Origin of the sequence: Empedobacter sp. UBA5036, from assembly GCF_002415215.1 — a bacterium.
Taxonomy (GTDB): Bacteria; Bacteroidota; Bacteroidia; order Flavobacteriales; family Weeksellaceae; genus Empedobacter; species Empedobacter falsenii_B.
In genome coordinates this window covers 1-57,671 of the sequence record NZ_DICC01000054.1, presented here as the reverse complement: position 1 = coordinate 57,671, position 57,671 = coordinate 1, and the positions used below count along the sequence as shown (strand labels likewise).

Genomic DNA, 57,671 nt, shown 5'->3' with positions numbered 1-57,671 from the left:
TTTGCAGCTTCATCTTCTTCTAATTTAGTTTTGAATGCATCACGAATTTGATTAAAATGCTCGCGAATCTCTTGAACATCATATTTGCTTAATAGATTTTTTGCTTCGTTAATCAAAACATCAAAACTAAATTTTTCGTAATCTTTGAACGAAATATCGCTTATTTTTTCTTGGTTCGTTAACTCTACCGTTTTGTAAGATTCCGTGTTAGAGTCGTTTGTATTTGCAGGTTTAGGTAATTGTTCTCCGTCTGCATTTTGCAGGTTATCCATTTCAGTATTCATAAGAAATTAAGTTTTGTTTCTCAAATCTAATAAAATTTGAGGACAATATCAAGTCTATTTTGTACGATTATTCCAAATTTCCCAAGCTTTTTCGGCTTGTAGAACCAACATTTCGTGACCATTTTTTATTTTGGCTCCATTTTGTTGACCATTTTCTAAAAATTTTGTCAATGGTGGATTGTAAATCAAGTCGTACAATAAATGATTTTCGTTGATAAATTGGTAGGGTAGAAGTGGAGCGATTTCAGTATTTGGAAAAGTACCAGCTGGCGAACAATTCACAATAATTTGATGATTATGAATGATTTCTTTATTTAATTCATCATATGAATAATGATTTTCAGTTTTTGTTCTTGAAACTATTTTATATTCAATTTTCAATAAATCAAGAATATAAAAAACCGCTTTTGCAGCACCTCCATTTCCTAACACCAATGCTTTTTTATGATGAGGTTCTAAAATAGGTTCTATCGAATGATGAAAACCATAACAATCTGTATTATGCCCGATTCGTTTTCCATCTTGTATCAAAACTGTATTAACCGCACCAATTGCTTTAGCTTCTGGTGATAATTCGTCCAAAAATGGAATGATTTCTTGTTTGTAAGGAATTGTAACATTAAAGCCCACTAAACCTTCGGTTTCGAATACTTTTTCTACTTCATCGATTTGCTGTAAATCAAAAACATTGTAGACAGCGTCTACAATGTTTTCGTTTTTAAATTTTTCAGCAAAATAAGATTTAGAAAATGAATAGGAAATATTTCTTCCGATTAATCCAAATTGTCTCATTCTTCTGTTTTATTTTTATTGAATTGAGCTTTCACAATTCGGATAATCAACGGCATATTCGCCAATAATATAATTCCGAAAATGAATTTCTCTAAATTATTTTTTACAATGTCAAACTGACCTAATGTGTGTCCCAAAAGAGAAATAACACCAACCCAAAGTACCGCGCCTATAAAACTATAGGTAATAAATGTGCGATAATTAAGGTTTGTAACACCGCAAATAAATGGAATTATTGTACGAACAACAGGCATAAAACGAGCGATAATAATTGCTTTTTTACCATTTTCGTTAAAAAATTCTGTTGCTTTTTCGATATGTTTCTTTTTAAGAAACCACGAGTCTTTTCGTCCTAAAATCCAGCCACCAAATTTTCGTCCAACATAATAATTTACGTTATCACCAAGAATTGCTGCAACCATCAGTAATGGAATAATATATTCGATATGCAAATGGTTTTGATCATCGCTTGCTGCAATCATTCCAATCGAAAAGATTAGTGCATCTCCAGGTAAAAAAGGCATTAAAAATGACATGATAATTAAGCCTGTTTCAGCAAAAATTATCAAGAATAAAATAGCATATATCCAATAACCGTAATTATTGATAATGTCCATTAATACCTTGTCTGGGCGTTGAACAAAATTAGTGATAAACTCAATAATAGATTGCATTTTTTATTTTTTAAGCTCTAATTATATCAGCTCCAATAGCACGTAAACGTACATCGATATCTTCATAACCACGGTCAATTTGATCGATATTATGAATAACAGTTTTTCCTTTTGCAGAAAGGGCAGCTATCAATAAAGACATACCAGCACGAATATCTGGAGAAGTTAATTCGGCTCCTTTTAAAGGAGTTTCGTGATTAAGACCAATAACAGTTGCGCGATGTGGATCACATAAAATAATTTGCGCTCCCATATCAATTAATTTATCCACGAAGAATAAACGAGACTCGAACATTTTTTGGTGGATCAAAACACTTCCTTTTGCCTGTGTTGCAATTACCAAAATAATTGACAATAAATCTGGCGTAAATCCTGGCCATGGCGCATCAGAAATAGTTAAAATAGAACCGTCAATAAAACGCTCGATTTCGTAATGTTCTTGAGCTGGAATATAAATATCGTCATCGCGACGTTCTAATTTGATTCCTAATTTTCTGAAAACATCTGGAATAACACCTAAATTTTCCCAGGAAACATTTTTGATTGTTAATTCAGATTTTGTCATGGCTGCTAAACCAATCCAAGATCCAATTTCGATCATATCTGGTAAACATGTATGTTCAGTTCCGCCTAATTTCTCAACTCCTTCAATCGTTAAAAGATTCGAAGAAATTCCAGAAATTTTAGCACCCATTCTGTTCAACATTTTACATAATTGTTGAATGTAAGGCTCACATGCAGCGTTGTAAATGGTTGTTGTTCCTTTCGCTAAAACTGCAGCCATAATAATATTTGCAGTTCCAGTTACAGAAGCTTCTTCTAATAACATATAAGAACCTTGTAATCCTTTTTCGTCCACTTCTACACCGTAGAAATCTTCGTCAGGATTGAAACGATATTTTGCTCCTAAAGCAAAGAAACCTTCGAAGTGCGTATCTAAACGACGACGTCCAATTTTATCTCCTCCTGGTTTTGGCATAAAAGCTTCTCCGAAACGAGCTAAAAGTGGTCCCATTAACATGATCGATCCACGTAAGGCAGCACCATCTTTGCGAAATTGTTTTCCTTTTAAATAATCTAATCGTAATTCGTCAGCTTGAAAAGTGAAATCTCCTTTTCCATTTTTTTGTGTTTTTACGCCTAAATCACCCAAAATTTCAATCAAACGATTGACATCTCGGATATCTGGAATATTTTTAACACGAACTTGTTCATTGGTTAATAAAACCGCACATAAAATTTGTAGTACTTCATTTTTAGCACCTTGCGGAGTAATTTCTCCTTTCAAAGGTTTCCCTCCCTTTATTTGAAATGTAGCCATTTAGTTGTATTAAATAGTTTTGATTTAACCTTTATTGTTTCGAACGTTTTGGTTTCGATTGTTGTTATTTTGATTATTTCGGTTATTGTTGTTTTGACGATTATTCGAATTTTGGTTATTATTTCGATTGTTGTTATTTTGATGATTACGATTATTGTTTTGGTAACTTCTATTGTTTTGATTGTTGTTTGAATGATTATTATTCGAATTCAAACGATCAGGTGAAACCAAATGATCATCAACTTTTCTCAAATCAATTTTACCATCAGATAATTCGTACAAATGATTAAAAATAACTTGATCGTCAACTGTATCTTTATTCCAAAGTAAATAACATTTTTTCATGTGATTGGCAATCGCAAAGTACAAACCTTCGCGTTTTTCACCTTCTGCCCACGTTACAGCAACATCAATCATTTTACGAATATTATTTCCGTAATATCTGTATTTATAGATGCTTTTTGGATATTCTACTTTATTTGGTTTACTATTTACCGTATCTTTTTTTGTCGGAATTGGATAAGGAGATTTTACATCCAAATCAAATTCTGCCATGATAAAAAGTTGATCCCAAAGTTTATGTTGAAAATCTGGTACATCGCGCAAGTGAGGATTTAATTCTCCCATTACTTCAATTATAATTTCGGCAAATCCGTTGCGTTCTGTTTCGTCTGTTATTGTTTTACAATGATTTACCATTTCTTGAATATGACGACCATATTCTGGAATAATCAATTGCGAACGAAGTGTATTATATTCCATTAAATTTTCTAATGTATTGGTTACAAATTTACAAAATTCTATCCGATTATTTGGGTAGAAAAGGTGTATTGATTGCTAATTTTTTATTAAATTTTATTCCTTAAAAAACGATTATAGTCGGAAGAAGATAAGCCGTAAAACAAGATTTTGTCTATTTAATTCAAAACAGTTAAAAATCTTTATCACCAAGGAAAATTAAGTTAAAACCTTTTGGTTGTCAACAAATATAGTATTTTCTTTTAATAAAAAGTAAATTTGGGTTTTTGTTTGAATGATTTAAATGAATATATTTTTAATTTAAACTTTATCCTCAAATTACACGCATTCAACGTATCTTTAGGGCAATTAAACAATAAATTATGAAAATAAAGTCGATAATAGCACTTTTTTTTCTCGCTACCACTTTTACTTTTGCTCAAACAAAACAGATTTTAATTGAAAATGTTAGAATTTTAGATCATCAAACTCAAGCATTAACATCGCCGATGAATGTTTTGGTTTCTGGGCAAAAAATTGAAAAAATTAGTTCTGCAAAAATTTCTTCACCTAATCAAGACGTTGTAAAAATTAATGGAGGAGGAAAAACGTTGATGCCAGGTTTGATAGATGTTCATGTACACATGGTATTTGGTTCATTGACGATGGCGCAAATGATGTCGCCAGATATGTCCGAAGAAATGTTAATGAATAAGGTTGGCGAAGCTTCCCACAAAATGTTGATGCGTGGTTTTACGAGTGTTCGTGATGCTGGTGGGCCAATTTTTCCCTTGAAATTAGCCATCGATAAAGGTAAAGTTGCAGGGCCTAGAATTTGGCCTTCGGGTGCAACGATTAGTCAAACAGCTGGTCACGGAGATTTTAGAACTCCTGATGAACGTTCGCGTCGTTTTTTTGGTAAAGCATCTCGTGCAGAGGAATTAGGAGCTACTTTTATTGCTGATGGAAGAGATGAAGTTTTGACTGCAACAAGAGAGAATTTACGTTTTGGTGCGAGTCAAATCAAATTAATGGCAGGTGGAGGAACGTCTTCTGCTTATGATCCGATTGATGTTACACAATATACTTTTGACGAAATGAAAGCTGCAGTTGATGCTGCTGAAGATTGGGGAACGTATGTAATTCTCCATTATCTTGCGTAACCATCTTTAAAATTTCGGCATTTGTAAACCATTTTTGAAGACGTAATATGTAACTATTTTGATCATCATTCAACTCAGGTTCAAACAAGAAATCCGTTCCCCATGCAAGCTTCACACCAAGTTTTTTTGCTAAAGGCCAAACTTTATCTTGACCATCCAAAACTGGTTTACGTTTTTCTTTTCGCTGCTCGTCCATGTTTTCATTATTATCCATCAAATTTTGAAGGCTTAACCAAACTCCTTTTTTGGCAAGAATTTTTAATGTTTCTTCATCTAACATTTGACCATGCTCAATTGACTTCACTCCTGCTTCCACAGCACGTTGCATAGCTCTCGGCGTATAGGCATGTACCATTGTTGCAATTATCTGGTTTAAGAAGTCCATATCCAGGGAAATTAGGCGTTGTTGAAGAACAAGCTTTAGCCGATTTGATTTTGGTTGATGGAAATCCGTTGAAAGATTTATCATTAATTGCTAATCCTGATAAAAATTTTTTAGTGATTATTAAAGATGGACAGATCTATAAGAATACAATTAAAACTAAAAAGTAAAATTATCGTACATCATAAAAAAAACGAGGTTAATTTTTATTTTACCTCGTTTTTTTAGTTGTAAAAATTAGAAATTTTAGATCTTATTTATTAGCTTGAAATTTGTTGAAAAAGTCAATGGTTTATTTATAAAAAATATTGATTTTGAATGAGTAAAACTGTAAATTAATAATTAAATCTTAATAAAAATGTCAATACTAGAAAATATTTATTATAGAGTAATTCTTCCAGAAGATGAGATTAAAGCAACACTGATAATTGTCCATGGTATGCAAGAACATAGTGGGCGATATGAGAATTTTGCAAAGTATTTGACGGACAAAGGAATTCTAGTTTTGTTATATGATCATTTAGGACATGGAAAAACAGCGAAAATAGAAGAAGATTATAGTTTTTTTAGTTTAGATAGTCCAACAGAAAAACTGATTGAAAATACTAAAATTATGGTAAAATGGTTAGAAGATCAATATCCTTTATTACCACATTTTATTTTGGGGCATTCAATGGGATCGTTTATAACACGTTGCCTACTTCAAGAATATGGAAATCATTTTGATGGTGCTATAATTATGGGAACAGGAGGTAGAATTCCTGGAATTAAATTATTGAGTAGTTTTTTAAGTCTTCTAAATAAATTGATTCCTCATAAAAGAAGTAAATTACTTAATATTATTTTTTTAAAATCAAATAATAAATATTTTAAAAATGAAGAAAATTTTTATGAAACTAATTGGCTTAGTTTAGATGAGTTAAATCGTTTAAATTTTCTGAAAGATCCTCTTTGTGGAATACCTTTCACTGTTAATGGTTTTTATACTTTGATTAATTTAAATATACAAGCAACAAAAAAGAATTGGACAAAAGCTATACCGCAATCTTTACCTATTTATTTTGTGAGTGGAGCAGATGATCCAATTGGTGATTTTGGTAAAGGAGTTTTGCAATCGTATAAAGATTTAGAGCAAAATGGTTTTGAAAAAGTTTCAATAAAATTATATCCAAACTTGAGACATGAAATATTGAATGAATCTATTAAAGAGCAAGTTTATCAAGATATTGTATTGTAGATTGGTTAACGGTTTTGATAAATCATAAAAAAATAGAGCAAAAAGACGTTTAATAAATCTTTTTGCTCTAAAAAAAACTATTCTCCTAAAAGAACACCAGAAACATTCCAATAACTGAAACTATTTCCTTCAGGTTTTCCTTGCGGTATTTTTACTTGTATACTATGTTTTCCGGCTTTTAAATTGCCTAAATCTATGAAGTATGGATTTGTGATTGTTCCAGGACACCAATTAGAACGGCTATAATCTGATGATGATAAACCATTATCAAAATTACCAGAAGCAGGATTATAAGCGCGATACGAACCACAATCTTGTCTCCAAGGAACTATATTAAATACTTTTTGTCCATCAAGAAAAATACTATTTTCTTTTGGAACAAACTCATCTCCATTTTCCCAACCGCCATGTCCAGTTGTTGTAAATCTTAATTTAGCATTGTTGTAATCTTCTTTCAGCGTGAATTCTACCGTAAAACCATTCGGATTTTCGAATAAAGTAGGGTATTCTTGTCCAGCCATTTCCATCACATTTGCAGTGTTGAAAATTGGTAAAGCCTTTTTAATTGGCATTGTTGTAGAACCTGATGGATGAACAGAAATATTGGCAGAAATAATATGTCCGCCTTGATCATAATTTCCAATAAAGAAACCGATTAAAACCTCTTGATTAGATAATAAACCTTGGAATTCTGTGATTTCTTGACGATATTTTGCTTCGGTTTCCCAAGTTTGATTTTTTAATTGAATATGATTGAATTTTTTGATTCCAAAAGGTGTGAAAAATCGCATTAATTCTATCGTTGGTGAATAATTTTCAGTTAAAAAATAACCTTGATATTTTTTATTATTTGCTGATGTATAAATTGGTAATTGATTGATTCCTTTTTGTAAACCATCCATAAATGTAATTTTAGAATCACGTGGAATCAAAAATACAGAACCTGTTCTATCGTAAGCATCACCATTTGATTGTTGCGAAACATTTAAGAAAACTTGGCTTCCTACTTTAATTTGAGGAATTTTAATTTTTCGAATTACAACAGTTCCATTTGCAAAGCGATAAATTGAATCATTTGACGAAAAATCTTTACTAAAATTAACTTGTTGATGTGATAAAAGCGGAATATCGACAAATTTACTTTTCCAAATAATATCTTTATATGTCAATAAATCAACTCGATTTTGATGCAATTCTTTTTGAATAAATTGACTTGGAATCAAATCTTTTTCACGTTCTATTTTTGAAGCTCGAATGGTTGAATTATTATTTCGAGTAAGTTCTAAAACAAACCCCAAATTCATTCCAACCATTGTTGGTGAGGCATTCAAATCCATATTGTCAACAAACCAAACGTCTATTGTATTCGAATTGATATTTGTCGTCGCCTTTTTACAACGTAAACCTAAAATTCGTTTCGTTTCTTTAGAAATTGTGAAAACAGATTTATTAAACGCAACCGAATCATTTGTAATGATAGAATTAGTCGGATCAAATTGTGTAATCAAGGAAATAATTGATGGATTTGTTTTGGTATAATAAAACATTTCATCAGGATAATTTGATGAATAACTAAAACTTTGTTGCTTTCCAATAACTGTTTCTTTTGTATTAGCAATAACTTGTATGGGGTTATTTTCTTCGACTTTTTTTCCATTCGAAAAGCGTTCATACGTAATTTTGTAGGTTTCCTGCGCATCAAGAATAATAGCCTGAATACAAAAAATAATAAGTAGAATTGATTTCAATTTCATGTGTGATAAAATAAAAAAGGTTTACAAACGAATTGTAAACCTATAAAATTATCTGATTGTATGGAAAAATATCTTACACAAAAGCATTAATTCCTGTCACATCTGCGCCAGTTATTAGTAAATGGACATCATGTGTTCCTTCGTAAGTGATTACAGACTCAAGATTTGCAGCATGTCGCATCATAGGGAAATCGCCTACAATTCCCATTGCACCAATGATTTGTCGTGACTCTCTCGCAATATCGATAGCCATTTTTACATTATTTCGTTTTGCCATTGATATTTGTTCAGGCGTTGCTTTATTTTCGTTTTTCAGTGTTCCTAATCGCCAACATAACAACTGAGCTTTCGTTATTTCTGTAATAAATTCAGCTAATTTTTTCTGCTGTAATTGATAAGAAGCAATCGGTTTTCCAAATTGTGTTCGTTCTAATGAATATTTTAAAGCTGATTCGTAACAATCAATTGCAGCACCAATTACACCCCAAGAAATTCCGTATCTAGCAGAATTTAAACAAGATAATGGTCCGCGTAAACTACTCACTTCTGGTAAAATTTGAGATTCTTCAATCTTCACATTTTCGAAAACTAATTCACCTGTTTTTGAAGCTCTTAATGACCATTTATTCAAAGTTTCTGGTGTTGTAAAACCTTGCATACCGCGTTCTACAATTACACCACGAATTTTTCCTTCTTCATCTCTTGCCCAAACAACTGCAATATCACAAATTGGTGAATTTGTAATCCACATTTTTGCTCCATTTAAGATATAATGATCACCATTTTTTGTTAAACGAGTTTCCATTCCGCCTGGATTTGAACCATGATTTGGTTCAGTTAATCCAAAACTTCCAACGAATTCTCCTGAAGCTAATTTTGGTAAATATTTGCGTTTTTGTTCTTCTGATCCAAAAGAAAAAATTGGATACATCACTAACGAAGATTGTACTGATGCAGCAGAACGAACAGCCGAATCGCCGCGTTCTAATTCTTGCATGATTAATCCGTACGACATTTGATCCAAGCCTGCACCTCCATATTCTTCAGGAATATAAGGTCCTAAAGCACCAATTGCACCTAATTTTTTCATTAAATCTGGAATATCTTTATGATGTTGCGCGGCATCATCTATCACAGGTTTTATTTCGTTATCCACAAAATCTCGAACAGATTGACGAATTAATTTATGTTCTTCGGTTAATAAATCATCAATCTTAAAATAATCTGTAGTTGAATTCATTTTATGCGGTTTTATTTTATTAAATCTAACGATTATTCATTAAATTAAAAATTATTCTGAATAATATTTATTAAAAATTTTAATTTATGAAACTTTTGACTAATTTAGGTAAAAGTTAAAAACACAAAATAACACAAAAAAATGATAGAAAACGAATTAAAAGAATTAGGTATTTCTTCCGAAAATCTTGGAACATCAACAGGAAATACTTGGTTTGGAAAAGGTGAAGAGCTTTCTTCTTACTCGCCAGTAGATGGAAAATTGATTGGAAAAGTAAAATCATCAACAAAAGATGATTATGAAGAAGTGATAAAAGAGGCACAAGTTGCTTTCAAAGAATGGCGAATGCTTCCTGCTCCGAAACGTGGAGAAATTGTGCGTCAATTTGGAGATAAACTTCGTGAGAAAAAAGCTTCCTTGGGAAAATTGGTTTCGTACGAAATGGGAAAATCCTATCAAGAAGGTTTGGGTGAAGTGCAAGAAATGATTGACATCTGTGATTTTGCAGTTGGATTATCGCGTCAATTATATGGTTCGACAATTCATTCGGAAAGACCTTTGCATCGCATGTACGATCAATATCATCCGCTTGGAGTTGTCGGCGTTATTTCTGCCTTCAACTTTCCAGTTGCTGTTTGGTCTTGGAATACGTGTTTAGCGATGGTTTGCGGTGATGTTGTTGTTTGGAAACCAAGTGAAAAAACGCCTTTATGTGCAGTTGCATGTCAGCATATTTTAGCAGAAGTTTTAAAAGCAAATAATATTTCAGAAGGAGTTTCTTCTTTGGTGATGGGCGATAAAACAATTGGAGAATTGATTGCACAAGATTCCCGTGTGGCTTTGGTTTCTGCAACAGGTTCTACGCGAATGGGAATTGAAGTGAATAAAGTTGTTGCAGCTCGTTTGGGTAAAACAATTTTAGAATTAGGTGGAAATAATGCGATTATTGTTACACCAGATGCTGATCTAAAAATTATGTTGACTTCGGCTGTTTTTGGTGCAGTTGGTACGGCTGGACAGCGTTGTACAACAACAAGGCGTTTGATTGTTCATGAATCGATTTATGATAAAGTAAAAGAATCGTTAGTAAATGCTTACAAACAGATAAAAATAGGTAATCCGTTGGATATAGCAAATCATGTTGGACCGTTGATTGATAAACATGCGGTTGAAATGTATTCAAAAGCATTAGAAAAAATTAATGAAGAAGGAGGAAAGATTATCGTTGAAGGAGGAATTTTAGAAGGAAATGGTTTTGAAAGCGGTTGCTATGTAAAGCCTGTTATTGCTGAGGTTGAGAATCATTTTGATATTGTTCAACATGAAACTTTTGCTCCAATTTTATATTTAATCAAATATTTTGGAGATGTGTTAAATGCAATTGAAATTCAGAATAATGTGGCACAAGGTTTATCGTCTTCTATTATGACAAATAATCTTCGTGAAGCTGAATTATTCTTGAGTCAGCAAGGCTCTGATTGTGGAATTGCAAATGTAAATATCGGAACTTCTGGAGCTGAAATTGGCGGCGCTTTCGGTGGAGAAAAGGAAACTGGAGGTGGGCGTGAGTCAGGTTCGGATGCTTGGAAAGCGTATATGCGACGACAAACGAATACAATTAATTATTCGACAGAAGTGCCATTGGCGCAAGGAATTAAGTTTGATTTTTAAAAATTTACAGAGATGAGTACAGTACACGAAAGATTAGCAAAACATATATTGGCAGATGGATATCCGATTGTAATGGATATGGATAAGTCGCATGGATCCTATGTTGTAGACGAAAATGGCATTGAATATTTGGATTTATTTTCAATGTTTGCTTCGACTGCGATTGGTTATAATCATCCACATTTGATGGCGAAAATAGATTTTTTAGGTCGAAATGCAGTCAATAAACCTGCGATGTCAGACATTTATACAAAAGATTACGCCGATTTAATTGATACATTTGAGCGTGTAGCGATGCCGAAAGAATTGCAATATTTATTTTTTATTTCTGGTGGAACATTGGCAGTAGAAAATGCATTGAAAACGGCTTTTGATTGGAAAACAAGATTAAACTTTTCGAGAGGAATTGAGAAAGAAGCAAGTGATGTTATTCATTTTAAACAAGCTTTTCATGGGCGTTCTGGTTATACATTATCGCTAACGAATACGAAAGATCCTCGTAAATACGAATATTTTCCAAAGTTTGATTGGCCAAGAATTGAAAATCCAAAACGAATTTATCCTGTTACAGAAGATAATTTATGCAAGGTTGTTGAGGCTGAAAAACGTGCGATTGAACAAATTGAAAATGCTTTAGAAACACGCAAAAATAAAGTTGCTTGTATTATTATTGAGCCGATTCAAGGTGAAGGAGGAGATAATTATTTTCGAAAAGAATTCTTTCAGAAATTGAGAGAAATTTGTGATAGAGAAGAGATTTTATTGATTTTTGATGAGGTACAAACAGGAATGGGAATGACTGGTAAAATGTGGGCTTTTCAGCATTATGATGTGATTCCTGATGTGATTTCGTTTGGAAAGAAAACACAAGTTTGTGGAATTTTAGCGAATAAAGAAAAGTTAGATCAAATTCCGAATAATGTTTTCAAGGAATCAAGCCGTATTAATTCGACTTTTGGTGGAAATTATATCGATATGTTGCGTTTCAAATTAATTTTAGAAGTGATTGAACAAGAAAAATTAGTTGAAAATGCGGAAGAGAAAGGAAAATATATTTTATCAAAATTGAATGAAATCGCAAAAGAAACGAAGAAAATTCATTCGATTCGTGGATTAGGATTGTTCATTGCGTTTGATTTTTCATCAGATTTGGATCGTTCAGAATTCATCAAAACATGTTTCGAAAATCATATGATTATTCTTCCTTGTGGTGAAAACTCGGTGCGAATGCGTCCTCATCTCAATATTTCCGAAGAAGATACCAATAAAGCAATAGAAATTATTAAATTAGCATTAAAATAAACAGCAAAAGCAACCAAACAAAGGTTGCTTTTTTAATTTTGTAAAAGATAAAACTAAAGTATGATAGATTCTTTTTTCTTCGATTTTGACGGAACATTACAAGGTTTTGAAAACCATGAAATCAGTGATTCGACAATCGAAGCGTTGAAATTATTGAAACAAAAAAACAAAAAAATATACATCGCAACAGGACGAAATATGGTGGATATGCCTGAGCATATTTTTGATTATGGTTTTGATGGTTACATCAATAATAATGGAGGAATGTGCTCCGACGAAAACCGTCAATCATTTTTTGTAGATTACATCAACCCTAATGATATAGAGGCTTTGTTACAATATGATGATGAAAATCCTTTCTCATTTTCGTATATGACGAAAGAAGCGTTTAGTATCAATCGTGTGAATGAGAATGTAGAAAAATCGTTTGCTTATTTTGGAATGGAACTTCCAGAAGTGGTTGATCCTCGAACTTTGCCGAAAGATAATATTATGCAAATGAATTTTTTTGTGAACGAAGAACAAGAAGATTATTTGATGAAAAATGTGTTGACAAACAGTGTAGGAACACGTTGGATAGAATATTTTGCTGATATAAATCCGAAAAATATTAGTAAAATGCGTGGAATAGAGCGAATGGCTGAACGCGATAATTTAGATTTAACTAAAACAATGGCTTTTGGTGATGGTGGTAACGATATTAGTATGTTGAAAGGTTGTAAAATAGGCGTAGCAATGGGCGATGCGAAAGAGAATGTTCGTGAAGCGGCTGATTATTATACAACTTCTGCAGATAATCACGGAATATGGAATGCACTGAAACATTTTGAGGTAATTTAGAAACTTATTTTAATTTTTAGAAAAAAAATCCAGCCTAAGTTGGATTTTTTTTCTTTTCACAATGTTGTGTTAATTACGCATTCTATTGTTGTAGAATTAAAAAATAAAAATTATTTTAGAGTATTAATTAAAAACTACAATATAATGAAACAATTATTACTAGCTGGATTTTTACTTTTTTCGAATTTTGGTTTTGGGCAAGAAAAGCTTATTGTCGATTATAAATATGATATAAAGCATGATGAAGAAAAAATAAAGGAGTTTGAAAGAGAGCAAGCACAAAAAGGAGGAGGTACAATAAAAATTGGAGGGTCTCCAAATATTTATTATCAATTAGAATATAGTGATCATCAGTCCGTTTACAAAAAAATAGAAACCATTAATAATGATCAAAATGGTAGCTCTATGGGGGCTTTTTCAATTAATATTGGAGGAGAATATAAAGCTTTGATTAATGAAACAAGTAAGAAAGAGTTTCGTCAAGAAGTCGTTTTAGATAAACAGAATTTTATTGTGGTTACGCCATATAAAGACTATGAATGGAAAATTACAGATATTGAAGATACGATTTTGGGTCACAAAGTAAAAAAAGCTATTGGTAATGATAAAGGCAAGCAAATAGCAGCTTGGTTTGCACCAGATATTAAGGTTGATGCAGGACCAAATCAAGTGAATGGATTGCCAGGTTTGATTCTGAAAACGGTGAGCGAAACGGGTGGTAAATTTGGTTCGATTATGACTTATGAAGCGGATAAAATTACCTTAAATCCTAAGAAAATGTCTAAAACTAAACCTATGAAAGGTGAAGAAATAACACAAGAAGATTTTAAAAAATTGCAAGATGAATCTCGTCAAAAAATGAGAGAATCTTTTTCAATAGGAGTGGATAAAAAATAATTTTGAATGAAATATTTAGTAATTTTTATAAGCCTTTTTTCTATTGTGTTACAAGCACAAGATGCATTAGAAATTGAATACGAGGAGGTTTCTATTCCTCGTCTTTTTGGGAAGGATGGAAAGGAAGAAAAATTGGGTGATGATTTTATAAAAGCACTTTCTGTTCCAAAAAATTATGTACTACAAATAGAAAAAGGAAAAAGTGTTTTTTCTAAGATTGAGAAAATTAATAATTCTCAAGGGAATGCGTTAGTTACGATGTATGGTATTTTTTCGTATAATTTTGAACAAGATTTCAATCAAAATAAAATGAAACAAGAATGGATGATAGAGAATAAAAAATACCTTGTAACTGATACCATTTCGACACATTATAAATACGAATTAACGCAAGAAAAATCGACTTATTTGGGTTTTGATGTTAAACAAGCAGTTGTAAAATATAATGACAATAATAAATCAATCATTTGGTACGCACCAAGTTTACCCAAACGTTTTGGTCCAAAAGAATTTATTAATCTTCCAGGTCTGGTATTAAAAATAGAATCTATTCGAAATGGAATTATTGATCCATCTTATTCTTTGAAAGCAACTTCTGTTACAACAAAAGATCATTTAGAATTTAAGAAATTATTCAAGGCTAAGGAAATTTCTAAAGCCGAATTTGAAAAGCTGAAAGCTGATTATAACCAACAAAGTTCGAATGAACACCAAGGTGTAGATAAAGATTAACCTAAATAAAAATTATGAAAAAATTATTATTGATTGTATTAAGCAGCTTATGTTATTTTGCAAATGCGCAAGATGTTTTAGAGGTAGAATATGATGTATATACAGTATATGACGCAAGTAAAACTCAAGGTTCAGTTACAATTGACAACCGAAAATTAAGTAGAGATGAAACGATTAGATACTTTACTGAACAAATGAAAATTCCTAAACCTTATATTTTAATAACAAATAAAACGGCTTCTAATTATAATCAAAAACCAACACTAAATAGTGGAAATTCAGTAAGCTACAGTAGTAATCAAGGAAATGGATTATATTACTAAAACTTACTTGAAAACTTTTATATGCACGAATCGGTTGGCTTTGGGATGGATCGAATTATCAAAGATTCTATTCCTAAAATTAATTGGACTATAACGCGCGACAAGAGAAAAGTCTTAGGCTTTGATGTTCGTAAAGCAACTGCAAAAATCAATAAAGAAGAGTTTACAGCTTGGTTTGCTACTTCTTTGTCTTTTCCTTCGGGACCTGATAAGTATATGGGATTACCTGGTTTGATTTTAGAATTAGAAAGAAAAACGAACGACGATGCTGATATGGTTATTACTTATAATGCAACATCTGTAAAAGAAGCTAAGAAAAATGTAACAATAAATCAACCAAAGAAAGGGAAAATTGTTGATTTCAAAACGTATAAAGCAGAAATGGATGCTTTTTTTAAGAAACAACAAGAAATGAATAGCCAAGGAGTAGATAAAGATTAAGTTTATAGTATAGAGAACAATAAATAAATCAACCAAAGGAAAACAGATAAGTCAGTCAGATTTCGAAAAAATGATTGACGAAGAAAACCGAAAATTTAATTAAATCCTTTTTGATATTAATTAATAGTTATTTATAATCTGTGAATATTTTTAATCAATATAATTACACTTTTTCTAAAGCAAACAATTCTTATCTTTGTTAAAGAAGAGTTGAATTAGATTTTATTCTAACAGAATACTTTTTTTATTAATTAAGATTTTTTGATACATGAAAATATTACTTTCGCCAGCGAAGATGATGAATTTGGAAACGAATGCTAAATGGAGAGCAACAACACCTCAATTTTTAGAACATTCGCAAAAAATTATGGATGTTATGAAAGAGATGAGTACAACTGATCTTGAAAAATTAATGAAAATTTCGAAAGATATTGCAGAAATGAATGTGGAGCGTAATCAGGTTTGGAATGTTAAACCTACTGCGAAACAAGCTATTCCAGCAGCTTTAGCTTTCAAAGGTGAAGTGTATAGAGGTTTGAATGCTGAGACGTTAAACGACGAAGCACTTGATTATTTCAATAAACATGCATTTTTGTTATCTGGGCTTTATGGAATGTTGCGTCCTTCGGATAAAGTAATGTTGTATCGCTTGGAAATGGGTTCGAAATTAGATGTTCATGGTTCGAAAAATTTGTATGGTTTTTGGAAAGAAATTTTGACACCTTTTCTAAATTCGAAACTAAAAAAAGGAGAATTTATCTTAAATTTAGCAAGTAATGAATATGCTAAAGTTTTGGATAAAAAATCGTTAAAAGTTCCGATGATTGATGTAGAGTTTCAAGATTACAAAAACGGTGAATTGAAAAAAATCATGATGTATTTTAAACATGCTCGTGGTGCAATGGCGCGTTATTGTGCAGAAAATAAAGTTGAAACTTTGGATCAAGTGAAAGCATTTGACGTGGATGGTTATCGTTTTGATGAGAACCTTTCTACCGAAGAAACTTTGGTATTTACAAGATAATGACTAAAAAAAATAATAACTTGAAGACTGCTTTATTAGTAGTCTTTTGTTATTTTTAAATCATATATGAAAGAAAATTTTATCGATAAATTACCCATCAAAATTATTTACTCGTTCCAATCGCTGATTGAAGAATTAGAACGATCTGAATACAACTTTGGAGAGTTTAAAGCTTTTTTAGAATATCTGAAAGCTACTCGACCAGAGTTGATTGATGGTGTTGAAACATTTGAAGATTTTCAGAAAATTATTAAAGATGTTGAGCCAATTATTGAGAAAATTATTCCAAAACCATTTGTAAAATATAATTTAAAAGCGATAACTTTTCCCTTTTCAGATAAATTTATTTTTGCAACGGATCGACTTAAAGAGTTGATTAATAATAATGAATCGCGATTAAAATTCAATTTCGAAGATTTAGATTATGATACATTATATAAGTTTTGTTGTTGCTTTATCTTATCAAAATATTATCATAAAAATTTAGATTTTAATTTATCAAATCAGTTGGTGATAGACAATCAAAATGGCTACAGAACTTATCTTGGTACTGATATAAACCATGATTATTTTCGTATTTATCCATCTGAAGATAAATTTAAATTGACTGAAGATGAAATTGAAGAGTTGTTGAATAATTATGAAGATACAGCTTTGTGGATGAGAAAAATTCCAATTGGATCTTGGATTGCAAAAGGGTTTAATCTTGTTTCATTTTTTGACAATACGACTGAAATTGCACTTTCTAACTTAAAATCTAAATTATTATCTTATGGAGAACCTTTTAATATTGTTCGAAATGATATTATTTCTGCATTAAAATCTATTTTTAGGATCAATAATTTAGAAGTCGGTTTTTCAGCTTATAATTCGGATAAAAATCAATTAGAAATTAGTCATTTATTACAATTGAATGATAGTTTACTGATTGATAATCATAAAAAAATAAAACTGAATGAAGTTTTTTGTGCTGATTTAGAGAACAAAATATCGAAATCAGATTATTATGTTGTTTCTAATATTGACGCAGCTTTGGAGAAGTTTCCGCAAGATAAAATGTTGAGAATGGCAAATGAATCTGGTCTGAAAAGTTTGATTCTTTATCCATTGAAAAACGGAAAATCTCATTTAGGTATTTTAGAAATAGGCTCGAAAGAAGCTGGAGTTTTCAATCGAATTAATGCAAACCTTTTGCGCGAAATCACGCCTCTTTTAGAAGAATCTATTTACCGTTATACGGTAGAGTTTGAGAATCAAATCAATGCTTATATACAAACCGAATATACGTCGTTGCATCCAAGTGTAGATTGGAAATTTAGAGAAAAAGCTCGCGAACACATATTGCATCCGGGAAACAGAAAACAAAAATCGCAGATTTCTTTTCAAAATGTATATCCAATTTATGGTGAATTGGATGTGAGAAATTCGTCAGTGATTCGAAATCAATGTTTAAAAAAGGATTACACGAATCAGATTAATTACTTGATTTTGATTTGTAACGAGTTATATAATCGTACAAAAAAGAATAAATTTTTGGATTATAGTGACGATTTGACTGATTTTTTGCAACGAATAGATAATGTAGATAAAATCTATTTCGAAAGTGAATTATTTGATTACATTACGTTGCATATTCATCCTGAAATTCCCAAATATGTAAAGGATGATGAGAAATCGATTATCGAAGAATATCTAAAAAAATTAGATTCTACAACGGGATTATTTTATGTTGATCGCAAAAAATTTGACCAAACAATTGTAATGACAAATTCACTTTTGTCGAACAAATTAGATACTTTTCAGAAAGATGCTCAAGGTGTATTTCCGCATTATTACGAACGTTTCAAGACAGATGGAATTGATTATAATTTGTATGTTGGACGAAGTATTGCGCCGTTCAAAAAATTCTCCTATCAAAATATTCGAGAAATTAGATATTGGCAACTACAAGCGATGATAGCTTTGGAACAATCTTACAAAGAAATTCAGAAAAAAACACCATTAAAAGTTGAGGTTGCTTCGTTGATTTTTGCAACGAATACCACTTTAGATATTTTGTTCAAATTAGATGAGAAACGTTTTGATGTTAATGGATATAACAATGCAAAATATGAAATAATCAAGAAAAGATTGAGTAAAGCTTTTGTGAAAGGAACAAATGAACGAATCAATTTGCCACACAAAATTTGTATTATTTATACCGAAGTTATCCTAAAAGAAGAATACTCAAATTATATCAATTTATTAATTGATAAGAAATTTTTGAAAAAAGATGTTGAATATTTGGAAATTGATGATTTGCAAGGTATAAGTGGTTTGCAAGCAATTAGAGTTTCGATTAATTATAAAAATAAACTCGAAAAATATACAAAAATAGAAGAATAAAGAATGGAAAAAGATGATGTATTGCTTAATATTTCGATAGATAGTACTGTCGAAAATATTTGGAAAGTTTTGACAGATGAACAAGCATTTAATGAATGTTTTGAAAATATAAAAATGACTTGTAACGAATGGAAAGTAGGAGAGAAGATAAAGTTTGTAACGCTAAAAAATAATGAAACGTTGGTAGATGAAGCTTTGATTACATCTATTATGGAGAATGAACGTTTGCGATATAATTATAAAAAACAAAATACAAACCATGAGATTGAAGTAATTTTTAATCTAAAATCTTCAGGTAATTTTACTTATCTATCAATTGAAGGAAAAGATTTTGCGGATGATTTTGAACGCTCACATTCAGAGAATGCGTGGATAAATATGATGCAAGCAATCAAGAAATATGTACAAAAAAAATAACCTTCAAATTTTTGAAGGTTATTTTTTTATATGTTAAAATCCGAAATTCAAACCAAAAACGATTCGCCCTGGATCTTCACCTTTAAAGTATGAAACTGTTGCGGTAATAGATTGTGCTCCGTTTATCCAAAGTCCACCACCCATAGATGAATGCCATTTATTTGAGTCTTCTCCGTTTAACCAAACTCGTCCATAATCAGCTCCAACAAAAACGCCTAATCGCAATGGAACAACTGCTTTGAAACGTAAAGCATCAAATCGTAAATCAGATGTTTGTAAGAAAACTTTGTCTCCAGCAAAACGACCTAATCGATAACCACGTAAATCTTGATCTCCACCTAAATTAGCCATTTGGTAGAATTCCATAAAATTACCCCAAACTGCTTTTCCTTTTAGCATAGAAGCAACTGTTAATCTTCCATTTGCAGAAATTTTGTGCGTAAAACCTAAATTAAGTTCTGTGTAAAAATGATTACGTTCAAAATCTGTCAAGTTAGAAATCCATTTCGCATTAGCTAAAAATGTCATGCCTAATTTTGGTAATGATTCGTTATCGTAATTTTTGAACAAATATTTTGCTCCAATTTCTCCGAAATGTTGTCCTTTGAAAACGTCTCTATTAATTGATGGTAAATCTTCGACGATACGATCTTTATTCTCTTCAATCTTTTTGTAACTATAAATTGCAGAAAAATCTAAACGACCATTGTTATTCATAATCTTGAAAATAGATGGTCCAATACTATAACTTTCTAATCGAACACGGTTATAATCCATTCCAATTTCTTCTTGATTATTCACGGTTTCGTTTCCTAAGCCAAAGAAATTTGTACTATAAGTTGGACTCGTGTAAGCAGCATTAAGGTCTAAATTCCATTTGCCCAAAGCTTTTGTAAAGGTTCCTTTGTATTTTGCATCCCAACCGCCTGTCGCAAAATAATAACTTAATTGCAAATTGTGACGTTGCGAATATGGTTTACGATCAAAACCGTTGACAGTGTAGGTTGGCGATAAACCAATTTTTATTCCGTCATCAGGATTGTAGCCAATATTAGGTAACATAGTAAAGAAATTATACATCGGTTGTTTGTAATCGTATGTATTAACCTCGTAATCGTTGACAAAATTTTTCGAGGTTAAAAAGGTAGATTCCGATGCGTCACTTCCATTTGCATAATCATATACTTTTACTTTTGCAGAACGTTTTACTTCGTAAATATCGTCATCTATTCCTCCAATAATACGAACTAAAATAGCGTTATTTGGTTTTCCTTCAACCTTGAATTTATCTTTTCCGTTTAATCCGTATAAACGAATTTCTTTCGTTTCTTTTTTATCAAAATCTTCATAAAGAATTAAAGTTCGATCTTGTCCTGAATAGATTTTTACATTTGTTTTTCCTTTTGGTAAACGAGTTATCACAAAATCTTCATCTTCATCTGTTCCTTTCAGAATGATTAATTTGCGAAGAACTTTATTATATTCTTCAGCAAATTTCTCTAATTTAGATTTTCGGGCAATAAGATTATTAATGACTTCTTGATCATATTCTTGTTTTGTTTCTTCAGGAATTAATTCAAATGATTGTTTGATATAATCATCACTCAAATTATCTTGAATATATTTTGCTTCTTTTTTCCATAAATCAAGATTGGATGATTCTAAAATGGCTAAATCCAACGGGTAAGGTTCTCTGTTGAACCATTTTACACTTTTGATATCATCTTTGTAATCTTGCATATGTCTAAGCGGAGGAATTTTCATAATCAAATGAAAGAAAAGTCCGTCATAACGTGGAAATGCTTGATCTCTATCACGTGGAATTGGTTTGTAAACAGTTTGATTATTTTCTTTGTAAACGCCCCAACGCCATTGATCAGAATGTCGATCCCAATCACCAACTAACATATCAAAAAGTCGAGCACGAATGTAGGCTTGTTTATCTACAACAACATCTTTGTTTTTGTGAATTGCAGCCAACATATCATCTGTACTAACAATATCTTTTGGTTTTCCGAAAACACCATCTTGATACCCAGACATTGGTCGCTCTTCTATCATGTATAATTCATCACCAAAATTCTCATTATATTCTTTCAAGGCTTCTTGTTTCGGAACATAATATAATTTTGGTGTAGAATGCATAATATTGATAGGTTTCATCAAATTAGCAACTGTTAATGGATAATATGGATGATTGGTTGTATAGAAATCCATCAAAAATTTCTCTGTGAATGAATCTTCAAATTCATCTGCAACATATTTATTTTTAAATGCAACTTGCTGAATAAATTGGGTGGCACTTTTCTTCACCGATCGCATATTGTATTCTTCACCTTTTGCATTTGTCAATCTCAAACTTTGCGTTTGATGTCCACCACCCATTCTAACTGGGGTTAAACCTCCATTTAGCTGACTTAAATTAACGGTATTAGCAGTAATTGTTTGACCATATGTTCGACGATAATGGCGACCAAAAAAGAATTTATACGGATCAGATTTACGTGTAACTTCTAATGGATATACACTTGTTTCTTTCGTTTTTGGCATTTTTTTATCATCATAAACTTGTGCCAAATATTCCTTTTTCTTTTCTGTAATTTGTTTTGTTAATAATAATTCGATTCCATCGTCTTTAAAACCATAGAAATTAGCTTTAGAAGCGCCATTATCATATAAATCTAGTACAACAAAACCATTATCTCCGTAAGAAAAATCGTTTTTACCAACCGCTTTTGCAGATTCTTTTTTAGAACCAGAACCGCTGATAATTTGTTTGACATTGTTTTGTTGAATATATTGCAAGTTGTGATCGTGTCCAGAAACAACAATTACATTATTTCTATTTTCGATAAGTGTTGCAATACGAGAAGCCATTTCTCTGTATTTGAAATTATTAACATCTTGAGGACTAAGACCTGTTGTACTTCTTAATAAATTAATAAAAGATCCGATTACCGGTAATGGAACTTTGAAATTATCTCCTAATGGATAAAACTGTTTTTTGAAATCAAATTGTCCACCATGTGTTCCGTTCGAATATAGCGGATGATGCATTGTGATAACAGTTGTTCTGTTTTGATATTTGTTCAACTGCGATTCTAATTCTTCGAAGAAAGCTTCTCGCGATTTGATATCACATTTTTCATTTAGACCAGGATGTTTGTCCCAATCTTGCAAATACCATTCAGAATCTATCGCAATAATTCCGATACTATCATTTACATTTATTTTATCAATTGGACACGCATCTTTTGGTAAAAATGATTTTTTATTACCCAATTGTTTTTTGACTAATTTTTCTTGTTCTTTTAATCCTTTTACACCATTTCGCCAATCATGATTTCCTGGAATAAAAAGGGTTTTTCCTTTAAATTCTTTCGCTAAATCAATCTGAAATTGAAGTTTCTCTCTACTTGTTGTATATTCAGCTTTTGTAGAATCCGTTACAATTCCATTTTCGTAAACATTATCACCTAAAAAGAAAAGATAAGAAGAAGAGTCAGCTTTCGCTAATTGATTCTTTAAAATTTCTAAATTTTGTTTATTTTTTGGTTGATCAAGATCTCCTGCATCGCCTATTAAATAGATAGATTGAATTTTATTTCCTTCTACATTTTGTACTTTTTCTGTCTTAATGTTTTTCCCATATTGAGGATGTTGCGTAGCGCAAGATGTCATATAAAGGCAAGAACCTACTAAAGCCAAAAAAGGATAATTCAATTTTTTGTTGTTTAGTGTTGGTAATAATTTCATACATTTAAGCGTTAAAAACTTGTGATGAACCAATTGTTATTAAATATAGAAAACTATGTTTTCAATCTGTTCAAAGATAATCTTTCTTTAGATTTTACGTATCATAATTTTATGCATACCGTAAAAGTTGTAGAAGCAATAAAAACGTTGTCTACTGATGAGCAAATATCTACAGATTTACGAGAAAAATTATTAATAGCGGGTTGGTTTCATGATACGGGTTACACAAAAATCGTGCAAGGGCATGAAAGTGAGAGTGCAAACATTGCAAAAGAGTATTTGATTGAGCATAATTTTGACGAAAATTACATCAAAGAAGTCCAAGATTATATTTTAATCACAGCGCTAAATAATGTTCCAAAAAATATAGGTGAAGCAATTGTAAAAGATGCAGATAACTATCATTTAGGACAAACTGAATATCCTAAAATTTCTGAGTTATTACGTGATGAAATAGCTAAAATATGTCACAAAGAATTTTCTGATTATGAATGGCATGTAGAGAATAGAAATTTTTTTCTAAACATACATCATTTTTATACGGATGCCGCAAAAAAGCTTTGGCAGAAAGGAAAAGAAGAAAATTTGATCTTTACCCAAAATAAAATCAAAGAGATAGAGTTGATTGGTGATATTCCCAATAAGTATGAAATCAAGAAAAAGAAAAACGATAAGATTCAACAACCAGATCGTGGTGTTGATACACTTTTTCGTGTAACGTTGAACAATCATACTCGTTTAAGTGATATTGCTGATAGTAAAGCCAATATTTTATTGTCTGTAAACGCGATCGTGATTTCGATTGCACTTTCTACTTTGGTTCCAAAGTTAGGAAGTCCAAAGAATGAGTATTTACTTTTACCTTCAATTGTAATGCTTTTATCAAGTGTTGTTTCAATTATTTTTGCAATTTTAGCAACTAAACCAAATGTAACATACGAAAGTTTTAACGAAGAAGATGTCAAAAACAAAAAAGTGAATTTGCTTTTCTTTGGTAATTTTTATCAAATGTCACTTGAAGCCTACGATGATGCTATGCAAGAGTTGATGAAAGACAGAGATTATGTATATACTTCTTTGACAAGGGATTTGTATTATTTAGGAAAAGTTTTGGAACGAAAATATCGTTTGTTAAGCATAACCTACACAATTTTTATGATTGGAACTATTTTATCTGTTCTAACGTTTGCTTACGCGATGATCACAAATGTTGCTTAATTATTTTTTTACTTTTTCAAAAGTAAAAGCAATTTTACTTGATTCATCATTGCTAATTTCAGCTTTTAACTGATGACCAATTTTCCAATATTTGATAAGTTTAGGAAAATCATTCTCTTGATTTTCTAATGTAAACGAATTTCTATCAGAATTGATTAACTCAAAATCAGTTGTCTCTTTTTTAGTTTTGTCCAAATTAACTTTCAATATCCATTTATCATCAATCTTTGTGATAGTAAGATGTTCCTGCGAAATTGTATCATTATTTTTGATTGTAAACCCGCAACCTAAAAAAGTGTTTTTATCAACTTTTTTCCAGTTTTCATACGTTTTTCGATCCGATTTTTCATTTGTTCTAATCCATTCTCCAACCAAAAAATCAAAACTTGGTTTATCAGCAGAAGTTTTAGTTGATTCGCAAGAATTCAACAAAAAAATAAATAAAAGAAGAAAAGTAAATAGTTTCATATTAGTGTGCTTAATAGTAAAAATAATCAATTTGAAATAGTTAAAATGATAGAAATGATTTTTTCTCAAAAATTTTATTCTTTTATGTATTATTGGTTTACTTTTTGTGTAATTCGTGGCAGTTAAATTAGGCAATAAACAAAAGGTACACTATTTTTGAAGTATGCGACTTTCTACAAAACAAAAGTTTTTTCAATACATTAAAAAATCATTTAATTTTTTTCAAAACTTGTTGAACCTGTTAAAATTGGTTTTATCAGAGCGACAATTTTTGTATTTATCGTGTATTTTAGTAGCTATTTCATCTGCTTTTGCAGTGATTGTGCTAAAAACTTTTGCGCACAATGTTTTTCAATTTACTATTTATATTAATAATTTAGTCAAACTACCTTATATCAATAGTATATTGCCAATTATAGGTATTTTGTTGACGGTTTTTGTTGTGCAGAAATTTTTGGATGGTTCGATAGAAAAGGGAACTTCTCAAATTATGATTGCTGTAGCTAAAAAGTCTGGAATAATGCCTAAAAAACAGATGTATGCTCAGATTTTAACGAGTTCCTTAACAGTTGGTATGGGTGGTTCGGCTGGTTTAGAATCTCCAATTACAATTACTGGTGCAGCTTTTGGTTCTAATTATGCACAATATTACAGATTCAAATACAAAGAAAGAACACTTTTGTTGGCTTGTGGTGTTGCAGCTGGTATTGCGACTGCATTCAATGCACCAATTGCAGGTGTTTTGTTCGCGATAGAGATTGTATTAGCGGATATGAGTGTTACTGCTTTTATTCCTTTATTGTTATCTTCTGCAACAGGAGCTTTAATTGCCAATTTAACATTAAAAAGCAATATGTTATTATCCTTTCGTTATGCGTTAGGATTTGATTATCATAATGTTATTTTCTATGTGATTTTGGGTGTTTTAGCGGGGTTTGTTTCAGTTTACCATGCTCGATTATTTCGTAAAGTTGAACATTTGATAGGGAATTATTCGGATAATGTATATTGGCGAGCGATTGTTGGAGCGGGAAGTTTAGCAATATTGATTTTCTTTTTCCCAACATTATTTGGTGAAGGTTATGAGAGTATAAAATATTTAGCAAATGATGAAGCTGGTTTTATTTTAAATAATTCATTGTTAGAGAGTTTTAGAACGAATCAATGGATAGTTTTAGGATTTGTTTTTGTCACAATTTTAATCAAATCTATTGCAACAGGTTTAACTTTAGGAAGTGGAGGAAACGGAGGAAACTTCGCGCCTTCGTTATTTGTTGGGTCATATCTTGGTTTTTTCGTTGCAAAATTCTTTAATTTAATCGGTTTCAAAGAAGTTCCAGTCGGTAATTTTACTGTTGTTGGAATGGCAGCTGTTTTAAGTGGGTTATTTCATGCGCCATTAACAGCAATTTTCCTAATTGCCGAAATTACGGGAGGTTATGGATTAATTATTCCCTTAATGATTGTTTCTTCGATAAGTTTTGCAATTTCAAAACGATACGACAAATATTCGATGGATATATACGCAATAGCAGAAAAAGGAATTGTTTTTACATCTGATAAAGACCGAAATTTGTTTAATAAAATTGATTTGTTTTCGATTTATATCAAGAATATCAAAACATTGACGGTTTACAATTCAATTGAAGATATAAAAGAAATTTTTTCTACTACAACACAAGATTTTATTCCAGTCCTCAATGAAGATAAATCGATTCATGGAATTATAGTTTTAGATAATATTCGATCATTTATTTTTAATGATAATATTGATAAAAGTTACTTAGAATGTATAACAGAAGCAACTTCGACATCTATTTTTACGAATGCTGCTAACGTGATGAAAATGATGGAAGCAAAAAAAATAGATTATATTTTACTCACTAAAAAAGGTAAATTTGAAGGTTATGTAACCGAAAGTTTATTATTAGAAAGTTATCGAAGTAATTTGAATAAGTTGAGAATTGAGTAGAAATATTTGAATATAATATACAAAAAATGCCTCTAAAATAGAGGCTTTGATTTATAATTCTTTTTTCATTTCGTATTGTTTGTCGTACAATTCTAATCCCATTGATTGAATAAAATCATTTGTAGAGATTTCTCTTTCGTCAACATTAATCATTTTAATTTCTTTGTTCTTCAAATCGCTGAAAAGGATGGAAGCTAAATAACGATTTCTATAATCGTGATGAACACCAAATTGATAAATACGTGTATTATTTTTGTTGATAATTTTGTAAGCAACTAAAATTCCATCTTCATAAATTCCATTTATTTGACAATCTTCGATGATATTTTTTACACTTTGAATATCATTTTTCCAAGTAGGTTTTATGTCCCAAAAGTTTTCACTTGTAATCAAATCTAAATCACTAAATTCTACAATTTCATGTAACGGATTTACGACCAAAATAGGAATTCCTTTGTAACTATTTAAGGTTCTTGTTTTTTCAAAACCACAAGCTTCGTAAGCGTTAATTGCAAAATCATTTTTAGTATTTACCTCTAAAAATATGTTTTTCACTTGATGTTCTTTCAATTTGGGAAAACTAAAATCTAACATTTGTTGTGTTATTTTTTTTCCGCGATGTTCAGGAGAAACTCCTGTTCCACCAATATAGGCTGTTTTTACATCGTTATAATTTCGAATTCCGTAAAGTAAAAAGCCAATTAATTTTCCATCAATACTAGCACCTATAGAATAATCAAGATTGATATCTTCCATTTTTAATTTTCCCTGAAATTGTTCAGTCGAAAGGTTGATAGAAACGTAATAATTTTGATAAGAAAGATTATATAAAGATGATAATTCTTCCAAATCAACATAAGTTAATGAGTGTATTTTAATGTTTGTTTGCATAGCTGTAATTTGCAAAGCAAAAATAGCCCCAACATTTAAGATTTTTCTAAAAAAAAATCTTAAAAAATCTTAAAAAATTAAATTTTATTTGAACAATGTAATCCGATTTTGATAAAAATATAATTTATTTAATATGATTGACTGAATAATTCTACATTAAATTTAAAAATAGTGTAGAGGATAGCAAATATAATTAAGAAAAATTCTTTTTTTTATAATTTAACATAAGCTTATTGTTAATTATACTGAAGAAAATTCTGTAATCAATAAATTTGCATACATTTTTAAAACTAAAACTACGAGAGAAGTCTAACTTTCTCCTCATTTGTTGAAACAACTATTCTTCTCTCGATTTTTTAAAAAAATACTCCCTAAAGAAATCTAGTAAAGTGTATTTCGTACACTAATTAAATTGCCAAATTCTCAAAATTTCTTTCCAAAACTTATTTCAAAATATCTATTTCTCAAAAAATATTTAAACATATGATGAATTTAATAAAGCTTTGAAAAATTATTAAAAAATGATTAACGAACATTTGTTAGTTTTTTTCTTTTGATTATTTTAGTCGTTCAAATTATCACAAAAAAATGAGTAAAAATTTAACAAAATTGGCTTGTCTAGCTATATTTTGCAGCTATAGCTATGTCTCTGCTCAACAGAAAACGACAGATAGTGTGGTTGTAGAAAAATTAGAATTAATACAACCAAGAGAAAACAAAGACAAAGTTGATGTGCAGTTTTATGGATTTATCAGGAATGATATTTTTATGGATACGCGTCAAATGATTGGAGCAGGAGAGGCTTTGGTTCCGCTTTATCCAAAAGATCGTTTATCGGATGTAAACGGTGCTGATATCAATGCAGCTTCTAAATTTCACATGTTGTCGATTGTTTCGAGAGCTGGCGTTAATTTGAAAGGTCCAGAATTACTTGGGGCTAAAACTTCTGGTATTTTAGAGGGAGAATTTTTTGGAGCAACAGAAGGAGGAATCAACGAGTTTCGTTTGCGTCACGCATATGTGATGTTGGATTGGGAGAAAACGCAATTAGGGATTGGACAATATTGGCATCCTTTCGTTGTGTTAGAAGCTTTGCCAAATGTTGCAAATTATGGAACTGGTGCGCCTGTTTATGCTTTAAATCGTAATCCTCAAGTTCGTTTAACGCATAAATTCACAGACAAATTTAAAGTTATTGCTGCTTTACATTCTCAACGAGATTTTACTCCAAATACAGAGCCCTTTCGAAATAGTGGAATGCCAGCGGCTCATCTTCAATTTCAATATAAATCACAAGTTTTTACTGCCGGAATTGGTGCGCAATATGAAAATTTGAAGCCAAAATTATCTTCAGGAAATCCTCCTGTTAAGTCTAATGAACGAGTTGAAAATGTTTCGTTTATGGCTTATTCTAAGTTAAATACAAAACCTTTACAAGTAACTTTCGCTGGATATTTGATGCAAGATGCGTCGTCTTTTGTACAACTTGGTGGAATTGTAGGATATCAAACAAGTCCGACGGCTGTTGAAACATATAAACCAATGAATACGCATAGTATGTGGATTGATTTGCAACAAAACTCAACAGGTAAATTTTCGTTCGGACTATTTGCAGGTTATGTTAGAAATAATGGTGTGAAAAATCCAGTAGAAGGAGCAATTGCATCAATATCTTATGGTGTAACGACAAATTGGGGCGCAATTTCGGCAACTCCAGGTACACGCACTGTAAATTATTTGTACAAAGTAGTTCCTCGTTTAGATCTTACCTTAAGCAAAGCCTTAAAATTTAGATTAGAATATGATCGAAGCACAGCGCAATGGGCAGATGCGACGATAAAAGGTACGGGAACCGAAAATAAATATTTAGCAAATAACAATAGATTTCAACTGACAACATTATTTAACTTCTAATATTACACAAAAAACATGAGTACAAATACTTTAGATACTTCGCAAACAGTAGCGAAGAAGGATAATATTTTCCAAATTATTTTAGCATCATCTGTCGGAACCTTAATCGAATGGTACGATATGTTCTTGGCAATCATCTTAGCTAGTGTATTATCAACACAATTATTTCCTAACGATGGTTCGTCGCATTTCTTAGAAACACTTGCAGTAGTGGTTTCATCATTTATGTTCCGTCCGATTGGATCATTAATTTTTGGAAGTATTGGAGATCGTATTGGTAGAAAATATTCATTCTTAGTTTCTTTAATTATGATGGGAGCAGCTACATTCTTGATTGGTTGTATTCCAACTTTTGATAGTGTAGGTTGGTTTGCTCCTGTTTTATTATTGTTTTGCCGCATTATGCAAGGACTTGCAATTAGTGGAGAATATGCAGGTGCGGTAATTTATGTCGCAGAACATGCGCCAGCAGAGAAGCGAGGATTTTATACAGGATTTATTCAAGCAACTGTTCCAATTGGATTATTATTATGTTTATCAGTTGTTTTCTTAACACAATCATTTTTATCAGAAGAGGCTTTTGCAAGTTTCGGATGGAGAATTCCATTTTTATTTAGTGGAATATTAGTGATTTTGAGTTACTTTATTCGTCAACGTTTACATGAAAGTCCAATTTTCGAACAATTAAAAAAAGAAGGAAAAACGTCTAAAACACCAATTAAAGATGCTTTTACAACGCCAGGAAATGTAAAATTGATGTTGAAAGCAATTTTTGGAGGAAATGCTGCTCAAAGTACAATTATGCAAACAACATTATTCGTAACTCTTTTCTTTTTACAAAGAGCGGTTAATTTACCTTACGAAACAGTTTTAATTGTTGTTTTATGTTCTACATTATTTAGTTCATTTTTCTATCAATGGTTTGGAGCATTAAGTGATAAAATCGGGCGTAAACCTGTTATGTTAGGAGGAATGATTTGTAGTTTTATCTTAATTCCATTATCATTTTTCTTGTACATGAAATTAGGAAATCCAGAAGGATTGAAAGAAGTTCATGATATTTCGAATTTAACGCTTGTCGGAATTGTTATTGTAAGTTTAATTACTTCAATTGCTGGTGCAGCAACTTACGGACCGCTTGGTGCATTTATGTTAGAAATTTTCCCAACTAAAATTCGTTACACAAGTATGGGATTTGCTCAAAATATGGGGAATGGATTTATTGGTGGAGCAACGACTTTTGTAACGGAATTAATCAAAAGTACGATTATCGTTTCGGCTGCTATGTCACCATATATAGGATTAGCTTATCCATTGATATTAATCTTTATTGCGATTTTAGTGAATTACTTTACAATTCCAGAAACGTACAAAACAGATTTAACAGAAGATAATTAAATCAATATTAGATAAAATGTAAAAATCCTTCAAGTATTCTTGAAGGATTTTTTTTGAAGAATTAATTAAATTTCAAGGCGTAAAAAAAATCCACTCAAACGAGTGGATTTTTTTATTGTATCAGAAATATTATTTTTTCTTTTTTGTATCAACTGCTCCTGATAATTCAGATCCAGCTTTAAATTTAGCTACTGTTTTAGCAGCAATTTTAATTTCTTTTTTAGTTTGTGGGTTGATACCTGTTCTTGCAGCTCTCTCAGAAGTTGAGAAAGTACCGAATCCTACTAAAGCAACTTTGTCTCCTTTTGCTAAAGCTTTAGTTACATTTTCTGTAAATGAGTTTAAGGCTTTTTTAGCAGCTTCTTTAGAAATTCCAGCGTCAGCTGCAATCGCATCGATAAGTTCTGATTTGTTCATAGTTGTAACTTTTTAAATTAATTTATACACAAATATACTCTTTCCCTTTATTTGTGCAAGTTTCAACGCAAAAAATTTCAAGAAAAATGCAAAATTTTATGAAATCTGTGTCAAAAATCAGTAAATAAGTACTTATTTTACGAATAAGGTATCCTCGTTTTGATGTCCATTGATGAAATCTTTGGCTGTCATACGACGCTTTCCTTCCGGTTGAAGTTCTAAAATTTCGTAAACTCCTTGAGGTAGATTGATATAAAGGTTATTTTTTTGTAAAATTAATTGATAATCTTCTCCTTCAACAACAATATCCGTTTTTAGACCTGCATATATTTTTAACGATTTATAATTTTCGCCATTTCCAAAAGTTGTCCATGCACATGGATAAGGAGAAAGTCCTCTAATCTTATTGTGAATAGTATTGATTGAATCGTTCCAATCTATTTTACAATCTTCCTTAAAGATTTTTGGAGCATGTTTTAATTCTGTTGTTTCATCTTGCGGATGAGGTTTTAATGAATCATTTTCTAAACCATCCAACGTTTTCACGACTAATTTCGCACCGATATGCATCAATTCGTCATGAATTTTACCAACATTATCATTTTCTCCAATTTCTACTTTATCAGAAATTAAGATATTTCCGGTATCAATTTTTTCATCAATTAAGAAAGTTGTTACTCCAGTTTCCTGATCACCATTCATCACAGCCCAATTAATTGGTGCAGCTCCGCGATACTGAGGAAGAAGTGAACCGTGTAAATTGAATGTTCCTTTCGACGGAATTGACCAAACAACTTGTGGCAACATACGAAAAGCTACAACAACAAAAACATCAGCATTCCAGCTTTTTAATGTTTCGATAAAAGCTTCGTCTCGTAATTTTTCTGGTTGAGCCAAAGGCAAATTATGTTCAACTGCATATTTTTTGACATCAGAAATATTCATTTTTTGTCCTCTACCAGACGGTTTATCTGGAACAGTAACAACTCCAACTATTTCGTGATGACTATTTGTATTGATTTCATTCAAAGATGTCGCCGCAAATTCGGGCGTACCCATAAAGACTACTCGCATTTTTATTCTATTAGTTTATAAGAATCGAATCCAATTGGTTGAACTCGCATTTCGTCTATCAAATATTGCAATTCTTCGACGATTTTATCTTTTGGCGAATTTATGAATTTTGAAAGGATTTCGGCTTGCGTTTTTGTACCTTCTTTCAAATATTCAATTAAATCGGTTGAATTAAAGTTTTCATTTTGTTTTTTGGATTGACAAACATCGCATTTACCACAATTTTGATCAGATTTTTGATTAAAATATCCAAATAATAAACGTTCTCTACAAATTGTATTTTGTTCGGCATAATAAGCCATAGCTTGCAAACGTTTCCAATTATTCACTTGAATTGCTTCGAAATCTTTCCACAATTTATTTTTAAACGCATTAGAATCGCGCGGAACAAGAAATCTAAATCGCGCTAAAAATCGATCCGAATAATCAATAGAACCATTTTTTGCATATTCGTGTAAGCTATTCCTAATGTCGCCAATACTCATATGCAATTCAAACGCCATTTTACTTTCCGAAATTTCTCTATTATAAGTGTAAATTCCAGGGTAATGACGTTGTAAATAATCAAAAATTCGGTTTTCATTCAAATTAATCGAATGTGGTGACGCCAAAATTTGAATGCTACTATTTTGTGAATAATTTTTTTGCTGAATGATTTCTTTCGTATTTAAAAACTCTAAAAATTGAAGAACCATTTTAAGATTTAAACCAAATTTTTCGGCAAATTTTGGAAGATCCAATTGATAATTCATTTCCGTTAATTCGCCTTCCGCTAATTGCAATTGACTAAACAAACAATTCCCAATTTTGATAAAATCTTGTTGCGAAGGTAAATTCGCTTTGAAAATATTTTCTGCTTGAATTCGATCATCAGGATTGTACAAATAAATTCCATACGATTCCTGTTCATCACGTCCAGCGCGCCCAACTTCTTGGTAATACGCTTCTATTCCTTGTGGCAAATCGATATGAAAAACGGTACGAACATTTGGTTTGTCTATTCCCATTCCAAACGCATTTGTCGAAACCATAATTCGCGAATTACTTAACATCCAATCTTGCTGTTTTTGCTCTTTTTCGTCTTTGGTTAATTTGGCGTGAAAAAAATCGGCATCAAATCCATTTTGACTTAAAAAACTTGCAATTTCGTAGGTTAATTTTCGATTTCGAACAAAAATAATACTCGAACCAGGATATTTTTTTAAATAATAAATCAAATCATTTTTCTTATCAGCTGAAAGAAAAACATTGTACGAAAGATTTTCCCTTTTTAAAGAAGATTTAAATACTTCGGGATTATCTAACTCTAATTTTTCTACAATTTCTTGCTGAATTTTTTCTGTCGCTGTTGCAGTCAACGCTAGGATTGGAACTTTAGGAAGAATAGTTTTTAACCTCGAAATTCGATGATATGCAGGTCGAAAATCATGTCCCCATTCGGAAACACAATGCGCTTCGTCAACTGCAAGCAAACTAATATTGATTTGTTTCAATCGTTCAACAAAAATTCTACTTTGCAAACGCTCTGGTGAAACATATAATAATTTGATTTTGTTGTTTTGACAATCGTCCAAAATTTTCCCAATTGTATTTTGATCAATTTCATTGGTGATATATGCCGTAGAAATTCCTTTTGATTGTAAATTCTGAACTTGATCTTTCATTAACGCAATAAGCGGCGAAATGACCAATGTTAATCCATCAAAAATAATCGCTGGAACTTGATAACAGATAGATTTTCCGCCACCAGTCGGCAAAATTGCCAACGTATCTTTACCTTCCAAAATGCTTGAGATGATTTCCTCTTGCGGCGTTTTGAAAGAAGGATAATTCCAATACTTAAAAAGAATTTCTTTTGGTGTCAAATTACAAAGCTTTGTTGTAAATTTAGGTAAAATCTGCGATTTTATGTTTAAACTTAAAACTTCATTAGTTATTTTTTTTAAAAATTGTAAATAATTTTATGCTTTTATAAGAAAAATAATGGGGTGATTTTGGTTTAATTACTTAATCAATGAATTTATCATTTTTTATATTATCCGATAGATATCCCATTATAATAAACATAAATAATTGAAATCATTAAGACTATAGATTCAATGATCCAAATAAATTTTATCGGAATTTTTATACTTATTATAATAAGTTGTTCAATTAATAAAATAAAAAAGAAAATAATTAATCCAAAAAAAGCGATTGTTCCACCCAAGGCATTTCCTCCATTATTATCAATAAAAAGATAGTTTATAGACATAAATAAAAGGAAGAGTTCTAAAATACTCAACACAATTAATATTGGTGTAAGTTTAAATTTCATTTTAAAATAGATTCCAGAAAGTACAAAGCTTTGTTGTAAATTTAGGTAAAATCTGTGATTTATTAGAAGAATTAATCGATTATACCCTTTTTGTATTTTACAAAAAGTGAAATTTCATTCACTAATAAAACAATATTAAATCCTAAAAATAAAAGAATTTCTGAACTCATATTGAAGTAAGCTAATCGATCTTGCAAAATCATAAAAGGGGCTACAATTGCGGCTGATAAAAAAATACTGAAAAAAGCAGATTGAATAAGTGTTGCAATGCGAATCATATTTCGTTTTGCAACTTGTGATGGATTAATTATCAGAATAATAGAATTGAAAGTAATAAATGCAATAATTCCTGTATTTATTGATAGAAATGATGAAGAATCAAATGATTGAAAGATATATTTCAAGCTGAAATAAATTCCTTTATCGTAACAAAATTTACAGAAAATAATGAATGATATAATCGTAACGCTTATGGTAATTGCCTTATTAATTCTGCTTTCTTTTGGTGTTGCAACTAATCTTTTTCCAGTCAAAATGGAAGGAATATAATTTTTGTTTCCGTCTAAATAATTGTACAACAAAATAATAATGGAAAATCCTGTAAATATAAAAAGTGATAATAGTTGTAAAACTAAATCTTGTTCAATCAATTTATAATTTAAATCAGATTCATAAACTTCATTTGAAACAAAAATATAAATTCCAATCATCGCAACGACATAGAGTTGATAAACAATTCCCCAAGCAGGATTTAGGTTAAAAGGCTGATTATAATCTTGGACAATTTCACTATAACTTTTTTCGCGTTTGAAACTGCTTGATTCTTCTTCAAAATTGGTAGAATTTTGAAAAATTATACCAGTAACTGCAATAAAAAATATTGAAGCTATTGCTCCAAAAAATACAAAAGCTGTGATTTGAACGTCGCAAAAATAATCTGTAATATTTATTAATAGAGGAGTTATAAGAAATAAAATCCATTTTGGACGAAGGTTTACTTGCCAAATTTCTTTTAGAATAAGTGTTTGAAATCAGCAATTGCTAATCCAAAAATTAAGAAAATAAAGGTCATAGAGTAGGTTTGGTTAAAAATACAAAAAGCCAACAAATTTGTTGACTTTTTGGTTTGAAATTTATTCTGTAATCCCTTCTAACATAAATAAGAAAGCATCTTCTTTTGCATCTTCTTTCAATGACTCGAATCGACCAGATGCACCACCGTGTCCTGTATCCATATTTGTATCTAAAAGTAAAATGTTATTATCTGTTTTTAAATCTCTTAATTTCGCCACCCATTTTGCAGGTTCCCAATATTGTACTTGAGAATCGTGTAAACCTGTCGAAACATAAAGGTTTGGATAAGCTTTCGCTTCCACATTATCGTAAGGCGAATACGATTTCATGTAATCGTAATATTCTTTTTCGTTTGGATTTCCCCATTCATCATATTCCCCTGTTGTCAATGGAATAGAATCGTCTAACATTGTTGTGACAACATCCACAAAAGGAACTTGCGCAATTACACCATTGAATAATGTTGGCTCGTAATTAATCACAGCACCCATCAACAATCCACCAGCAGAACCTCCCATTGCGTACAAGTGTTTTGATGACGTATAATTTTGTTGAATCAAATATTTTGCTGCATCAATATAATCGAAGAAAGTATTTTTCTTTTCTAACATTTTTCCATCTTCATACCATTCGCGACCAAGATATTGACCACCACGAATATGTGCAATTGCATAGATAAAACCTCTGTCCAAAAGACTTAATCGAACCGAACTAAAATAAGGCTCTATCGTGTAACCATACGAACCATAAGCGTAAAGTAGAAGAGGAGTTTCGGCAGAAAGAGGCGTATCTTTTCGACGAACCAATGAGATTGGAACCATTTCTCCATCGCGAGCTTCTGCCCAAATACGTTCAGAAATATAATTTTCTTTATCAAAATCACCTATAACAACTTGCTCTTTTTTGATTTCGAATGTTTTATCATTCATGTTAAAATCAATCACAGAAGAAGGAGTTGTCAACGATGTATATCCGTAACGCAAAATGTCAGTATCAAAATCTGGATTTGTGCCAACATTTGCTGTATAGGTTTCTTCGTTAAATGGCAAATAATAATCAGTTGAATTATCCCATGCTTTGATATTCATCTGCAATAAACCATTTGTGCGCTCTTCGATAACCAAATAATTCTTGAAAATTTCGAAACCTTCAATCAATGTTTCTTCGCGATGAGGAATTACATCAATCCAATTTTCTTGTTCTGTTTTTTCGACAGAAGTTTTCATTAATTTGAAGTTAAAAGCATCATCTTTATTGGTTTGAATATAAAATGAATCACCAAAATGTTCGATTGAATATTCTAAATCACGTTCTCTTTTTTGAAAGATTTTAAACTCAGCATCTGGTTGATTAGAAGGAATATATCTAAACTCGTCAGAAACAGTACTTGAAGATCCAATAATGATGTAATCTCTAGATTTTGATTTGTAAACAAACGCATTAAACGTATCATCTACTTCTTCAAAAACTAAGACATCATCTTCTTGTTTTGTCCCTAATTTGTGTTTCCAAATTTGATAAGCTCGCAATGTTTCATCTTTTATTGTATAAAATAAAGTCTGATTATCAGCCGCCCAAACAGAACCTCCAGTTGTGTTTTCTATTTTATCAGAAAGAATTTCTCCAGTTGTTAAATCTTTGATTTGAATCGTATAAATTCTTCGCGAAACATTGTCAACTCCAAAGGAAACCAATTGATTATTTGGTGCCATCGAAATTCCACCCAATTGATAGTACGAATGACCTTCAGCCATTGTGTTGACATCAAAAAGAATTTCATCTGGATTCTCTAAACTATCTTTTCGACGTTTGTGAATTGGATATTCTTTTCCTTTTTGATATTCCGTCAAATACCAATAACCATTCAATTTGTACGGAACAGACGAATCATCTTCTTTGATTCGCGCTTTCATTTCCTCAAAAAGTTTGGTTTGTAAAGCTTCTGTTGGTTGTAGAATAGCTTTTGTGTATTCGTTTTCTTGGTTCAAATAATTGATAACTTCAGAGTTTTCACGATCATTCAACCAATAATAATTATCGATGCGGATATCTCCGTGTTTTTCTAATTTTTGTTCTATTTTTTTCGCAATAGGTGCTTGCATTTTCTAAAATTTAAGGTGCAAATGTACTATAAAAACTTACTTTGAATAAGTTGTAGTTGACCAAGATTTATCACCTGTTTTATATTCGATGATGATATTATTTTCGTTCAAATAGCCAATTGTTTGGTAATTTCCGTTTTGAGAAATCACTGTCACATGGAAAATATTTTGTTGAGCAGCTGGATAAAATTGTGCAATAACTTGTGAATTTTCTTGATCTATTAAGACAAATTCGTTGTTATTTGTACTTGCTGTAGTGTAATTTTTTCCGTTTGATTTGTAGACGTTTTTGTTTTCTACAGTTTTATTTGACACTTGCGTAACGACTTTATTCGTTGTTTCTTTAACGGTTGTAGTTGTTGTATTTTCTGTTTTAGTTATAGGTAAATCTTTCGCATTTTGTTTTCCAACCTGATTCATAGCAAATGTTAAGGCTTCTTGATAACCTTTTGTAAAATCTTTTTCCTTTGACGAACCTTCATAAGTTGAAATCACATTATTATTACAGTCTGTAAACGTTACTTTTAATTTATTTTTAAAAGCAACAGAAGTATTTTCAATATTTGCTTTTGTAGCTAAACAAGGATTGATTTGCACATCTAACGGAATAGAATTTTCATTTACTATTTCATATTCTTTTTTTCTCAAAGCAGTTTTCAATCCTGTATTCAATTGATAATCTTCTTTTACGAAATCTTTAAATAGTTGAGGAATGATAACATATTTGTAATCAGCTACATTTTGTGCTTGTAATGACGATAAAGCAATAAGAAATAAACTTGATAATATAATTTTCATAGCAAGATTATTTAGCCGATAATTTAACTTCTTTCCAACTATTATTTTCAGAAACCTCATAGGAAATCGTATTTCCACTGATGTATCCTACCGAAAAATAATTCGAATTTCCTTTTGTAACAATTACTCTGTAAATTCCATTTTTTAGGGTCGGTTCAAATTTTGCAACAACTTGATTTCCGTTTTCGGACATCAACATAAAACCACCATTTTGTAGTTCAATTTTTTGATAAGTAGTTGTTCCATCTGTCAATAAATTCGTAGCAGTGACCTGATTTCCTTTTGGTTCTGGCATATATGCAGCTGTTGTTTCTGTTTGGGGTTTTTCTAATTTCACCATTGGAACGGAGGCCTTTGCATTTTGAGATTTCAAAGGATTTAAAGCTAATTTTATTGCTTCTTGGTAACCTTTGTCATATTCTTTAATCTTAGAAGTTCCTTCAAATTTTTCAATATTTTTATTAGAACAATCTGTAAAACTTACCTCTAATTTATTATTCAAAAAACTTTTAACTTTTAAAATATCCGCATTCAAAGCTAAACAAGGATTTTGCACAACTTCTTGTGGCCAAGCAGATTTATCAGAAGGTAAAACTTCGTATTTTTTCTGCGTCAAAATATATCTTAATCGATTATTTAATTGATATTCATCTTTATCAAAACTAGAAAATTTTTCAGGAATATTGATGTACTTATAATCACTTGTTTCTTGTGCATTTATCGTAGAAAAACTACATAAAAGTATAGCAGCTATTAAATTTTTCATTTAAAAAGTTATTTGTATCAAATATAAAAAAATAGAATTGTTTTAACCTAAATATATTTGTTATGCTGAATTTTTCATTCCAAAATAGTTAATAAAATTGAATCATTTAAAATAATATTATTTGTAAGAAATGATTTATAGATCTGATTATAAATGATTAACTTTATTTAAATTAAAATCATAAAATTATGTCAAGTTTAAAAGATAAAGTTGCGATTGTAACTGGTGCTAGTTCTGGAATTGGAAAAGCTGTTGCTGAATTATATGCCAAAGAGGGTGCGAAAGTTGTGGTTTCGGATATTAATGAAGAAGGTGGAAATGAAGTAGTAGAAATTATCAAAAAGAATGGAGGAGAAGCGATATTTTTCAAAGCTGATACTTCTTCGCCAGAAGATAATGAAGCATTAGTAAATAAAACGCTTGAAGTTTATGGAAAACTTGATATAGCTTGTAACAATGCTGGAATTGGTGGTCCTGCCGAGCTGACTGAAAATTATCCGTTAGATGGTTGGAAAAAAGTAATAGATATCAATTTTAATGGTGTTTTTTACGGATGTAAATATCAATTACAAGCAATGGAAAAGAATGGAGGAGGTTCTATTGTTAATATGGCTTCTATTCATGGTACTGTCGCTGCGCCAATGAGTTCGGCTTATACTTCTGCAAAGCATGGAGTTGTAGGTTTGACGAAAAACATTGGAGCGGAATACGGACCAAAAAATATTCGTTGTAATGCAGTTGGACCAGGTTATATTATGACGCCTTTGTTGTCGAATAATTTGAGTGCAGATCATTTAGAGTTGCTTGTTACAAAACATCCAATGGGTCGTTTGGGACAGCCAGAAGAAGTTGCGGAGTTGGTTTTATTCTTAAGTTCGGACAAAGCATCCTTTATGACAGGCGGTTATTACCTTGTTGATGGAGGATATACAGCGGTTTAAAATATTTTTGATCGAATCTTTAAGATTAAATGGTTTTCTATAATTTAATCCTTAATTTTGCCTGAACGAAATACAAACAAACAATGAAATTTTTTATCGATACAGCTAACTTAGCTGACATTAAAGAAGCCCAAGATTTAGGAGTTTTAGATGGTGTAACAACAAATCCATCTTTAATGGCAAAAGAAGGAATTACAGGTCAAGAAAATATTTTGAATCACTACAAAGCAATTTGCGAATTAGTTGACGGAGATGTTTCTGCTGAGGTAATTTCTACTGATTTCGAAGGAATGGTAAAAGAAGGTGAAGCTTTAGCAGCTTTAAATCCTCAAATCGTAGTTAAAATTCCTATGACGAAAGATGGTGTAAAAGCGTGTAAATACTTTTCTACAAAAGGAATTAGAACTAACGTAACTTTAGTTTTCTCTGTAGGACAAGCATTATTAGCTGCAAAAGCTGGTGCAACTTACGTTTCTCCATTCATCGGACGTTTAGACGATATTTCGACAGATGGTTTAAACTTAATCGAAGAAATTCGTTTGGTTTATGATAACTATTTGTACGAAACTCAAATTTTAGCAGCTTCAGTTCGTAATACAATGCATATTGTAAACTGTGCAAAAATTGGTGCTGATGTTATGACAGGACCTTTATCATCAATTTTAGGATTGTTAAAACACCCATTAACAGATTCTGGATTAGCACAATTCTTAGCTGATTATGCTAAAGGAAACCAATAATTTAAAATAGAATTTTCTATATATGAGTCGCTTAATTTTAAGCGACTTTTTTTATGAATTTATATTAATGAAAAGCTTTTAATTATTAAGTTGATAAAAATAGTGTTAATAAATAAAAAAAGATATTTTATTATGAATAATATAAAACTATTAATTGTAAATTGATAAAAGTATTAGAAACTAAAACATTTCTTATTAGTATGTTAAAAACATTTATTTTGTTATCAGTCACGCTTGGTATCCCTTTTGTATTAATCATGTTTCTTTACGGAAGCACATTTTTCAAGAAAGATATCAATAATGACTAATAATTTTTTCCATTTACTAGAATAAAAATCCTTCACTTGTATGAGCGAAGGATTTTTTTTATGATGGTTGATAAATGATTATTTTATAACAACTCTTTTATTGATTTCCATTTGTTTTCCAACAACTTTGATGATATAAACACCTGGAGTTTTGAAATTAACTTCAACTTCTTTTTGATTTGATGAATTAGAAACTTCATTAATTAATTGTCCGTTGAAATTAAAAACAGAAACTTTCTGAATTGATTTCGAATTATTTTCAAGTTTAACTTTAATCGAACGATTTGTTACATTGTAAACTGAAACATCATCACGCTTTTGATATTCGAAATCTCCAGTTCCTAAATTCGAACCCCAAATTTTTTCTGCATATTCAGGATGATCAATAAATGGGTTTCTGTTTTTTTGGTATCTGTAGACTAAATTATTAATATCTTTTTCACGATCAGAAACAGGATCATTTAAATGCCAAGTCATTAATATTTTCAAGAAAGTGTCTGTAAAAACTTTATCTTTTGTTTTATTAAACATAGCATAAGACCAACTCTGAATACCATTTTCTTGATAACGAGTAGCAAAATAAAAATAAGCACGAGCTATATCACCTTTAAACTCATCAATTGGTTCGAAAACTGTTCCAGAAAATCCCGCAGAGTATCCAGAGTTTTTATTACTTCCTAATTTAGAGCCATTTAAAGAAGTGTATGTTGCACTTTCAACAACTCCATAAGGAAAATTATCTCTTTTATTATTAACATAACCATCAGTTGGCCAGATATGGAATGCATCTGCAACCATAGGAGAGTTTTTATTAAAAACACTTTGAGGAATAATATGCTCTCTGTTGTAGCAGTCTCCTTCATTTTTATAACCAGAACTGCCACATTGATCTGAAGATTTTATAAAATTATAAGGATCAATTTTTTTCGGTATCTCTGAATAAATATCATAAATAGAATTATCTTTTTCATCATATTTATCTAAAAAACCATTATCAGAATCTGTTCTATTATAAAGTGTCCATAATCCGCCATATGTTAAATCTGTATGGTTTTTTATTATTTCATATAGCTGTGTTTTTAAGGTAAAGCTGCTACCAGTTGCAGTGTCGTAATAGTTACTTGGTGCTTGCGCTGACGCTAAAACACTTACTGTAAATATAGATAAAGAACATAAAATTTTTTTCATAAACAATTTAGCTAAAAAAAGCTGTGATTTCCACAGCTTGTACTTTGTATAAATTTATGAAATTTAAAGTTTACTAATTGTTAAATTATTTACTGTAATTTTGATAAATCACCAATGAATCTTGAATTTGTTTATTTAATAATTTGTATAAGTCAGGTTGATTTAAAGAAACTCCAGCTATCGATTTCAATTTTTTCTGAAAATTCTTAGAACCTAACAAAAATTTTGCTCGATAAGAATCTTTATTCATGACTTTTTTGGCTTGTAAATCTTTAAAATCTTTTCTAATTTTTCGTGCATATAATTCAGACAAGTCAAATTGCAACTGCATTTCTTTTAAAATTTCTGTATGTTGCATAGATAGCCACGAATTACTTTCATCAAATTTATTGGTAACCCAAAGTTCAGGAAGTTCTCCTGTAGATTCTGCAATTTGCCAACCTAATTTTGAATCTAAAAATCCTTGAGGAACCTTTGTTTGAATAGGTTTCTTTTTGAAGTTTTTGTAATTAAGCTTCATATCTTTTTTCCATTCAATTACAGATTGAGCTTGAAGAGAATGATAACAGAAAAGAGTAATTATAAAAAAGAATATTGATTTATTCATCAGATAATCAGGGTGTTGATTTTAAATGTTTTCTAACAAATCAAGTCTCATCCCATGAGAACCTTTTATCAAAATATTTTGAGTTTTGATTGGATTTTCTTTCAAACATTCTTCAAAGGCAACACGGTTTTCAAATTTTTGTACTTTTGGATTATTCGTAATTGTTTCACCAAAATTATGTCCTAGAATAAAAATTTGATCAAAATCTAAACTTTCAGCTAAATCTAAAATACGTTGATGCTCAGATTTTGATTCTTCTCCAAGCTCGAACATATCACCAATAATAACTGTTTTAGAACCTTCAAATTTTGCAAAATTATTTAACGAAGCTTCCATACTACTTGGGTTTGCGTTGTAAGCATCCATCACAATTTTGTAATTTTCTTTATTGATAATTTGTGAACGATTATTTGATGGAAAATAATTTTCGATTCCTTGTTGAATAGTTTTAGCATTAATCCCGAAATGTTGTCCAATTGCAATTGCACACGAAATATTGCTAAAATTATAGTTTCCTGTTAAATGAGATTGAATTTTTAAATCTTGGTATTTAACCGCCAAATATTCAGTTTCATTTTCTATCAATTCGATTTGAACATCTGCATTATGTTGATCAGAAAATGTAATTCGATTAATATCTTCAGTTTTTTCAACTTGAATTGGATCATTAAAATTGACAAAAGCAGTTCTGTTATTTGCTCTCAAAAAATCATACAATTCAGATTTTCCTTTAATCACACCTTCAATTCCTCTGAAACCTTCTAAATGTGCTTTACCAAAATTGGTGATATACCCATAATCTGGTTGAGAAATTGAAGCTAATAACTCGATTTCTTTTTGATGATTCGCACCCATTTCGATCACAGCCATTTCTGTATCTTCTGGAATAGAAAGTATAGTTAAAGGAACTCCGATATGATTATTCAGATTTCCGAAAGTATAATGCGTTTTGAATTTCTCTTTTAAAACAGCTGAAATCAATTCTTTTGTCGTTGTTTTCCCATTAGAACCAGTCAATCCAATAAATGGTATTTTAAGGTAATTACGATAAGTTCTCGCTAAATCTTGTAGAGTTTCTAAAGCATCATTAACCAAAAAAATATTTTGAGATGTATTTTCAAATTCTTTTTCGTCAACAATTGCTATTGCAGCTCCTTGATTAATCGCTTCTTGAGCGAAAGTATTTCCATTAAAATTAGCTCCTTTTAAAGCAAAAAAGATACAATTTTGTGAGATGTTGCGTGTATCAGTCGTAACTATTTTCGATTTAAGAAATTGATCGAATATTTCTGCTGTTTTCATAATGTAAAAATAAAAAATCTCGATGAAATTAATCACCGAGATTTAAAATATTTTGAAAAGGATTATTATCCTCTACGCTTACGTTTTGATTCGAAACTACCAGAGTATTCTTGTGCTACACGGAAACCAATCCAGTTTGTTGCACTTGCTTGGTGTAAGTAGCGTCTTTGTCCTGGATCTATCCAGTAAATAGGGTCTTTCCAGGAACCACCTTTTACAACACGTGTTTCATCAGAGATGTCAGAAGTACGTTTAGAAGAATCTTTTTCTAAAATTACACGACCTTTTTCATCTACTCTAAATTTACGTTGAGGAGCGTTGTACATATCTTTTGTCGCTTGATCAGCAGATTTACCTTCCTCAGTACGTGGTGATAAAGAAGAATTAGGGTCACCATCACGATAATTTGTTAAATCATATACTGTTTGCTTTTTGTAAGCACCAGGTAATCCTTTGTAAACTAAACGTCCGTTGTCTAATGTATCATATTCAACATTTGTTTCGTCATATTTTTCAAAACCACCTGCTCCGTTGTCAATTTTTGTTTTTAAAATATTTCCACGGTAGTAGTTGAAATCGTTTGCTTCTTCATCAATAATTGGACGATAAACATCAGAAACCCATTCAGCAACGTTTCCTAACATTCCGTAAAGACCAAAATCATTTGAAGGATATTTACGCACATCACTTGTAATTGCAGAACCATCGTTTCCAAATCCTCCAATACCAGAGTAATCTCCACGTCCTTGTTTGAAGTTATCTAAATATTGTCCTCTTTGAGCACCTTTCGTAACTCTCAAGTTATTTTGAGCAACATCTTTTCCTTTGTATTCGTTGTATTCACGATTTCCAGGTAAAGCTAATGCAGCATATTCCCATTCAGCTTCTGTAGGTAAACGGAAAGGTTGCACTTCTAAAGAGCTAGTAGCACGATTCGCTTTTAAGATACGGGTATTTTGTGTTTTGATTTGATTCGCTTTCATAATTTTAGTCGAATCAATCGCTTCGTTTACATTTGTATCGCCTAACTTATATTGTTCAGCATTAAATGTTTTATTTCCGTAATTATATTCTTCATTAGCATAGTAATCTTTTGATAAGATTCCTTTGTTCATTAAGGCTTTTTCATTTGCACGATCTGTTAACCAATCACAATAGTTAACGGCTTGTAACCAAGAAATACCAACTACTGGGTAATAGCTGAATTCTGGAGAAAATAAATAATTTTCTGTAGAGAAATCATCACGAGATAATTGATTGTTAAAAACCGTTTCATCTGGTAATGCTCCATTATAAATATCCCTGTATTGTGTGTCTTCTGGTGGGAAAACAACTTTTAACCAAGTTAAATATTCTCTATATTCGTAGTTTGTAACCTCAGTTTCACCAATAAAGAAAGATTTCACTTGCATACGAACAGGAGAATTATTCCAATCGTGTAACACGTCATCTTTCGTAATTCCCATCGTAAAAGATCCACCTTCGATGAAAACCATTCCAGGCCAAGCTTTGATGTTTTCTTTCTTTTTACCTGAAAAAAACCAACCTTTACTATCGTTTGGTTTCCATCCTGTACGACTTGTGAAATTTTTTGTTCCACCTCCTTTTTTCTTTCCTGAACTGCTTGCACAACCCATGAATACACTCATAGTAACAGCTGCAAGAGCAAGAGAAAAAATACGTCCTTTATTCATTTTCATAGAATATTTCTGGTTTTCGAAAATTAAATTTAATGCAAATAAAAGCATTTGACATTAATCTTACAACGAAAAAATGCTTTATTTCTTGTATCAAACGTAAGAATTATTTTTTTATTTTACGATTGAAAATATATTTGTCAAAATAGCGTTATTCAGACATGAAGAAATATTTTATTTTAGTTGCAACCTTGCTTCAATTTCCTCAATTGTTTAGTCAAAATTACAAAATAAATTGGGAGAATAATCAAACAATTTCTTTAACGAATGGAAATACGGTAAATGTGCCGTTTTTCTCGAATAAAGACAATTATTTTGTTGGAGGATATTTTCTTCCAGAATTTGTCGTTGAGTTAAATTCTACAAATCAAGAAGTTGAATTGTCAAATGTGCAATTTAAAGAAGTACAGAACGAATTGGCTGATTTGAACACCTTTTCGATTACAGATAAAATTAATTTTTCTTCATACAATATTATCGATAAAAATGGTCAGCAAAAATTAATTGTTAAAGTTGTGCCATTTGTCAAACAAAATAATAAAATTTTAAAAATAGAATCTTTTTCAATTGTTCCGAAATCAGCGCAATCTCGAAAAATATCTTCTCGAAAATTAATTGATAATTCGACTACAAGTGTTTTGAAAACGGGAGATTGGTACAAAATAAAAGTCTCGAAAGATGGAGTTTTTAAATTAGATAAAAGTTTCTTTACTAAAAATGGAATTCCGACCAATTTTAACCCAAAATCGCTAAAAATCTATGGAAATGGAGAAGGGCGTTTGATGGAGAATTTAACGGAAGATAGAACTGGAGCTTTGAATGAAATTCCAATAAAATTTGTTGGAGGTGAAGATGGAAGTTTTGATAGTAATGATTACGCGTTGTTTTATGCGAAAGGTCCGCATCAGTGGTACAGAAATAATACGACAACGTTGAAAGATGCAAAAGTTCGCTATAATTTGTATGATGATTTTGCTTATTATTTTATCAGTTTTAATGGAGAAGATGGCAAAAGAGTAGGAGAACAGGCGCTTACAGCAAGTCCTATAAAAACTTTTTCTACTTTTGATAATTTACAATTTCATGAAAAAGATTCGATTAACTTAAATGGTCTTGGGCAAATTTGGGTTGGAGAAAATATTGGTTTAAATGGAGGTTTCAAGAAAACGTTCAAAGCGAATGCTGTAAATGGTGGAGAAGCATATTTGCGTTATGCGGTGGTTGGAAAAAATGCAAACAATACATCATATAGCGTTAATTTAAATGGACAAACTTTTACTCATTCTTTAGGAAACTCTTTATTTGATAGAAATATTCAAGATAAAACAGTTTCATTAGGTTCAAATTCTATCGATATTGCGGTTTCTTCTAGCGGAACCAATCCTTCTGGATTAGCTTATTTGGATTATTTACAATTGCGTTTCAAAGATGGTTTAACATATAGCAATGAGCAGTTTACATTTCAGTTTTTAGAAGATATTAATAATGGAAGTGTGAATGCTTTTTCATTGAATAATGCAGCAAATGTTTCTGTTTGGAATGTTTCTGATATTCATTCAATTTCTTCAATTGTTCCGCAAAGTAATTTGTATAAATTTAGCACAAATCATCTGAATCAGTTTGTCGCTTTCAAGGATGAAAATGCTTTTACAGATGCAAAATATGTAGGGAAAGTAGCGAATCAAGATATTCGTAGTTTAACTGATATTAATTATATAATTGTCACGCATCCAAAATATTTAGATCAAGCTACTCGCTTGGCGAATTTTAGAAAAGAGCATGATAAGATAAATGTAGGTGTTGTAACAACGGAACAAGTTTACAACGATTTTTCTTCTGGAAGTCATGATCCTATTGCGATTCGTGATTTCTTTAAATTCTTAAAAGATGGGTCAAGTCCAAATTTAGAATATGGTGTTTTGTTTGGAGCGACAACCTATGATCCGAAAAATAGAGTAAAAGATTTTACAAATTATCTTCCCACTTTTACAGACGAACCTTCTCTTAATATTGATGGTGCGATTGCAACCGACGATTATTTTGCAATGTTAAATGATAATGTAAAAATGTTATCGAATAGCGTAGATGGAATTTATAGTTACGATGCCAATTGGTTTGAAATAGCTGTAGGACGAATTTCTGCTTCTAACTCTGCTGAGGCAAAGATTTTGGTTGATAAAATAATTTCGTATTATGGTAAAGTTCAAGGAAAAGGAACTTCGTATGGCGATTGGCGAACAAAAATTGTTGCAGTTACGGATAATGACAATAATGTAAATACTCCAGGTTTAAATGCCAAAATTGATACAGAATTTTCTAAGCCTGAGAATCAAATTTATACGATTAATAAGATATATTCGGGAGCTCATCAACCCGAAAGTACTTCTGCTGGTGTTCGATATCCAACCGTAAATCAAGCAATTCTGAATGGAATCGAGTTAGGTTCAAACTTCTTGATGTATTATGGTCATGGTGGTCCTCGTAGTTGGGCGCAAGAACGAATTATAACAGCTGAAGAATTAACAAATTTATCCAATTTTAATGCAGCTTATTCACGTTTACCTATCGTCACAACTGTTACTTGTGATTTTACAATTTGGGATTTACCGCAATATAATTCTGCTGGTGAAGCAATGTTGAAAAATGCAAATGGTGGAGCGTTATCTATGATTACGACTAACCGTCCGATTGGAACAGGCTATGGAGATTCGATGAATAATTTTTTGATCGAACAATTTTTTAAGAAGGTTGGTGTAGAAAATCAAACAATTGGTAAAGCGCTTAATGAAGCAAAATTAAATTATTCTCCAAAACATACAAATAACAAAAGTGTAAGTATTCTTGGAGATCCGATGTTAGTAATTCATCGTCCGCAACAAGATATTGAAATATTAAGTATCAAAAATAAAAAAGATGTAGATGCCCTTGCAGGTGGTAAGATGCAAGCGTTAGATTTTATAACGATTACAGGTAAAGTAAATCAATTATCTAACACTTCTATTGATAATAATTTCAATGGGAAAATTGCGATTAGTTTGTATGAAAAACCTGAAACGAAAACCATTTTATCGGAGTCTGATTGGGCTGGAAAAACTTTCGAAACAGAAAATAAAACAATTTATAAAGGAACAGGAAAAGTTGAAAAAGGTGAGTTTACGATTCAATTTTATGTTCCGAAAGATATCAATTACGAGCTAGGAAATCGTAAAATAAAATTTTATGCTTGGGATGAGAAAGATGGTAAAGATGCATCGACTTTAAAAACAATTACGATTGAAGGAATTAATGAAGAAGGATTAAATGATGATGAACGTCCGCAGGGCAAGTTATATATGAATAATCTTCATTTTGCGAATGGAGGAATTACAGATCGTTCGCCTTATTTGGTTGGTTGTTTAACTGATAATTCAGGTATTAATGCAACTGGATCGAGTATTGGACACGATATTGTTGCAACGCTTGATGGAAAAGTGCAAGATGCTTATGTGTTGAATGAATATTATGATGGAGGTGATGCAAACCCATGTATCAATAAGAATTTTGAAGATTATCAGAAAGGACAAGTAATGTATCAATTGAAAAATCTTGAACTTGGTCAACATACTGTGAATTTAAAATTTTGGGATATCAACAATAATTCGAATACTGTAACGTTAGACTTTGTAGTAATGGAAAATGGAACAGGACAATTGCATATTGATAAATTGCTAAACTGGCCAAATCCATTTACTAAGGATACGTTTTTCCATTTTGAACATAATTGTGATTCTGAATTAGATGTAATGGTTCAGATATTTACAATTTCAGGAAAATTAGTCAAAACAATCCGAAAAACTGTTTCGGCAGAACCTTTTAGAGAAGGATATCGAACAGGTAAATATGCAATAGAATGGGATGGTTTGGATGATTTTGGCGATAAAATAGGAAAAGGTGTTTATATTTACAAGGTCAATGTGAAAGGTGTTGATGATACGGTTTGTAAAGGATCAGCCACCGCAGTTGAAAAACTTGTCATATTAAAATAAAAAACAAAAAGAAAAAATATAATCAATAATATAACGAATGAAAAAAATTACAGCAAGTTTATTGATTTTAGCATCGGCTTTTACCTATGCTCAAGATACAGGAGGAAATGATACTGGGAACGATTATACAAAATCTAATCCAATTTTGACTGGAGCTCCATTTTTAAGAATTTCTCCAGATGCACGTGCAGGTGGTTTGGGAGATCAAGGAGTTGCAACTTCTGCGGATAATTATTCTCAATTTTGGAATGCGGCAAAGTATTCTTTTGCTCCTGATTATTCAGGTGTAGCCTTTTCATATACACCTTATATGGGATCTTTGGTGAATGATGTATTTTTATTGAATGCAACTTATTATACTTTCTTAGGACAAGACGAACGTAGTACGTTAGGAGCAAGTATCTATTATTTCAAAATGGGAGATATAGAACTTAATGAAGATCATGGAGGTACAATTTATCCAATGGGAACTGCTAAACCAAATGAATTCTCAATCGATTTATCGTATGGTTTACGTTTAACAGACAATTATTCGATGGCAGTAACGGGACGTTTTATTCGTTCTGATATTTTTAATGGTGTTAATGATGCAACTGCTCAACCAGCAAATACATTTGCAGTTGATTTAGCAGGTTATTATCAATCAGAAACAATGGATACCAACAATTTTGAAGGTAAATTACGTGGAGGTTTCCAAATCTCTAATATTGGTCCAAAATTAGATTATTCAAACTCAGAAGATAATGCATCTTATTTACCTACAACATTACGTTTAGGTGTTGGATATGATTTCAAATTTGATGATTACAATAAAGTAGGAATTACAACAGAATTTTCTAAATTATTAGTTCCAACTCCAACATATGAGAAAGATGAAAATGGAAATCCAATTCCTGGAACTGGATATATTCCAAATAAAGGAGTAATGTCTGGAATTTTTAGTTCATTTGGAGATGCTCCTGGAGGAGGAAAAGAGGAGTTAAAAGAAATTATGTATTCTGTAGGTGCAGAGTATTCTTATAATGATGCTTTATTTATTCGTGCTGGTTATTTCCACGAAAGCCCAATGAAAGGAGATCGTCAACATTTGACATTAGGTTTAGGGCTAAAATACAATGCGTTTGCTTTTAATGCTTCTTACTTAATTCCAATGTCAGATACAAACAATGCTTTAGAAAACACATTACGTTTCGGTATTGCTTGGAATTTTGGAGGAGAAACACAAAATAGTTACGATTACTAGAAATCGTTAAGATTAAGTTATAATTGGCTAACCTTTTGGTTAGCCTTTTTTTATTTATTAACTTAAATCAAGTTTTAAATTAATAGTTAAAACTAATTTTACATCAATTAAAAAACTAAACTAATTATGTCTAACGTTGGATTAATTTTAGAAGAAAAAGCTGCTGATATAGGAAATTTTTTGGTGGGTAGATTATTACCATTTCGTCAAAAAAGACATGTCGGACCATTTGTATTTATCGATCATATGGGACCAACAAAAATGAAAGATTATCAAAATCTTGATGTAGGACCGCACCCACATATTGGTTTATCAACTTTGACTTATTTATTTGAAGGAGCGATTATGCATCGCGATAGTTTAGGAACTGAATTAGAAATTCAGCCTGGAGCTGTGAATTGGATGACTGCTGGTAAAGGTGTTGTACATTCTGAGCGAACTCCGGAATATCTACGTACAACAGAAAAAACATTACATGGTTTACAAATTTGGGTGGCTTTGCCAAAAGAATTAGAAAATATGGAGCCGAGTTTTGTTCATGTTGAAGCAGATAAATTACCAAATTGGTCGGACGAAAATGCTGATTATAGATTGATTGCTGGTAAGTTTGGTGAACATACTTCTGGCGTGCCTGTTTATTCCCCTTTATATTTTATTGAGATTAAAGCGAAAAATGATTTCAAAGTTTCTTTAGGTAAAGATTTGTATGGAGAATCTGCTTTGTATGTATTAGAAGGTTCTATCAAAGATGGAGGAGAGACATACGGAACAAAACAATTATTAGTTGCGAAAGAAGCTACTTTGTGTGAGTTCGAAATTACGGCTGGTTCTACCGTTTATATTTTTGGAGGAGAAGAATTACCGGAAGAACATTTTATCTTTTGGAATTTTGTAAGTTCTTCAAGAGAAACGATTGAAACGGCGAAGGAAAATTGGATTAATCATCGTTTTCCTAAAGTTCCTGGAGATGACGATTACGTTCCGATTCCGCAAGCTCAACAAAAATCTAAAATAAAAGAAAACGAAAAATAAATTGATAATGAGTGATATTAATGTAACATCAACTTCGACAGATAAAAATTATATTTCGAATATTAAAGCTGGGAAACACGAATTTAATGTAGATGAACCTTTAGATAAAGGAGGTTTGGATACAGCTGCAAAACCAAGCGAATTATTGGGAGCTGCATTGGCTTCTTGTACTTCGATTACATTGCAAATGTATATGAATCACAAAGAATTTGCTTACAAAAAAGTTGAGGTAGATGTCAATTTTGATATGATTACAACTGAGCCAATTACTTTTCAGCGTCATGTTATTATAGAAGGTGATTTCGATGAAAAACAACAAACAAGATTATTGAAAGTTGCAAATTCTTGTCCTGTACACAAAGTGTTAGAAAAAGGTCACGAAATAGAAACAACGATAGAGTTTATTTAATAAAAAAAACCACTTCATCTGAAGTGGTTTTTTTTATCTTAATATTTTATTTAGCTAATCCTGGTTGGATATCCAGAAATTCCTTTAATAACAATTTTCGGATTACGTTTCAATAAAACAATTAATTGTCTTAATTTTTCTGCATTATAATCTTCATTAAACATATCATCGTGCATTAAAATTACCAAATGATTTTTTTCGAATGTTTTATTTTGATCCAAACGATGTACAATTCCTTCGTAAATTTTTTCAGGCGAAGAAAGCTGATGATTGACAGATTTTTTTCCACTTCTTTCCCATTCATAATCCCAACCATAGATATAGTATTGATTTTTAGCCAATAAATCAGCTGCTGGAATTGCATTTTTTACTGGATCGTCTTTTTTGCGTTTGTTCAAACGCCATGTATTACGTGCAGGTAAACGAACCCAACGAGAATGTATGTCTAATACCACCTCATTTTTGCGAATATCTTCATAAACATTTTCTGGAACACTGTAAAAAGCTTTGTATTTGTTACGCGCATGCGAAAAAGTATGGTTAGCAATTTCTACATTTGGATTGGCTTTATAATCTTCTACATGTTGTTTCAAATCTTTCGTAAAAGCATTAAAACCAACTAAGAAAACCGTTCCTTTTACATTTTCTTCGGTTAATATTTTATTGATATTTTTACTTCCATTATATGGACCATCGTCAAAAGTTAGGTAAACATATTGTTTTGTCGAATCAATAGGATTTTTCCTTTCTTCTTTTGCAATAGTATCTAATTTCAAAACTGAAGAGTCAACTTTTACCGTATAAACAGAATCAACATCATTCTGCAAAATTTCTTTTGGTTCAGAAGAAGTTGTTGTTTGATTTTGAATAGGATTATTTTCGTTTTTACAAGAAAAAACAAAAAGTAAAGTTCCAATTGCAAGAAAGCTTTTTAGATGTTTGTTGATAGCTAACATTGATTGTTTAGGTTTTGTGCGAAATTAATAATTTAATCTGATTTGAAATGTTAAATGATTGATGTTATTTGTCAGATTATTAAGTGTTTACGGTTTTTAATTGTTGTAAATATTGCTTAATAACTTGAATTACACCATCTTCATCGTTAGAAGGCGCTTTAAAATTTGCCACTTCTTTTACATTTGGATGCGCATTTTCCATTGCAAAACTATATTTTGCCAAATGTAACATCTCCAAATCATTCATAAAATCCCCAAAAACAATGATTTCTTCAGAAGAAATATCCAATTTATTCATCAAAGCTTGTAATGCAACTCCTTTGTTCGATTTTTTGTTCATTACATCTAACCATACTTCTCCAGAAACCACAACTTTTAATCCATATTTTTCAAAATCAACTAATTTTGGAAATACATTAAATTCTGTTCCATCAGCGTGATTTACTGCAATTTTAATGAATTGTTCATTTTCGATTTTAGTTAAATCATCAACCCAAATATTTTTGTCATAATAATTTTTAAAATATTCTAAAAAAGTTTCATCTTTCGATTCCACATAAGCTGCATTTTTACCAGCCAAAACAATATTTGCGCCTTCTATTTTACGCACTTCTTCTACGATTTCTTTTACAACAGACCAATCCAATTCGTCAACAAAAATTTCTTCACCTTTATAGGTAACATAGGTTCCGTTTTCAGCAATAATTGCCAATTCATCTTTTATATTTTCAAAATAAGAAATGATACTATAATATTGACGACCACTTGCAGGTACAAATGTGATGTTGTTTTCTTTTAATTCTTCGTAAATTTTATTGAATTCTGGACTTAACGAATGATTAGAACGTAACAGAGTTCCGTCCATATCTGTCACGATTAATTTTATATTTTGCATTGATTTTTCTTAAATAAAAAGGTCTCATAATTGAGACCTCAAAGTTAGTTATAAATTTTTGGTTTGTTCTTCTTCGTTGTTCACGTGCTTAGAATTTTATAAAAAAATAAGAAAATTGTTCAATAGTGTAACTTTTTCTCCATGATATTATCGAGTAGTTTAAGTATTATTCAATATAAGTTTGTGTAGAGGAGTGACAAAAAAGAAGTTAATGTAAAGAAACACCTAAAAAAGCTAATCAAAAAGAGTATAAACCACAATTTTATGCGTTCAAAAAATATAGAAAAAGAATCGAAACCTTATTCTCTCAGCTCTGTGATCAGTTTATGATTAGACCGAAATTGTGCCAAAACTTTCGGTGGTTTTAAAACCATAATTTTAGCCAAAATTACAACTTTAACCACTATTCAATATCTAAATAATTTATGTTTAATAGAAATAGAAATAGTAATAAGCTAAAAATTAATCTTGTCGAATAATGCTCGATGGGTATTAAATAATGTTTGTTTACATGTTATAATGTTATTTTATAATTTATGAACCCGTTTTAATTTTATCAATAAACCTGTCATTTCGAGTGGAATTCTGAAAGAATTTTGTATCGAGAAAAAGGTTTTTGAAGATAAAATTCTATTCTTGATACAATTTTTTTCAGCCTATCCTGAGTTTATCAAAGGGTTCAACAGGCTTTATAAGTCCTTTTTTTATTGGTCAATCTTAAAACATTCATTATTTAGTAGAATAACATTTGTTTCGTTTAGCTCTTTTCTATTTTGCCCTATAAAATTTTTTAATTTTTCGGCAGTGTCCACAAGTTCAAGGCAAACTGGATTTTTTTTAGATGGAATTTCTGAAATATTGAAACTTATCTTATCGTTGTCTAAATAACCAGCTTTTGCAATAAAAATATTGGCTTGTTCAATATTCATTTCTTTCGCTTTCTTTAAAAGTAATTGTCCCAAATTGTTGCTCCAAAGTCGTTGCCAAAAAGATTGTCCTTTGACTGTTTGTCCGTAGCCAAAATAAATTCTCATTACGTTTATATTGTTTGTATTCATATTCACAATTTTAAAGTTCATTTAATCTTTTTCCTTCGTGGTTCGAAAATCTTTTGTGCTTTGGTTCGCCAACCATTTGTTTGTTGTAAATGCTGTTATGTCCTGAAACTAAATATGCAACTACACAAGCAATTGCAACATACACTCCGCAATCAGCACCAAAAAGTTCAATTGCCATAATGCTACAAGCTAATGGCGTATTCGTTGCTCCTGCAAAAACGGCAACAAATCCCATTCCTGCTAAAAGTGCTGTTGGCAATGGAATGAAATAACTTAATGCGTTACCTAAAGTTGCCCCAATGAAAAACAGTGGAGTAACTTCTCCACCTTTAAAACTTGCTGCCAATGTGATGATGGTAAAAATCATTTTCAAGGCAAAATCATACATAGGTAATTGTTCTTCAAAGGACTGAACAATTGTAGGAATACCTAAGCCAATGTATTTTGTTGTGCCTATTGCCCAAACTGCAAGAGCAACAATAACACCGCCTATCAAAGGTCGGAAAGGTGGATACTCAATTTTTGATTTGAAAATAGAACTTGCCTTATGTATTGTTTTACTAAATGTTGCTGAGCATAATCCAAAAATAATTCCTGCAATGATTGCGTAAATGATATTTAAAAAAGAGATGTCGGGAACAAAATTGATGTAGTAATGAGTATGGTGTGTTTGCCAAAGTTTCGTAACTAAGTCTGCGAAAATAGCGGCTGCAAATGCGGGAAAAATAGCATCGTATTTTAATCGTCCGATTAAAAACACTTCTAAACCGAAAATTGCACCTGCCAATGGTGTACCAAATACAGACCCAAAACCTGCGGAAATGGCTGAAATGATTAAAATTTTTCGCTCGCTTTCAGAAAGTCGGAAAGGTTTACTGAATTGGTCGGCAATTGCACCCGCCATTTGTAGAGCTGTTCCCTCACGCCCTGCCGAACCACCGAATAAATGTGTTACCACGGTTCCGATATAAACAAACGGAGCCATACGGAAGGGAATAATTTGTTTAGGGTCGTGAATGGTATCAAGAAGTAAATTGTTTCCTGGTTCAATGTCTTTGCCCAAATAATAATAAAGTAAGCCAATGAAAAAACCACCAATAGGCAACAATGCAATTAACCATAAATGATTTTCCCGATAATTCGTAACCCAATCCAATGATTGAAGAAAACCTGCGGAAGCACTACCAACACAAAGTCCGATAAATAAGCAAATGAATGTCCATTTGAGGATGTAAGGAATAGTTGGATAACGTCTAAACAACGACCAAAGTTGTAAATTGATTTTTTTGCTGAATGATTTTTTTTGTTTTGTCTGCATAAACTACCTGATTAAATGTTAAACACTTAACTTAATCAGGCGTCATCAGCTTTTTTTATAGCGGTTGGGTAAGGAAGAACACCATTTCCTTTTTCGTCTGCTACTGTGGGTACGTCATATCCTCGTAGACTAAATTAGTAAAAAACTAATATAACCCGTAGTGCATTTGT

At 31.1% G+C, this 57,671-nt stretch carries 50 protein-coding genes, 1 pseudogene and 1 riboswitch (1 of these 52 running past the window's edge); of the genes and pseudogenes, 24 read left to right on the top strand and 27 right to left on the bottom strand.

Annotation, left to right across the window (positions count from 1 at the left end; translation table 11 throughout):
• The 5 genes in view from B4J88_RS10070 to B4J88_RS10050 are tightly spaced (at most 54 nt apart) and all read right to left on the bottom strand, a layout consistent with a single transcriptional unit that may run on beyond the window.
• Positions 1–284, bottom strand: the 5' portion of a protein-coding gene (locus tag B4J88_RS10070; protein WP_286495758.1) for a DUF349 domain-containing protein. The gene continues 1,579 nt to the left of window position 1, outside the view; 284 of the gene's 1,863 nt are visible here — the first part of the coding sequence; the start codon lies at positions 282–284; the stop codon falls past the left edge of the window.
• 54 nt (positions 285–338) lie between these two features.
• On the bottom strand, positions 339–1,076 hold the full coding sequence (locus B4J88_RS10065; RefSeq protein ID WP_219034901.1) for a shikimate dehydrogenase family protein: 738 nt from the start codon (positions 1,074–1,076) through the stop codon (positions 339–341).
• Positions 1,073–1,750, bottom strand: coding sequence for a VTT domain-containing protein (locus B4J88_RS10060; RefSeq protein WP_219034902.1), 678 nt, complete (start codon positions 1,748–1,750; stop codon positions 1,073–1,075). The genes B4J88_RS10065 and B4J88_RS10060 overlap by 4 nt, the downstream gene beginning before the upstream one ends.
• Positions 1,751–1,760: 10 nt before the next feature.
• On the bottom strand, positions 1,761–3,071 hold the full coding sequence (gene murA / locus B4J88_RS10055) for a UDP-N-acetylglucosamine 1-carboxyvinyltransferase (RefSeq protein WP_280062341.1): 1,311 nt from the start codon (positions 3,069–3,071) through the stop codon (positions 1,761–1,763).
• A 24-nt stretch (positions 3,072–3,095) separates the two neighbouring features.
• Positions 3,096–3,833, bottom strand: a complete 738-nt coding sequence (locus B4J88_RS10050; RefSeq protein WP_125349823.1) for a DUF4290 domain-containing protein — start codon at positions 3,831–3,833, stop codon at positions 3,096–3,098.
• Between the two features lie 359 nt (positions 3,834–4,192).
• On the opposite strand from B4J88_RS10050, the gene B4J88_RS10045 reads away from it, so the two are divergent.
• Complete coding sequence (locus B4J88_RS10045) at positions 4,193–4,972, top strand: amidohydrolase family protein (RefSeq protein ID WP_286495760.1); 780 nt, start codon at positions 4,193–4,195, stop codon at positions 4,970–4,972.
• Here the strand turns inward: B4J88_RS10045 and B4J88_RS10040 are convergent.
• Positions 4,884–5,327 (bottom strand): hypothetical protein, encoded by a 444-nt coding sequence (locus tag B4J88_RS10040; RefSeq protein ID WP_291067521.1) that lies wholly within the window; start codon positions 5,325–5,327, stop codon positions 4,884–4,886. The two genes, B4J88_RS10045 and B4J88_RS10040, sit on opposite strands and share 89 nt — an antisense overlap.
• Between B4J88_RS10040 and B4J88_RS10035 the strand changes: the two genes are divergently transcribed.
• Both B4J88_RS10035 and B4J88_RS10030 read left to right on the top strand, forming a co-directional pair.
• Positions 5,327–5,524: a hypothetical protein gene (locus B4J88_RS10035; protein ID WP_286495762.1), complete on the top strand. Its 198-nt coding sequence runs from the start codon at positions 5,327–5,329 to the stop codon at positions 5,522–5,524. The genes B4J88_RS10040 and B4J88_RS10035 overlap by 1 nt on opposite strands.
• Positions 5,525–5,712: 188 nt before the next feature.
• Complete coding sequence (locus B4J88_RS10030) at positions 5,713–6,591, top strand: alpha/beta fold hydrolase (RefSeq protein ID WP_291052404.1); 879 nt, start codon at positions 5,713–5,715, stop codon at positions 6,589–6,591.
• A 77-nt stretch (positions 6,592–6,668) separates the two neighbouring features.
• Here B4J88_RS10030 and B4J88_RS10025 read toward each other — a convergent pair whose 3' ends face one another.
• Together B4J88_RS10025 and B4J88_RS10020 are read right to left on the bottom strand one after the other, a co-directional pair.
• Positions 6,669–8,345, bottom strand: a complete 1,677-nt coding sequence (locus B4J88_RS10025) for a PNGase F N-terminal domain-containing protein (RefSeq protein ID WP_219034907.1) — start codon at positions 8,343–8,345, stop codon at positions 6,669–6,671.
• Between the two features lie 73 nt (positions 8,346–8,418).
• A complete protein-coding gene (locus tag B4J88_RS10020) occupies positions 8,419–9,585 on the bottom strand; it encodes an acyl-CoA dehydrogenase family protein (RefSeq protein ID WP_115000948.1) in 1,167 nt (388 codons plus the stop codon).
• 141 nt (positions 9,586–9,726) lie between these two features.
• On the opposite strand from B4J88_RS10020, the gene B4J88_RS10015 reads away from it, so the two are divergent.
• From B4J88_RS10015 to B4J88_RS09970, 10 genes are all read left to right on the top strand, one after another.
• Positions 9,727–11,256, top strand: a complete 1,530-nt coding sequence (locus tag B4J88_RS10015; protein WP_291067519.1) for an aldehyde dehydrogenase family protein — start codon at positions 9,727–9,729, stop codon at positions 11,254–11,256.
• 12 nt (positions 11,257–11,268) lie between these two features.
• On the top strand, positions 11,269–12,558 hold the full coding sequence (lat, locus tag B4J88_RS10010; protein ID WP_291052399.1) for an L-lysine 6-transaminase: 1,290 nt from the start codon (positions 11,269–11,271) through the stop codon (positions 12,556–12,558).
• A 60-nt stretch (positions 12,559–12,618) separates the two neighbouring features.
• Positions 12,619–13,398, top strand: a complete 780-nt coding sequence (locus B4J88_RS10005) for an HAD family hydrolase (protein WP_291048964.1) — start codon at positions 12,619–12,621, stop codon at positions 13,396–13,398.
• 144 nt (positions 13,399–13,542) lie between these two features.
• A complete protein-coding gene (locus tag B4J88_RS10000) occupies positions 13,543–14,295 on the top strand; it encodes a GLPGLI family protein (RefSeq protein ID WP_291048962.1) in 753 nt (250 codons plus the stop codon).
• 6 nt (positions 14,296–14,301) lie between these two features.
• Positions 14,302–15,027 carry a GLPGLI family protein gene (locus B4J88_RS09995; RefSeq protein WP_291048960.1) on the top strand — a complete coding sequence of 242 codons (726 nt, stop codon included), beginning with the start codon at positions 14,302–14,304 and terminating at the stop codon, positions 15,025–15,027.
• 14 nt (positions 15,028–15,041) lie between these two features.
• Entirely contained in the window at positions 15,042–15,350 is a 309-nt protein-coding gene (locus B4J88_RS09990) for a hypothetical protein (protein ID WP_291067517.1), read from the top strand.
• A 21-nt stretch (positions 15,351–15,371) separates the two neighbouring features.
• Complete coding sequence (locus B4J88_RS09985; RefSeq protein WP_291067515.1) at positions 15,372–15,791, top strand: GLPGLI family protein; 420 nt, start codon at positions 15,372–15,374, stop codon at positions 15,789–15,791.
• A 268-nt stretch (positions 15,792–16,059) separates the two neighbouring features.
• A complete protein-coding gene (gene yaaA, locus B4J88_RS09980) occupies positions 16,060–16,815 on the top strand; it encodes a peroxide stress protein YaaA (protein WP_038336050.1) in 756 nt (251 codons plus the stop codon).
• 66 nt (positions 16,816–16,881) lie between these two features.
• Entirely contained in the window at positions 16,882–19,200 is a 2,319-nt protein-coding gene (locus B4J88_RS09975; protein WP_291067513.1) for a hypothetical protein, read from the top strand.
• A gap of 3 nt (positions 19,201–19,203) precedes the next feature.
• Entirely contained in the window at positions 19,204–19,617 is a 414-nt protein-coding gene (locus B4J88_RS09970; RefSeq protein ID WP_291067511.1) for an SRPBCC domain-containing protein, read from the top strand.
• A 33-nt stretch (positions 19,618–19,650) separates the two neighbouring features.
• Here the strand turns inward: B4J88_RS09970 and B4J88_RS09965 are convergent, their stop codons facing one another.
• Positions 19,651–23,373 (bottom strand): metallophosphoesterase, encoded by a 3,723-nt coding sequence (locus B4J88_RS09965; RefSeq protein ID WP_291067509.1) that lies wholly within the window; start codon positions 23,371–23,373, stop codon positions 19,651–19,653.
• A gap of 24 nt (positions 23,374–23,397) precedes the next feature.
• Between B4J88_RS09965 and B4J88_RS09960 the strand changes: the two genes are divergently transcribed.
• The gene (locus B4J88_RS09960; RefSeq protein WP_219034917.1) at positions 23,398–24,591 is read left to right on the top strand and encodes a Pycsar system effector family protein; all 1,194 of its coding nucleotides are present in this window, start codon (positions 23,398–23,400) and stop codon (positions 24,589–24,591) included.
• Here the strand turns inward: B4J88_RS09960 and B4J88_RS09955 are convergent, their stop codons facing one another.
• Positions 24,592–25,059 (bottom strand): DUF6265 family protein, encoded by a 468-nt coding sequence (locus B4J88_RS09955; protein WP_219034918.1) that lies wholly within the window; start codon positions 25,057–25,059, stop codon positions 24,592–24,594.
• Between the two features lie 163 nt (positions 25,060–25,222).
• Here B4J88_RS09955 and B4J88_RS09950 point away from each other — a divergent pair, with 163 nt between their 5' ends.
• Positions 25,223–27,031: a chloride channel protein gene (locus B4J88_RS09950; RefSeq protein WP_125349835.1), complete on the top strand. Its 1,809-nt coding sequence runs from the start codon at positions 25,223–25,225 to the stop codon at positions 27,029–27,031.
• 51 nt (positions 27,032–27,082) lie between these two features.
• Here the strand turns inward: B4J88_RS09950 and B4J88_RS09945 are convergent, their stop codons facing one another.
• A complete protein-coding gene (locus B4J88_RS09945; RefSeq protein WP_291061630.1) occupies positions 27,083–27,922 on the bottom strand; it encodes a GNAT family N-acetyltransferase in 840 nt (279 codons plus the stop codon).
• 588 nt (positions 27,923–28,510) lie between these two features.
• Here B4J88_RS09945 and B4J88_RS09940 point away from each other — a divergent pair.
• Both B4J88_RS09940 and B4J88_RS09935 read left to right on the top strand, forming a co-directional pair.
• Positions 28,511–29,836 carry a DcaP family trimeric outer membrane transporter gene (locus tag B4J88_RS09940; protein WP_291067507.1) on the top strand — a complete coding sequence of 442 codons (1,326 nt, stop codon included), beginning with the start codon at positions 28,511–28,513 and terminating at the stop codon, positions 29,834–29,836.
• A 15-nt stretch (positions 29,837–29,851) separates the two neighbouring features.
• Complete coding sequence (locus tag B4J88_RS09935) at positions 29,852–31,234, top strand: MFS transporter (RefSeq protein WP_115000785.1); 1,383 nt, start codon at positions 29,852–29,854, stop codon at positions 31,232–31,234.
• A gap of 129 nt (positions 31,235–31,363) precedes the next feature.
• Here the strand turns inward: B4J88_RS09935 and B4J88_RS09930 are convergent, their stop codons facing one another.
• The 8 genes from B4J88_RS09930 to B4J88_RS09895 all read right to left on the bottom strand — a co-directional run bounded on the left by B4J88_RS09930 (position 31,364) and on the right by B4J88_RS09895 (position 39,782).
• A complete protein-coding gene (locus tag B4J88_RS09930) occupies positions 31,364–31,651 on the bottom strand; it encodes an HU family DNA-binding protein (RefSeq protein WP_019975917.1) in 288 nt (95 codons plus the stop codon).
• Positions 31,652–31,783: 132 nt separating this feature from the next.
• Complete coding sequence (fmt, locus tag B4J88_RS09925; protein WP_257468211.1) at positions 31,784–32,725, bottom strand: methionyl-tRNA formyltransferase; 942 nt, start codon at positions 32,723–32,725, stop codon at positions 31,784–31,786.
• Between the two features lie 2 nt (positions 32,726–32,727).
• Complete coding sequence (locus tag B4J88_RS09920; RefSeq protein WP_125349839.1) at positions 32,728–34,590, bottom strand: RecQ family ATP-dependent DNA helicase; 1,863 nt, start codon at positions 34,588–34,590, stop codon at positions 32,728–32,730.
• A gap of 170 nt (positions 34,591–34,760) precedes the next feature.
• Positions 34,761–35,042 (bottom strand): hypothetical protein, encoded by a 282-nt coding sequence (locus tag B4J88_RS09915; RefSeq protein WP_219034993.1) that lies wholly within the window; start codon positions 35,040–35,042, stop codon positions 34,761–34,763.
• Between the two features lie 71 nt (positions 35,043–35,113).
• Positions 35,114–35,752, bottom strand: a complete 639-nt coding sequence (locus B4J88_RS09910) for a hypothetical protein (protein WP_115000778.1) — start codon at positions 35,750–35,752, stop codon at positions 35,114–35,116.
• A 423-nt stretch (positions 35,753–36,175) separates the two neighbouring features.
• Entirely contained in the window at positions 36,176–38,218 is a 2,043-nt protein-coding gene (locus B4J88_RS09905; protein WP_280036343.1) for a S9 family peptidase, read from the bottom strand.
• A 36-nt stretch (positions 38,219–38,254) separates the two neighbouring features.
• Entirely contained in the window at positions 38,255–39,016 is a 762-nt protein-coding gene (locus B4J88_RS09900) for a hypothetical protein (RefSeq protein ID WP_280036346.1), read from the bottom strand.
• Between the two features lie 7 nt (positions 39,017–39,023).
• Positions 39,024–39,782, bottom strand: a complete 759-nt coding sequence (locus B4J88_RS09895) for a hypothetical protein (protein ID WP_125349842.1) — start codon at positions 39,780–39,782, stop codon at positions 39,024–39,026.
• Between the two features lie 188 nt (positions 39,783–39,970).
• On the opposite strand from B4J88_RS09895, the gene B4J88_RS09890 reads away from it, so the two are divergent.
• Positions 39,971–40,723, top strand: a complete 753-nt coding sequence (locus B4J88_RS09890; protein ID WP_125349843.1) for an SDR family NAD(P)-dependent oxidoreductase — start codon at positions 39,971–39,973, stop codon at positions 40,721–40,723.
• A gap of 83 nt (positions 40,724–40,806) precedes the next feature.
• A complete protein-coding gene (gene fsa / locus B4J88_RS09885) occupies positions 40,807–41,463 on the top strand; it encodes a fructose-6-phosphate aldolase (RefSeq protein ID WP_125349844.1) in 657 nt (218 codons plus the stop codon).
• Between the two features lie 386 nt (positions 41,464–41,849).
• Here fsa and B4J88_RS09880 read toward each other — a convergent pair whose 3' ends face one another.
• The 4 genes from B4J88_RS09880 to gldJ all read right to left on the bottom strand — a co-directional run bounded on the left by B4J88_RS09880 (position 41,850) and on the right by gldJ (position 46,562).
• Positions 41,850–42,959: an endonuclease gene (locus B4J88_RS09880; protein ID WP_125349845.1), complete on the bottom strand. Its 1,110-nt coding sequence runs from the start codon at positions 42,957–42,959 to the stop codon at positions 41,850–41,852.
• A gap of 85 nt (positions 42,960–43,044) precedes the next feature.
• Entirely contained in the window at positions 43,045–43,566 is a 522-nt protein-coding gene (locus B4J88_RS09875) for a hypothetical protein (protein ID WP_115000770.1), read from the bottom strand.
• Between the two features lie 21 nt (positions 43,567–43,587).
• The gene (locus B4J88_RS09870) at positions 43,588–44,868 is read right to left on the bottom strand and encodes a UDP-N-acetylmuramoyl-tripeptide--D-alanyl-D-alanine ligase (protein ID WP_291067501.1); all 1,281 of its coding nucleotides are present in this window, start codon (positions 44,866–44,868) and stop codon (positions 43,588–43,590) included.
• Between the two features lie 65 nt (positions 44,869–44,933).
• Positions 44,934–46,562, bottom strand: a complete 1,629-nt coding sequence (gene gldJ / locus B4J88_RS09865; RefSeq protein ID WP_291067528.1) for a gliding motility lipoprotein GldJ — start codon at positions 46,560–46,562, stop codon at positions 44,934–44,936.
• A 164-nt stretch (positions 46,563–46,726) separates the two neighbouring features.
• Here gldJ and porU point away from each other — a divergent pair, with 164 nt between their 5' ends.
• The 4 genes from porU (at position 46,727) to B4J88_RS09845 (ending at position 53,274) form a co-directional block, all read left to right on the top strand.
• Entirely contained in the window at positions 46,727–50,590 is a 3,864-nt protein-coding gene (gene porU / locus B4J88_RS09860; protein WP_291067500.1) for a type IX secretion system sortase PorU, read from the top strand.
• A 37-nt stretch (positions 50,591–50,627) separates the two neighbouring features.
• A complete protein-coding gene (gene porV / locus B4J88_RS09855) occupies positions 50,628–51,833 on the top strand; it encodes a type IX secretion system outer membrane channel protein PorV (RefSeq protein ID WP_291067498.1) in 1,206 nt (401 codons plus the stop codon).
• 126 nt (positions 51,834–51,959) lie between these two features.
• Positions 51,960–52,865: a pirin family protein gene (locus B4J88_RS09850; RefSeq protein ID WP_291048904.1), complete on the top strand. Its 906-nt coding sequence runs from the start codon at positions 51,960–51,962 to the stop codon at positions 52,863–52,865.
• Between the two features lie 7 nt (positions 52,866–52,872).
• A complete protein-coding gene (locus B4J88_RS09845; RefSeq protein WP_221855955.1) occupies positions 52,873–53,274 on the top strand; it encodes an OsmC family protein in 402 nt (133 codons plus the stop codon).
• A gap of 50 nt (positions 53,275–53,324) precedes the next feature.
• On the opposite strand, the gene B4J88_RS09840 is transcribed toward B4J88_RS09845, so the two are convergent.
• Together B4J88_RS09840 and B4J88_RS09835 are read right to left on the bottom strand one after the other, a co-directional pair.
• On the bottom strand, positions 53,325–54,230 hold the full coding sequence (locus B4J88_RS09840; protein ID WP_221855957.1) for a polysaccharide deacetylase family protein: 906 nt from the start codon (positions 54,228–54,230) through the stop codon (positions 53,325–53,327).
• A gap of 79 nt (positions 54,231–54,309) precedes the next feature.
• A complete protein-coding gene (locus B4J88_RS09835) occupies positions 54,310–55,125 on the bottom strand; it encodes an HAD family hydrolase (protein ID WP_286495788.1) in 816 nt (271 codons plus the stop codon).
• A gap of 218 nt (positions 55,126–55,343) precedes the next feature.
• Here B4J88_RS09835 and B4J88_RS09830 point away from each other — a divergent pair.
• Positions 55,344–55,604 (top strand): annotated as a pseudogene (locus B4J88_RS09830) (transposase); the annotation flags it as partial.
• A 225-nt stretch (positions 55,605–55,829) separates the two neighbouring features.
• Here the strand turns inward: B4J88_RS09830 and B4J88_RS09825 are convergent.
• Together B4J88_RS09825 and B4J88_RS09820 are read right to left on the bottom strand one after the other, a co-directional pair.
• Positions 55,830–56,183 (bottom strand): DUF190 domain-containing protein, encoded by a 354-nt coding sequence (locus B4J88_RS09825; protein WP_291067496.1) that lies wholly within the window; start codon positions 56,181–56,183, stop codon positions 55,830–55,832.
• A 10-nt stretch (positions 56,184–56,193) separates the two neighbouring features.
• Positions 56,194–57,501 (bottom strand): voltage-gated chloride channel family protein, encoded by a 1,308-nt coding sequence (locus B4J88_RS09820; protein WP_291067494.1) that lies wholly within the window; start codon positions 57,499–57,501, stop codon positions 56,194–56,196.
• Between the two features lie 29 nt (positions 57,502–57,530).
• A riboswitch (Fluoride riboswitch) is annotated at positions 57,531–57,599 on the bottom strand.
• Positions 57,600–57,671 lie beyond the last annotated feature (72 nt).

Coding starts and splice junctions, on each gene's coding strand:
- B4J88_RS09835 (WP_286495788.1), bottom strand. CDS start 55,125: ATGCAAAATATAAAATTAATCGTGACAGATATGGACGGAACTCTGTTA.
- B4J88_RS09825 (WP_291067496.1), bottom strand. CDS start 56,183: ATGAATACAAACAATATAAACGTAATGAGAATTTATTTTGGCTACGGA.
- B4J88_RS10040 (WP_291067521.1), bottom strand. CDS start 5,327: ATGGTACATGCCTATACGCCGAGAGCTATGCAACGTGCTGTGGAAGCA.
- B4J88_RS09850 (WP_291048904.1), top strand. CDS start 51,960: ATGTCTAACGTTGGATTAATTTTAGAAGAAAAAGCTGCTGATATAGGA.
- B4J88_RS09905 (WP_280036343.1), bottom strand. CDS start 38,218: ATGCAAGCACCTATTGCGAAAAAAATAGAACAAAAATTAGAAAAACAC.
- B4J88_RS09940 (WP_291067507.1), top strand. CDS start 28,511: ATGAGTAAAAATTTAACAAAATTGGCTTGTCTAGCTATATTTTGCAGC.
- lat (WP_291052399.1), top strand. CDS start 11,269: ATGAGTACAGTACACGAAAGATTAGCAAAACATATATTGGCAGATGGA.
- B4J88_RS09930 (WP_019975917.1), bottom strand. CDS start 31,651: ATGAACAAATCAGAACTTATCGATGCGATTGCAGCTGACGCTGGAATT.
- B4J88_RS09995 (WP_291048960.1), top strand. CDS start 14,302: ATGAAATATTTAGTAATTTTTATAAGCCTTTTTTCTATTGTGTTACAA.
- B4J88_RS10025 (WP_219034907.1), bottom strand. CDS start 8,345: ATGAAATTGAAATCAATTCTACTTATTATTTTTTGTATTCAGGCTATT.
- B4J88_RS10015 (WP_291067519.1), top strand. CDS start 9,727: ATGATAGAAAACGAATTAAAAGAATTAGGTATTTCTTCCGAAAATCTT.
- B4J88_RS10065 (WP_219034901.1), bottom strand. CDS start 1,076: ATGAGACAATTTGGATTAATCGGAAGAAATATTTCCTATTCATTTTCT.
- B4J88_RS09915 (WP_219034993.1), bottom strand. CDS start 35,042: ATGAAATTTAAACTTACACCAATATTAATTGTGTTGAGTATTTTAGAA.
- B4J88_RS10045 (WP_286495760.1), top strand. CDS start 4,193: ATGAAAATAAAGTCGATAATAGCACTTTTTTTTCTCGCTACCACTTTT.
- B4J88_RS09990 (WP_291067517.1), top strand. CDS start 15,042: ATGAAAAAATTATTATTGATTGTATTAAGCAGCTTATGTTATTTTGCA.
- B4J88_RS10000 (WP_291048962.1), top strand. CDS start 13,543: ATGAAACAATTATTACTAGCTGGATTTTTACTTTTTTCGAATTTTGGT.
- fsa (WP_125349844.1), top strand. CDS start 40,807: ATGAAATTTTTTATCGATACAGCTAACTTAGCTGACATTAAAGAAGCC.
- B4J88_RS09875 (WP_115000770.1), bottom strand. CDS start 43,566: ATGAATAAATCAATATTCTTTTTTATAATTACTCTTTTCTGTTATCAT.
- B4J88_RS09895 (WP_125349842.1), bottom strand. CDS start 39,782: ATGAAAAATTTAATAGCTGCTATACTTTTATGTAGTTTTTCTACGATA.
- porV (WP_291067498.1), top strand. CDS start 50,628: ATGAAAAAAATTACAGCAAGTTTATTGATTTTAGCATCGGCTTTTACC.
- B4J88_RS09950 (WP_125349835.1), top strand. CDS start 25,223: ATGCGACTTTCTACAAAACAAAAGTTTTTTCAATACATTAAAAAATCA.
- B4J88_RS09890 (WP_125349843.1), top strand. CDS start 39,971: ATGTCAAGTTTAAAAGATAAAGTTGCGATTGTAACTGGTGCTAGTTCT.
- B4J88_RS09985 (WP_291067515.1), top strand. CDS start 15,372: ATGCACGAATCGGTTGGCTTTGGGATGGATCGAATTATCAAAGATTCT.
- B4J88_RS09880 (WP_125349845.1), bottom strand. CDS start 42,959: ATGAAAAAAATTTTATGTTCTTTATCTATATTTACAGTAAGTGTTTTA.
- gldJ (WP_291067528.1), bottom strand. CDS start 46,562: ATGAATAAAGGACGTATTTTTTCTCTTGCTCTTGCAGCTGTTACTATG.
- fmt (WP_257468211.1), bottom strand. CDS start 32,725: ATGCGAGTAGTCTTTATGGGTACGCCCGAATTTGCGGCGACATCTTTG.
- B4J88_RS10005 (WP_291048964.1), top strand. CDS start 12,619: ATGATAGATTCTTTTTTCTTCGATTTTGACGGAACATTACAAGGTTTT.
- B4J88_RS10050 (WP_125349823.1), bottom strand. CDS start 3,833: ATGGAATATAATACACTTCGTTCGCAATTGATTATTCCAGAATATGGT.
- B4J88_RS10030 (WP_291052404.1), top strand. CDS start 5,713: ATGTCAATACTAGAAAATATTTATTATAGAGTAATTCTTCCAGAAGAT.
- porU (WP_291067500.1), top strand. CDS start 46,727: ATGAAGAAATATTTTATTTTAGTTGCAACCTTGCTTCAATTTCCTCAA.
- B4J88_RS09870 (WP_291067501.1), bottom strand. CDS start 44,868: ATGAAAACAGCAGAAATATTCGATCAATTTCTTAAATCGAAAATAGTT.
- B4J88_RS09975 (WP_291067513.1), top strand. CDS start 16,882: ATGAAAGAAAATTTTATCGATAAATTACCCATCAAAATTATTTACTCG.
- B4J88_RS09840 (WP_221855957.1), bottom strand. CDS start 54,230: ATGTTAGCTATCAACAAACATCTAAAAAGCTTTCTTGCAATTGGAACT.
- B4J88_RS09960 (WP_219034917.1), top strand. CDS start 23,398: ATGAACCAATTGTTATTAAATATAGAAAACTATGTTTTCAATCTGTTC.
- B4J88_RS10020 (WP_115000948.1), bottom strand. CDS start 9,585: ATGAATTCAACTACAGATTATTTTAAGATTGATGATTTATTAACCGAA.
- B4J88_RS09970 (WP_291067511.1), top strand. CDS start 19,204: ATGGAAAAAGATGATGTATTGCTTAATATTTCGATAGATAGTACTGTC.
- B4J88_RS09910 (WP_115000778.1), bottom strand. CDS start 35,752: ATGATTGGAATTTATATTTTTGTTTCAAATGAAGTTTATGAATCTGAT.
- B4J88_RS09935 (WP_115000785.1), top strand. CDS start 29,852: ATGAGTACAAATACTTTAGATACTTCGCAAACAGTAGCGAAGAAGGAT.
- B4J88_RS09945 (WP_291061630.1), bottom strand. CDS start 27,922: ATGCAAACAAACATTAAAATACACTCATTAACTTATGTTGATTTGGAA.
- murA (WP_280062341.1), bottom strand. CDS start 3,071: ATGGCTACATTTCAAATAAAGGGAGGGAAACCTTTGAAAGGAGAAATT.
- B4J88_RS09965 (WP_291067509.1), bottom strand. CDS start 23,373: ATGAAATTATTACCAACACTAAACAACAAAAAATTGAATTATCCTTTT.
- B4J88_RS10060 (WP_219034902.1), bottom strand. CDS start 1,750: ATGCAATCTATTATTGAGTTTATCACTAATTTTGTTCAACGCCCAGAC.
- B4J88_RS09820 (WP_291067494.1), bottom strand. CDS start 57,501: ATGCAGACAAAACAAAAAAAATCATTCAGCAAAAAAATCAATTTACAA.
- B4J88_RS09900 (WP_280036346.1), bottom strand. CDS start 39,016: ATGAAAATTATATTATCAAGTTTATTTCTTATTGCTTTATCGTCATTA.
- yaaA (WP_038336050.1), top strand. CDS start 16,060: ATGAAAATATTACTTTCGCCAGCGAAGATGATGAATTTGGAAACGAAT.
- B4J88_RS09955 (WP_219034918.1), bottom strand. CDS start 25,059: ATGAAACTATTTACTTTTCTTCTTTTATTTATTTTTTTGTTGAATTCT.
- B4J88_RS09845 (WP_221855955.1), top strand. CDS start 52,873: ATGAGTGATATTAATGTAACATCAACTTCGACAGATAAAAATTATATT.